This is a genomic window from Kribbella sancticallisti (assembly GCF_039530625.1).
In the GTDB taxonomy this organism is placed as follows: domain Bacteria; phylum Actinomycetota; class Actinomycetes; order Propionibacteriales; family Kribbellaceae; genus Kribbella; species Kribbella sancticallisti.
Map to the genome: position 1 here is coordinate 55,454 of NZ_BAAAOS010000064.1, position 56,026 is coordinate 111,479.

The following is a 56,026-nucleotide window of genomic DNA, read 5'->3' on the forward strand; positions in this document are numbered from 1 at the left end:
CGCCCGCCACCGAAATGTGCGGCAGGGAGCCCAGATTGTGCAGCGCCTTCCCCTCGGCCTGCAGCGCCGCCGTCACCTCGCCGTACCGGAGCCCGGCCGAGATCGTCACCGCCGACTCCTCGATCGTGACCACTCGGGGCAGGTCCAGCACCGAGACCAGCGTGCCGGAGGTGTCGGCGATCCGGTTGAACGAATGCCCGGTCCCGAGCACCCGCACCCGCTCGGACGACCTCACCAACTCCTGCAACTCCGGCACCGATCCCGGCGCCTGAACAGCTGTCGAGAAGGTGATGTTGCCCGCCCAGTTCGTCCGCTCAGCCATTCCAACGCCCCTTCACCAGTCACCAACACTCCCGCGAGCCTTCCACACCCAGACGCCTCCCCACCTTCACAGTCCACCCGCTGGCCCTCCAGAGGAGGCCGGGGCAGCGCCTGTGGAGCAGACCGGTGGCCGTAGGCGACCCACCATCAAGGACGTGGCCGCCGTCGCCGGGGTCTCCCGCGGCACCGTCTCCCGGGTGCTGAACGGCGGCCACTGGGTCTCGCCGGAAGCACTCACCGCGGTGCAGGCCGCGATCCGCTCGACCGGGTACGCCGCCAACCGGCACGCCCGCAGCCTGGTCACCGGCCGGGCGAACTCGGTCGCGTTCCTGCTCACCGAGCCGCACCAACTGCTGTTCGAGGACCCGAACTTCTCGGTTCTGCTCCGCGGCGCGGCGGATGCCCTGGCCAAGCGGGACATGCCGCTGCTGCTGATGGTCGCCGGTACCGCGGAGGAGCGCCGCCGGGTGACGGATCAACGGCGAACAACCCGCCGCCGTGATCCTCCCCACCACCCTCGTCCGCCGCGACTCGACCTGACCTGACATCGGCGTCGGCTAGCTTGAGTCAATGCCTTCCGATGCCGACCTGGCCGTCTACTCGCAGGAACTGTCCGCCACCGCCGCCGAAGCGGCCCGGCTCGTCGCGGCGGATCTGCGCGCCGCCTTCCGCAGCGGGATGAACGTCGAGTTCAAGCGCGACCAGCACGACCCGGTCACTGTGCACGACCGCCGGGCCGAGGAAGCGATCTCCGCCCTGCTCACCACCCGTGTGCCCGGCAGCAGCGTCGTCGGCGAGGAGGATGGCGCCCACGAGGGATCGGGCGACGTCACCTGGTACATAGACCCGATCGACGGTACCGCGAACTTCGCCCGCGGACTCGCCTTCTTCTGTACGTCGATCGGCGCCGTGGTCGACGGCCGGATCGTGGCCGGCGCGGTCCTCGACCCGATGGCCGACCACCTCTTCACGGCCGACCTGTCCGGGGCGTTTCTCAACGGCGACCGCCTTCGCTCCGCTGGTGTGCCGGACGAGGCCGAGGCGATGCTCCTCACGAGCTACCCGAGCGCTCGCGACCTGGCTACCGACGGCCCGGTCGCGCTGGAGCGCTACGGCGCACTCGTCACGGAGTACGGGACGGTGCGGCGGCCGGGCAGTGCGGCGCTCAGCCTCTCGCACGTCGCAGCGGGCTGGGCCGATGCCTCAGTCGGTACCGCGGTCAGCCCGTGGGACATCTGCGCCGGGCGGCTCATCGTCGAGCAGTCAGGCGGCAGCTACCACGGCTTCGGCGGCACCGGCTGGAACCACCCGCACTTCGCCGCCCGCACCCCTGACCTGGAACCCACAGCACTCGACCAACTCGTCGACGCCCTCACCGCGAGCTTGCCCTGACGCGGAACCACGGGCCGTCGGCGATCGTCGGAGCAGTCGATCGAATCCGAAGATCTCGAGAGGAATACATGTTGCGCCCCACCTCCTTCTCCCGTCGTCGCGTGGTCACCGCGCTCGGGCTGGCCGGAGTACTGGCCGCCGGAACCGCTGTCACCGTGGCGGTCAAGGGACCGGACACCTCACAGGCCGCCACGCTGAGCACGCAGGCCACGGCCGCGATCAGTTGCAGCACCGCGACCGGTGGCAAGCCGTTCTACGACGGGCCGTCCGCGTCGAAGGTCTACGACGCGCGCTTCAGCAACAGCGCCGCGGTCCCGAACCTCGGCACCCACACGCCGCAGGGCGCCGGCACCTGGTGGAACTGGGACGGCTCGAAGGACCTGATCCTCGTCACGGCGTACCGCAAGGGCGCGAACTCGCAGATCATCGGGATCGACCCGGCCACCAACAAGACGGTCGGCGTGGTCGCGATCGCCGCCACCCACGCCGGCGGCATCACCACCAGCAACGGCTGGGCGTTCGTCCAGGGCAGCACCAACGGCATCCGCAAGTACAAACTGTCCTCGCTGAAGGCGGCGATGAAGGCCGCCGGTACGCCGTACCTGAAGGCGGTCGGCTCCGAGCGCAAGGTCTACGGCGCGTCCTTCCTGACCAGCTACGGCGGCTACCTGTGGTCCGGCAAGTTCAACGACAAGGGCCGCGACAAGATGTACCAGTACAAGATCAACAGCAACGGCACGCTGACCACGATCAACAAGGCGTGGGAGGTGCCGACGAAGACCCAGGGCCTGCTCGTCACCGGCAGCCACTTCGTCTTCAGCACCTCGTACGGCCGCGACAAGCGCAGCAACCTGTACGTCGTCCGCCGCGGCCAGCCGGACCTCGACAAGGCCAGGCTGAGCTGCTTCCGGGCGCCGAGCATGTCCGAGGGCATCACCGAGTACGGCGGCCGCGCCTACCTCGTCTACGAGTCCGCGTCGCACCTGTACCGCAGCGACCCCAAGACCCTGAACGTGATCCCGCGCTTGCACAAGGCAACCATCTCGTCCCTGACCGGCCTGGCCTGAGACGCGCGTGCCCCCACCCGTTCCCGGGTGGGGGCACGCGTGTTTCGTCAGGTCGGCCAGTCCGCGGCGGTGACCTCGCCGCCGGTGACGTCGACGGCCAGCCTGACCGGACCGTCCGGCCGGACATACAGCTCGTACCGGCCCTGTGGCACCTCGAAGAAGACGGCGGAGTGGATCGTCTCCCCCTCCGGCGACGGCCTCGGGACCACGGCCACGTGCGGTAGGTGACTGTGCTGATGACCATCCCCGTGATGATGTTCATCAGCCGAGTGACCGACCGGACGCAGTTCGATCTCCACGCCTTCGAGGGCCGACGGACAGTCGATGACGAGGGCGCCGACGTCGCCGCCGATGTCCAGCAGGACCGAGGACCCCTTGCCCGCGTGCGGATTCTCGGTCATGAAACGGCCGGGATTCCGGGCTTGGTCTGATAGCCCCCGGCCGGCGTGCCGAGGTACGGGAACTTCGTCAGGTAGTCGGAGTTCGTGTTCGACGTACCGTCCTTGATCGCCCCCGCCGCGGCGTCCGGGGTGAACGACGGGTCGACCAGCGGGATCGTCAGCCCGGCCACTGCCCGCAGCTCGACCGTCACCACGTCGTCGAAGACCCTGCGTCCGTTGGGGAAACCGGCCGCGTCGCCCGCGACCAGGCCGAGCGGGTCAGGAGCCTTCGACGGCGGTACCGCGACGTTCAGCCGCAGCATGTCCGCCTGCACCGGCCCGGTGTAGTTCTGGAACCCCGGTACCACGCCCTTCGGGATCCCGGTCAGCAGGATCGCCGCCAGGTCGGCCCGCGGCTTCTTGTAGGCTGCCAGCTTCGGGAACACCCCCGGATACAGCACCGGCAACAACCCCGCCAGCTCCGGCTTCGTCACGTACTCGGCGAACGCCTTGTCGTCCTTCGGGGCCCGCGCGTTCCACTTGTCCTTCTCCGCCATCGGCACGATCACCTCGTTGAACAAGGGGTTCCCGAGCCGCGAGACCTGCCGGTACGGGCCGTGCCAGCGGGCCAGACCGAGCCCGTCGAGCAACTTCGACTGCCGCCGGCTCGCCGAGGCGTACACCCCGATCACCGCCTTCGGGTCGAGCACGTCCTGGGGCCGCTTCCCGTCCCGGGTGAGGTCCGTGATCGGTACCTGCAGGGCGATGGTGTGCACGTTCTGCGCCTGCAGGCCGTTGACGCCCATCGCCGCGGCCGACGGGATCAGGTGCGCCAACTGGAACGGCCGGAGTGTGCCGAGGTCGAAGATGCTGCCCAGGTCGGCGAAGAAGCCGTCCGCCCGCTGCCCGGCGAACACCTTCCGGTTCGGTCCGATCGTCTGGATCGCCTCGCCGGCCAGCTTGGTGTAGTCCGGCGTACTGCGCGGGCCGATGTTGACCGGCGGCACCCGCAGGTTCCGCGCCAGGATCCGGGACCTGCCGTTCTCCACCCGGGTGACCGAGTAGTACTGCGGCCGGTTCCAGGTGCTGTCCTTGATCGAGGTGATCGGGCCGGTGTTGTAGAGGAAGGTCTTCTTGTTCCGGATCTCGGCGTGGAAGCGGAACTGGTAGCTGATGTCGGCCCGGCCGTCGGCTCCGTTGGAGACGTGGATCTGGTACAGCACGTCGTCGCCGAACTCGTAGAAGTTCGGGCCGCCGTACGGGTTCTGGAACGGGATGAAGTTGGCGATCAACGTCACCGTGTCCGGCTTGTCCGGGCTGACGAACGCGTAGACGTCGGTGTTGTCGGCCACCGGGTCCTTGGAGATCTCCGGTGCTTCGCGATGTGAGGACATGTCCCTCCCCCTCAGGCCGTCGTCACGCCGGCCAGGCGGGCGGCGAGTTCTCGGTCGGTGACCAGTACCTCGCGGTCGCCGACCAGGATGGACAACTTGCCGGCCTCGACGTCCTGCACGTGGACGACGAACGACTCGGCGGTCGCCAGGTCGACCGACTCCAGTCCCTGCGCCGTCGGCGTAGCCGCTTCCGCCGTCTCCTCGCCGAACAGTTGCGGTCCGGCAACCGCTGCCCCGACCGCAGCCGCGGTGCCCGCACCTGCGAACACGAGAAAACCGCGTCGTGTCGCATCGCTCATGACTAGCTCCTCCCTGTAGTGACCTGGCTCACCACCAGGTCACCAACGCTTCGGAACCACGGCGCCCGCGGATGGGCGCGAATCCCCGGCAGATTCCCGGGCCGACTCAGAGCATGGCGATGGCGGCGGTGATGCCGGCCAGAACGATGAGGATGCGGAGGAGGGTGGGCGGGAGCACGCGGCCGAGATGGGCTCCCGCGTAGCCGCCGACGACCGAGCCGATGGCGAGGAGGCCGACGGCGGTGAGATTGAGGTCGGCGACGAAGATGAAGATGATGCCGGCGACGACGTTCGCGGCCAGGACGGCGAGGGTTTTGAGGGCATTGACCACCCGGAACTCCAGATCGAGGCCGAGGCCGAGCACGGCCATCATCATCACCCCGGACCCCGCTCCGAAGTACCCGCCGTACACGCCGGTGAGCGCGGCGAAGACGGTGGTGACGGGAGACATCGCGGTTCGCGGCTCCGGCGCGTGGGTGTGGCGGGAACGCAGCCATCTCGAAATCCACGGCTGAGCGCCGACGATCAGGCAGGTGAAGAGGATCAACCACGGCACGACAGCCTCGAACACGCCCGGCGGCAAGGCCAGCAGCAGCGTCGCGCCGCCGACCGAGCCGAGTGCGCAGGTCAGCACGACAGCCCAGGTCGCGCTCGGCTGCTCGCGCAACTCGCGCCGGTAGCCGAGCGATCCGCTCAGCCCACCCGGGATCAGGCCGAGCGTGTTCGACGCGTTGGCCACTACCGGCGGAATCCCCAGCGCCACCAGCACCGGGAAGCTCACCAGCGACGCGACGCCGACCGTGGTCGTGAGCAGTCCCGCGACCAGGCCGGCGCCGATGACGATGAGTTGCTCGGCCCCCGTCACGGCTGCTCGCGCAGCAGGGCGACGTCGCTGACCAGCATCACGTGGTCGTGCATCGCCTGCGCCGCCGCGTCGGCATCGCCCGCGGCGATCGCGTCGGCGACCCGCTGGTGGCCCGCCAGCGATTCGCGCGGGCGGCCGGGCTGGGACAGCGACTCCAGCCGCGTCTCCTTGATCAGATCCTCCAGCGCCCCCATCATCTGCGCGAGCAACGAGGACCGGGCCGCGGTCGTGACGGCCCCGTGAAACTGCTCGTCGCCCTCGACGCCACGCCCGCCGGCCGCGATGTCGCGCTCCATCTCCTCCAGCGCGGCCCGGATCGCGGCCAGGTCGGCATCCGTACGCCGGACGGCGGCGAGCGCGGCCAGTTTCGACTCCAGCGCGTCCCGCGCCTCGATGATCTCGGGCAGCCGGTCCGCGTGCGCCCGGATCGCGTCGATCACCGGGCCGGTCCGGACCCGCTCGGTCAGCACCGTGCCGTCGCCGTGCCGGACCATTACGACCCCGATCACCTCGAGCGCGACCAGAGCCTGGCTCAAGGTGGCCCGGCTGACCCCCAGCCGGGCGGCGAGTTCACGCTCGGGCGGCAGCCGATCCCCGACGCCGAGACCGTTCTCGGAGATCCAGTTGGTGATCTGCTCGGCGACCTGCTCGTACAGCCGGGTGCGGAGTACGGGACGAGGGAAGCGGTCGTCTGCCATACCGCACAGCTTATTGACAATTGGGTCATTGAACTATTGGCTAGGCCAGTGAGCCACGCGACAAAGGCTTTCCGCCCCCGGAGTTAGGACATCACCATGGGACCAGAATGGGTAGCGATCCTCGCGCTCGTCGCGCTCTTCGTGATGGGCACGCTGCTGCCGATCAACATGGGAGCCCTCGCGTACGTCGCGGCGTGGCTCGTCGGGATGTACTCGCTCGACCTGAGCGAGAGGGAGATCCTGGCCGGCGTCAGCGGTGACCTGGTACTCACCCTGATCGGCGTCACGTATCTGTTCGCGATAGCCAAGAACAACGGAACCGTCGACCTGATCGTCAGAAGCGCGGTCCGGGCCGTCGGCGGGCGGGTCGCGCTGATCCCCTGGGTGATGTTCGCGGTCACCGCACTGCTGACCGCGATCGGCGCGGCCAGTCCGGCCGCCTGCGCGATCATCGGCCCGATCGCACTCGGCTTCGCCGGCCGCTACAAGATCAACCCGCTGATGATGGGCATGTTCGTCGTGCACGGCGCGCAGGGCGGCGGCTTCTCCCCGATCAGCATCTACGGCACGATCACCAACTCGGTGATGGAGGAGAACAACCTGCCCTCCAGCGAGATGACGGTCTTCCTGTCCAGCCTTGTCGTCAACCTGGTGATGGCGGCGATCCTGTTCGTCCTGCTCGGCGGCCGCAGACTGATGTCCCAGCGGGTCGATCCCAATGACCCCGACACGCTCGAAGAGGACCTGCACCGGGGCGGCGCGACGGTGCCCGCCCGCGGCATGGGGACCTCCGCGCCGACCGGCACCCAGGCCCTCGGCGTACGGCGGGATCAGGTGCTGACGCTGGTCGCCTTCGTCTGCGTCGCGCTGGTCGCGTTGATCTTCGACAAGAACATCGGCTTCGTCTCGATCACCGCCGCCGTCATCCTGGCGACGATGGCACCCAAGGAGCACAAGGACGCCGTCCGGCAGATCGCCTGGCCCACCGTCCTGCTCGTCGCCGGCGTCAGCACGTACGCCGCGATCCTGACCGAGGCGGGCTCCCCCGAGTTCGTCGGCAAGTGGGCGGCCGGGCTCGGCGCCGTCGTGATCGGCGCGCTGATCCTCTGCTACGTCGGTGGAGTGGTGTCGGCGTTCGCGTCCTCGACCGCGCTGCTGCCGGTGATCATCCCGATCGCGGTGCCGCTGATCGCCAACGGCGGGATCAGCGCGGGCTTCTTCGTCGCCGCCCTCGCGGTCGCCTCGACCATCGTCGACGTCAGCCCGTTCTCCACCAACGGCGCGCTGATGCTGGCGAACGGCCGGACACGATCGAGGAACCCGTGTACTACAAGCAGATCCTGACCTACAGCATGATCGTGGTACTGGTCGGACCGCTCCTGGTCTGGGCCGCGCTCGTGCTGCCGGGCTGGTGACGCGGATGCCCGGCCCGCTGCACGACGTCCTGGTGGTCGACCTGTCCCGCGCGCTGGCCGGACCGCACGCGACGATGATGCTCGGCGATCTCGGCGCCCGGGTGATCAAGATCGAGGCACCCGGTCGCGGCGACGACACCCGCGGTTGGGGACCGCCGTTCGTCGGCGATCCCCGCGAGTCGACGTACTTCCTGTCGGCCAACCGGAACAAGGAGTCGATCGCGCTCGACCTCAAGTCCGACGCCGACCGCGCCGTGCTGCTGCGGTTGGTCGATCGTGCCGACGTGCTGGTGGAGAACTTCCGGACCGGTGTGCTCGAACGGCTCGGTCTCGGCATCGACGCGCTCCGCGAGCGCAATCCGCGACTGGTCGTCTTGTCGATCACGGGTTTCGGGCACGACGGTCCCGAGGGCGGTAGGGCCGGGTACGACCAGATCGCCCAGGGCGAGGCCGGACTGATGTCGCTGACCGGCTCCGGCCCGGACGACCCGCAACGCGTCGGTACGCCGATCGCGGACCTGCTCGCCGGCATGTACGGCGCGTACGGCGTACTCGCCGCGTTGCACGAGCGGGCCGTCACCGGCAGCGGCAGCGTCGTACGGACGTCCCTGCTGGCCGCGGTGGTCGGCGTGCACGCCTTCCAGGGCACGCGCTACACGGTGGCCGGCGAGGTCGGTGTTGCTCAAGGCAACCACCATCCGTCGATCGCGCCGTACGGACTGTTCCATTGTGCGGACGGCGCGGTACAGATCGCGGTGGGCAGCGAGGGCCTGTGGCAACGGTTCTGCGATGCCTTCGAGCTGTCGCCGGAAGGGCTGGCGACCAATGCCGAGCGGGTGGCCGATCGGCAGCGGGTGATCCAGGTGGTGGAGGAAGCGTTCGCCGAATGGACCGCTGAAGCGTTGCTGGCCCGGCTGAGCGAGGCCGGGATTCCGGCCGGCAAGGTGCGCGGCCTCGACGAGGTCTACAGCTGGGATCAGACGGCGAGTCAGGGACTGCTCGTCGAGGTCGACCACCCGACGCTCGGGCCGTTGACTCTGCCCGGCCCGCCGCTGCGCTTCTTCTCCGGCGCCGACGAGACGACGCCGCGCGAGCACGCCGCTCCCCCGACGCTCGATCAGCACGGCGCCGCGATCAGGGCCTGGTTGTCGTGAACCGGCCGGGCGCGCGGGAGTTGATCGAGGTCGTGCTCGACCCGGGCTCGTTCGAGTCGTGGGACCGGCCGGTCGAGCCCGACCCGTCGTACCGCGAGCAACTGGAGGCGGCGACCGCTCGCGCCGGGACCGACGAGTCCGTGCTGACCGGCCGTGGACTGATGCACGGCCGGCCGGTTGCCGTGCTGGTGAGCGAGTTCGGCTTCCTGGCGGGCTCGATCGGCCGGGCCGCCGCCGCCCGCATCACCGACGCCGTACTGCGGGCAACGGCTGAGCGCCTGCCCATCCTCGCGTCGACGGCTTCCGGTGGAACGCGGATGCAGGAGGGCGCTCCCGCGTTCGTCGAGATGGTCCGGATCTCGCGCGCGCTGATGGCACACAAGGCCACCGGGCTGCCCTACCTGGTGCACCTGCGGCATCCGACGACCGGCGGCGTGTTCGCCTCGTGGGGGTCGCTCGGGCACGTCACCGTCGCGGAACCCGGTGCGCTGATCGGTTTCCTCGGGCCCAAGGTCTATCGGGCTCTGTACGGCGAGCCGTTCCCGGCCGGAGTACAGACTGCGGAGAACCTCGCGGCGCACGGGGTGATCGACGGAGTCGTCGAGGCCGAGGACCTTCCCGTCCTTCTCGACCGGGCTCTCGGCGTGCTGGTCGATCCCGCGACGCCACCCGCGCTGGTGCGGCGTACGGGCGAGCCAGGCCCGGCGGACGGCTGGGATTCCGTACTGCGTACCAGGCGGCAGGATCGCGCCGGAGTACGGGACTTGCTGCGGTATGGCGCGACCGGCACGGTCAGGTTGACCGAGCCGGATGCGTGCGTGCTGGTCGCGTTGACGCGGCTCGACGGTCAACCCTGCGTGCTCGTGGGCCAGGATCGTTCGCAGCGCAAGGCGATGGGGCCGAGCGCCCTCCGCCAAGCCCGCCGGGGCATGCGGCTGGCCGAGGACCTCGGTCTGCCACTGGTCACCGTGATCGACACCCCGGGCGCCGAACTCTCAGCCGCCGCCGAGACCGGTGGCATCGCGGCGGAGATCGCGCAGTGCATCGCGACGATGGCCACACTCACTGTGCCGACCGTGTCGCTGTTGCTCGGGCAAGGCACCGGCGGCGGCGCGCTCGCCTTGCTGCCGGCAACAACTGTCATCGCCGCCGAGCACGCTTGGCTGGCACCTCTTCCGCCGGAAGGCGCGAGCGCGATCCTGCACGGCGACACCAGTCGCGCACCCGAACTCGCCTCGGCCCAACGGATCACCGCGGTCGCGCTGCGGGAGACCGGCACCGTCCATCACATCATCCCCGAACGCGACGACGACTCAGCCGAATCGCTGGCAGTCGCCCTGGCAGCCGAGTGCGCGGCCCGTCTTGCCCTGTAACGTTTGCAACACACTACCCCTGGCTCGAAGCCCCCGGAGCCTTCGCCGCCGCGATCCGGCCCTTCCTCGACTCCAGCACGGACTAGCCCGGGAGTTTGCTGGCGAGCAGGTCGACCGGGGTGATGGCCGGCGTGCTGCGGAAGAGTTCGTCCAGCCGGTGGATGATGCCCTCGCGGACCTTGCCGTGCAGGTGCGTCTCCCGATCCTCCTCGGTCTCGAACGCGTCGAAGATCCGGAACGAGGTCGGTCCGGTCTGGAAGGCGAACCAGGCCAGCGTGCCCGGCTCGGCGTCGACCAGCGTCTTCGCGTCGACCAGGAACTCGGCGACGTCCTTCTCCTTGCCCTCGCGAGCCTCGAACTCGACCAAAAATCCGTACGCGGGCATCCGGTTCTCCTTCAGGGGTAGCTGATCTGGCCGTCACGCTAGTTGGCCGGATCTGCCTACCTCACACAGATCGCGCCAATCGGCCCACGGATCCCGCCGAGTCCGCCCGGAACGTCGCGCGGTAGGCGGCGGGCGTCGTACCGGCGTGTTTCTCGAAGTTGCGGCGCAGCGTCTCCGACGAGCCGAAGCCGGCCATCGCGGCGATCTCCGCGACGGGATGGCCGGTGGTCTCGAGCAGCAGTTTCGCGCGGCTGACGCGCTCGGTGCTGATCCAGTCGAACACGCTCATCCCGGTCGCCTGGCGGAACTTCCGGACCAGGCTGCGCTCGCTGACATGCTCGTACGCCGCCAGCCGGGCCAGCGTCAGCGGCTCGTCCAGGTGCTCGCGGATCCAGTGCAGCAACGAATCCAGCGGCGGCTGGTCGTCGGCGCGCAGCGAGGACTTGATGAACTGCGCCTGGCCACCCGGCCTGCGCGGCGCGGTGACGAGGAGCCGGCCGGCGTCGTTGGCGTAGGCCTGGCCCAGATCGAGCGCGAGCAGGTGGAGGGCGAGATCCGTCGCCGAGAAGAGCCCACCCGAGGTGTGGATCAGCCCGTCGTCGACGTACAGGTTCTCGGCCTCGAGCCGGGCCAGCGGGAACTCGGCCCGGAACTCGGCCGAGAACAGCCAGTGCGTGGTCGCCCGCCGCCCGTCGAGCAGCCCGGCCCGCCCGAGCACGAACGCCCCACCGCAGTACGACACCATCCGGGCTCCGGCGGCGTGCGCGTCCCGCAACGCCTCCAGCAGTACTGCGCTCCGCGGCGCGAGCGGATCCTCGACCCCCGGCACCATCACCGTGTCGGCGGTGAGCATCGTCTCGAGCGGCGCCAACTCCCCCAGGTCCGCCCCGGACGGCAATACCTGACGCCGCTTCTCCCCGCACAGCACGACCTCGTACGGGCTGTCCCGATAACCCGTGATCGCCGCGATCGACTCGATCCGCCGACCGAAGATCTGCTGCACCACGGCCACCTCGAACGCCACGGCGTCCGGTACGACGAGCAAGGCGATCACGTGCTTGTCCCGCCCACGAGACGTCGCAGGACGCTTCATCGGATCCTCCCGCTCGGCGAAGGGCTTTGGCCCCAGCCTGCCAGGCGGGATTTCAGGAGGCGGGCGGGAGGCAGTCCGTCGCGCCGTCGCGCCACTGGTGGTTGTAGCGGCCGGGCACCTTCGTGGCGAACTCGGTGATCGCGTTCTTGTCGACGGTGTCGAGCCGTTGCAGGCGTTGCCAGCCGGTCAGGGCGATGCCGTGCCCGAGGGCCGGATAGGGCGCGACGACCACGTCACGGGGATACTCGCGGCCGAGGCGTTCGAGTTCCTTGATGTCGCCAGCGGAGACGTCGGGCGCGTACTGGAGCAGCACGTGCCCGTGTTCGAGGACGTGGACCTGGAGCTCCTCGGTAATGGGTTTGCGGTAGATCCCGGGCGGAACCACCCGCGGCGAGTGGGGGCCGGACGTGGGCGGCATCGAGCGGTAGGGATCGTGCGGAGCACCGTCGTACGGGATATGGCGTTTGCCCTCGAACACCTGCGGCGTACCGGGCACCTGGTCGCAGGCCAGGGCCGGCTTGGCGGTGAACGATCCCAGCAGTACTCCGAACGCCAGGCCGGACATCGTCAGCACGCTCAGCGAGGTGACGACGATGCTGACCAGCAGGCCCCACCGCCTGAGACGACGCGGTCGCACGGTCTCCGTCATGCCGCCGCCCTCCGAGCCCGGATCCGGTTCCGCACCACGACGACGAGCGGCATCGTCAGGTTGACCAGCGCGAAGACGATCAGCAGGATCCCCTCCCACCAGTAGAAGCTGAAGACCGGCGCGCCGACCATCACGCCGGAGGCCCAGCCGAGCGTCACCTTGGCGGCGGGAAGGATGAAGTTGAAGGCGAACCAGACCATCCACACGATCCCGGCGAGATAGAGCAGCCGGTACCAGCGGGCCACCCGCAGGTCCTTGGCGTCCGCGTCGCGCAGGATCCGCTGCTCGAGCGGAGTCAGCTTGCGGATCAGGCGCTTGAGGGACAACCGGGTGACCTGATGCAGGTTCTTGCAGCCGGTCGCGGTCGCCATCACGAGGTACATGTCGGTGCGCAGGTAGGCCAACGTCTGGAAGGCCAGCTTGCCGACCTGGCTGAGCACGAGCATGGCCAGGAAGCGGACCAGGTTCGGTGAGAGGTCGATCCAGCCCCGCGAGTACGCGAACCGTGGAGCGACGGCCGCGAACAGGATGACCGCGTCGAACGCCATCCCGGCCAGGAACGGGCTGTAGCGCTTGGCGGGCGGCAGTGCCCACAGACCGGTCAGGTCGGTCTCCAGCACGGTGAAGATCCCCCGCCGCTCGAGCCGCAACTGCGCCCGTACGCCGGCCGCGGCGCCCGCGAACGCGTGCCAGATCTCGTGCACCACGGCCAGGCCCATCACCACGACGTTGGTGATCAGCAGGCTGAGCACGATGTCGGTCACCACGAAGGCGTCCTCGTAGCTCGGCAGCAGCGAGTGGTCGAGCACGAACATCACCAGGGTCGCGACCAGGCAGCCGACGTAGAACGTCCAGGCCACCTTGCCGAACAGCGGTTTCACCACCCAGGGCGGGATCTTCGACACCACCCAGTACTTGACCTTCTTCTTCGGCTCGTCCGGCTTGTCCGCGTCGCCCGCCTGGTCCGCCTCGGTCCGGCCGGCCGCGACCGCCGCCGTGCCGTCGATGATGCCGGCCTCGACGAGCATCTCGACGAAGTCGAGCACGTCCACCGGTTCGCCCAGTTCCTGCTCCAGCAGGTCCGCGACCTCGGCGACGGTGTGCCCCGCGGCGAGCAACTCGATCAGCCGCGCGCCCGCCTCCGGTACGACGACGAACCGCCCGGTGGCGGGATCGCCGACGACATACTCGTCCTCGTCCTCCTGCCGGACGAGCAGCCGGGTGACGTCGGGGCGGCTGTCCGCGTCGAGAGCGACTGCCGTCACTGCCCGACCCAGCCGCAGGTGTCGCACTTCTCGCCGGTGCGCGGTGTGACGACGTAGTGGTAGGTCAGGTCGGTCAGGCTCAGGTGGAACATCCGGCCGGACGTGCTCGTCGGGATTCCGCCGAGGTGGTAGATCGCCTCCATCGCCGCCATGTGCCCGGTGAGGTTCGCGGTCGGGCCGATCACCGCGTGCCCGTCGAAGGGGAACAGGTCCTCGGGTTCCTGGCCGTACTGCTCGCGGATGAAGTCGGTCATGCTCACGAGACACGCCTGGCAGCAGGTCTTGCCCGGGACGAACAACCCGATCACCGCCATCGGACCGGCGTACTGCGCGAGCATCCACGGCGTCCCGGTCCGCAGCGCGGCCTCGTTCGTCCACTGGCGGATCAGCTTCTGCGGCTGGTCGGCACACAGGACGAGCAGGTCCTGGTCGTGCATCAACTCGGCCACGGATTCCGTGTCGACGACCCGGGTCTCCTGACCGGTGACCTTGACGTGGGAGTTCATCCGGCTGAGGCGCTCGACCGCGACCGGCACCTTCCGGGCGCCGAGATCGCCCTCGTCGTAGAGCAGTTGACGGGTCAGGTTTCCCGCTTCCACCGTGTCGAAGTCGACGCAGTGCACAGCACCGACGCCGGCTGCCACCAGCGATGAGGCGACCGCCGAGCCAGTGCCGCCCAGACCCAGTACTACGACGCGGCTCTCCTTCAGTTGAGCCTGTACGTCGTACCGGGAAGTTCGTGGGGTCAGGTCGACCCATGAGTAGTAGGTGAGCGCCCGGTCGTAGCGCTCGACCTCTTCGGGGCTCAGGTTGTCCGGCACCGGAGCGGCCGCGTCCTCGACGTACCCGGCGTCGATCAGCGCCTGGATCGAGTCGGCCACCTCGTCCGGCGGGAGTTCGGGACGATCGGCGGTCAGCGCGGCGACGATCTCGCCGCGGGTCCGGGTGCCGTCCATCAGCCCGAGCAGCAGCCAGCGGTCGCCGTACTCGTCGTCGATCTCCGCGCCGATGTCCTGCTGCCGGCCGCCGATGTTGATCAGCGTGGGCGTCAGCCGCACCGGTTTGTGGATGCCCTTGATCCGTGGCCGCAACATGACCTCACCCCTCCCGTGGAGATCGGGGCGCGGGAATCTCACCCGCGCCCCGACCGAGAATCCGATCGACTAGCCGCACGTGGCGTCGCGGCAGCCGCCGCCACCGCCGCCCGGGTCAGTGATCACCAGCGTGGTCTCGAGATTCTCGAGCTTGCGAACGAGGAGCTTCCTCGGCTCGCGCACCTCGACCTTTTGGTCCATGTTTCCTCCAGCGAAGCGATGGCACCGATCCGGCAAGACGCCGTATCGCGAATCATTAGAGCACCGGGGGGAACAATTTCCAATACGCCGAAGAATGCATTCCCGGGCATTTCCCGAGCGGTTGTCAAACAAACGAACCACTGCTGCAGCAGGCGTACAGCACGCCTCGCGGCGGCGTATAGGTAATCTCCACCCAGATTCACCGACGGCACTACGCAGCAAACTCCGGTCATTCGCCGGTGTAATTATGCGGACAGTCGACCGTATATTTGAAATCACCGCTTGAAAACAATTCCGGAGCCCGGCCGCGCGGCGCCGCGGGCCGGTTCCGCCCTGTCGACGGCCCCGGCTTGTACCGTGGGGGTCAGGACACGGCAGAAGGAGCGTTGCGATGACCAGGGCGTTGATCGTGGTCGATGTGCAGAATGACTTCTGTGAGGGCGGCAGCCTGGCGGTCAGCGGAGGCGCGGACGTCGCCTTCCGGATCGGTGAGTTGCTGCACCGCTGGTACGAGGCCGAGCCGGCCGACAGGGAGTACAGGTACGTCGTCGCCACCCGGGACCATCACATCGACCCGGGCGACCACTTCTCCGAGCACCCCGACTTCGTGGACTCCTGGCCGCGGCACTGCGTGGCCGGTACGGACGGCGTCGGGTTCCACCCGAACCTCGACCCGCAGCCGTTCGACGCGATCTTCGACAAGGGCGAGTACGCCGCGGCGTATTCCGGGTTCGAGGGCAAGAACCAGGAGGGCCGGGGGCTGGCCGAATGGCTGCGGGACAAGGGCGTCACCGAGGTCGACGTCTGCGGGATCGCCACCGACTACTGTGTCCGCGCGACCGCCCTCGACGCCCATCGCGAAGGATTCCGGACGAAGGTTCTGGCCGGGCTCACCGCCGGGGTGGCACCGGGCAGCACCGAGCAGGCCATCGCCGAACTGCGGACGGCAGGCGTCGCCCTCGGCTGACCGGGGCAGCGATCAGCCGAGGACGACGGGTTCAGCGGGCCCGGGGCAACGGACCGGGGTTCAGCGGACCGGTGCGCCCGGGCCGAGCGGGATGCCGAGCGCCCACCAGGCCAGGAACAGCAACGTCCAGGCGATCGTCATCGAGATCGCCAGCGGCACCGTGTACGACGCCAGCGTCCCCACCCCCGCGTCCTTGCGGTACCGCTGCAGGAACCCCAGCGCCATCACGAAGTACGGGCTCATCGGGGTGATCGCGGTCGAGCCCGAGTCGGCGATCCGGAACAGCGCCTGGGTGGTCTCGGCCGGCACCTCCAGCAGCATCATCATCGGCACCAGGATCGGCGCGGTCAGCGACCACATCGCCGAGCCGCTGGTGACCAGGATGTTGATCAGCGTCAGCAGCACCAGGATGCCGAGGAAGATCACCACCGTCGGGGCGCCGAGGTCGCCGAGCAGCCGGGCCGACTCGGCCGACAGCAGGTCGCCGATCCGGCTCCAGCTGAAGTAGGCCAGGAACTGGGCGATCGCGAAGAACAGCACCAGCACCGGCGCCATCTGCTTGATCCCCTCAGCCATCAGCTTCGGCACGTCGCCGCCCTTGGTGATCGCCCCGACCGTCACCCCGTAGGTGATCCCGACCAGGCCGAACAGCACCGCCACCACCATCGCGATCCCGTCCAGGAACGGCGACTCGACGATGCTGCCGTTCTCCCCGCGCAGCGGCGAGTCGTGCGGCAGCAGCACCGCGACGATCGCGACCGCCGCCAGCGCGAAGACGATCGCTGCCCGCAGCAACCCGGTGCGCTCGCGCGCCGACAGGTGCAGCGCGTCGGCGTCGTCACCCGGCGCGTCCGGATCGGCGTCCAGGTCGTCCCGCTTGCTCAGCACCAGCCGGACCACCAGCGTGATGACGAGCGCGAGCAGCACCGACGAGGCGATGTTGAAGAACCAGTTCGACAGTGGCGAGATCGAGGCGTTCGGGTCGACCGTCTTGGCGGCCGCCTCGGTGATGCCGGCGAAGATCGCGTCGTTGGGCGTCGGGATCGGGCTGGCGTCGTAGCCGGACGCGATCGCGGTGTAGGCGACCACGATGCCGAGGATCGGCGACCGGCCGACCGCCCGGAAGGCGAGCCCGCCCAGCGGCACCAGGATGATGTACGCCGCGGCCGACGCGACGTGCGCCATCGTGCCCGCGAAGGCGACGGCGAACACCACCATCGAGGTCGGCACCCGGGACACCGACACCTTCATCAGCGACTGCAGGAACCCGGTCCGCTCGGCCAGTGCGACACCCATGATGACCACCACGATCGTGGCCATCGGCGGGAACTCGGCGAAGTTCGAGATCGCCGTAGAGACGGCCATCTGCAGGCCCTCGCCGGACAGCAGGTTCTGCACGGCGACCGTCTTGCCGTCCTTCGGCGACACCACGGACACGTCCAGCGCGGCCAGGATCGCGCTCACCACGGCGAGGATCGCGGACAGGATCCAGAACAGCCAGAACGGATGCGGCAGCGCGTTGCCGACGCGTTCGATCACGGCCATCGCCCGGACCAGGCGCGGCAGTTCCTTCGGCTCGGTAGCGGTGGTGGTCATCTCAGTTCCTCGGCTTGTCGGACCGGAAACTGTGCGCCTTGAAGAAGGCACCGATCAGCTCGTGCGCCTCGAAGGTCTGGCTCACGTACCCAGGGCCGGACGCGGCGTCGGACCCCGGCCACGAGTGACCCCCGTCCGTGACAGCCACGTGCACTACGTCCGCCTGGCAGCCCTTGTAGGTCGTGATCAGCGTGTCGTCGCCGAGTTGGCTCTGCCGCGGATCGGCCGAGCAGTGGTTCCGTACGGACCAGTCCCGGACCCAGGTCTGCACGCTGGGGAGATCCCGCTGGCCGTCGCCGTCGTACGGGATGGTGGTGTCGCCGGTGCCGTGGATGTCGAGCACGGGCACCGGCCGGCTCGGCGCGCAGCGCTTGCCCTGCTGGTAGAACGCGCCGGCGACGGGAGCGATCGCGGCGAACCGGTCGGCCATCACACAGGCCAGGATGCCGGTGAACCCCGCACCGTTGGACTTCCCGGTCGCGTAGACCGCGTTCCGGTCGACGCAGAAGCCCGCCTCGATCGTGTCCAGCAGGTCGGCGGTGAACTTCACGTCGTCGACCCCTTGGCCGAGTACGGCGCACCCTGCCAGGCCTGCTTCTCCTCGTCCCCGAGCACCCCGTTGGGGTAGGCGACGATCGCGTTCAGCTTCGACAGGTCGGAGAACGCCTCGGTGAACTCACCGGTCTTCCCGCGACCGTGATAGACGACGATCAACTGGTACGCCGTCCGCGCGTCGTACCCGGCGGGGAGATGCAGCCGGTAGGTCCGGGTGATTCCGCCGCTGACGAGTTGGTAGTCGGCGCCGGTGCCGGGTGGCTGCGTCGATTGCGTACGGCAACCATCGCTGCGGTTCTGGGTGTCCTGCTGGACTGGTGCGGCCGTTGCCGGCAGCAAGGGAGAACTGGCTACGGCGGTCACCAGGCCGGCCGCGACCAGGCCTGCAGTCAGCAGGTTCTTGGGACGGGTGAGGTTCATCAGGGGCCTCCTCGGGCAGGCGGCCTGCGGGCGGGCAGGCTCGCGCCTGGAACGCATCGGGCGGTCCAGTGTTGGGTGGTGCTGGGTGCGGGTGGAGCTCGGAAGTCAGGCCGTCAGCAACTCGTCGGCGAAGGCGGCAATGCGGTCGGCGGCCGTCTCGACCAGGAGTCGGCCGTCCGCGGCAGTGGCTCGTCGGGGATCTCCCAGGACGCCACGCTTGTGGTACTCGTCGAACCCGACGGACAGGCGCGGACCTTGCGCCTGCCGGGACAGCCGGGCTGGTGTGCTCAGTTCGTCGAGCCGGGTGGCTCCGGGCTCCAGGTGATCGGCCTGGACCAACTCCGGAGCGAGGTACAGCATCTGCGCGGTCTCGGCCTCCCCCGCATGGCCGTGCACCTGGCTGACCTCCATGCCTGCGATCAGGTCGGACACCAAGGGGGTGATCGGGGTCCACGCGAAGGTCAGGTCGTTATGGGTCAGGTACTCCTGGGCCAGCACCGACAGGGCCGCGTTGTTGCCGCCGTGGCCGGTGATGACGAGAAACTGCCGCCACCCGTGCTGGTACAGGCTGTCGACTACGTCCCGGAGCACGCTCTGGAAGGTGGCCGGCGACAACGTCACGGTGCCTGCGAACGCCATGTGGTGGGGTGAGACGCCGTACGACACAGGTGGTGCGATGACCGCGCGACCGGCGAGCCGCTCGGCCACCAGGTCGGCGAGGCCGACGGCGCGGACGGTGTCGGTGGACATCGCCATCCCGCCGCCGTGCTGCTCCTGGGCGCCGACGGGGATGATCACCAGCGGCGATCCGCGGACGGCGTCGCGGGCCTGGTCGGTGGTCATCTCCGCCAGCTTGTTGCTCACGGCAACTCCGGGAAGTCGACGGCTTCGATCGCGAGGCGGATGTGGTCGAGGTGCTCGCGGGTCAGCTGCTCGGCCGCTGGGGCGTCACCGGCCTGGACGGCCTCGAAGATCGCCCGGTGCTCCTCGTAGTCGCGGGTCCGGTTGTCGTAGAGCTGCCGAATCTGCTGCTGCTCCCGCACACGCACCTTGAGCAGCGAGCTGATCAGCTCTTCCACCACTGGATTCCCACTGGCCGAGGCCAGCTCGACATGAAAGTTGAGCGCAAACGCAGGCCCACCGGGCGGCGTCAAGGCATTGGTCACCGCAGCCTCCAACCGTTCCAGCGAGGCCCCCGGCGCCGCCTGGGCGATCGCCGCCTGGCGGGCTACCGCGGGCTCGATCAGCAGGCGGGCGCCTATCAACTGCAGGACCGAGTCCTTCGTGATCGGCGGGCGGTGCGGATTCGCCAGCACGACGTTGTTGATGGTCGGGCCGACGTACGTCCCCGAGCCGTGCCGGAACTCCACCGCACCGGTCGCCTCCAGCTTGCGCAGGGCCTCGCGGATCGTCGGCGTGGTGATCTCGAACCGCTTGGCCAGCTCCCGGGCCGACGGGATCGCGTCCCCGGGCGCCAGGTTGCGGTCCCGGATGATGCCGAGGATCGCCTCGGTCAACCGGTCCGACAAGCTCGGAGTCGCCTCCGCTGAGTAAGTCACAAAGTGACTAAATCACTTAGCCGATCCCCGGGTCAAGACCCTGGCCCGAACTACGACTTTGGTAGCAGCCCGCCTGCTGTCCACGGCTGATGTGGTGCGGCCGCCAGGCGAGCAACCTGGGGCCTATGGCAACCAAACGACAAGCCGACACGTACTTCGGCGCCTGGATCTACAGCCCAACCACCCCGCCCATGCCCGGCCACCCCGAGTGGACGTCAGGTACTGATCACCACCGGTGAGCCGTTGGTGGTGAGGGACCAGTCGGTGGTGTGGAAGGTGTTCGGGTTCACCTCGCCGGTGGCGGTGACGTAGTCGATCATCAGTTGGCGGATCTCGACCTGGCGGTTGTAGAGGACCGGGGCGGTCTTGACGTGCGGGAAGTTGCCGCCGCCGGACTGGCGGTAGTTGTTCACGGCAACGACGAACTGCTGGTCGGCGGTCACCGGCGCACCGTCGTAGGACAGGCCGGTGATCCGGGAGCCGACCGGCTTGGCGATGTCGATCGTGTACGCCATCGGCTTGGTCAGGCCGCCGAGGATGTCGTAGTTGTAGTCCGGCGTGCCGGACGGCGCGGTCGGCGTCGGCGCGTTCGTCACCTGGTCCGGCGTGAACGGACCCGGACCACTGACCTGCTTGAAGTACTGCGCCGAGAACTCGAGGTAGTCCTTCACCTGGGCACCGGTCATCGTCACCGCGAGCAGGGTGTTGTCGAAGATGTAGAGCCCGGCGACATCGCGGACCGAGACGTCACCCGCGGGAATGGACGCGGCCCGGTTGAACGGCGCCGCGATGGCGAGCACCGGGAGCGCCGCCTGCGGAGTACCGGCGAGGGCCTTGGCGACCGCGTCGGCCTGGACGAAGTTCACGAAGTCGAGCGCGGCGGTGTCCTCCCAGGGCGCGGTCGCCGCCGACATCGCCTCGGTGCAGGTGCCGATCTTGGAGTTGACGTACTCGACCACCTTGTCGTGATCCTTCTGCAGCACGGCGACGACCTTCGGGTCCGCCTCGACCGTGTTCGCGTTCAGCACCTGGCTGTGCCGGCCGACCACCTTCCACCGGCCGCGGACCTTCTGCAGGTCCAGGTCGATCAGGGCGAGCCGCATGCCCCACTTGAGCGGATCGACCAGGAGGACCTGCTCGCCGGTCGCCTTGTTGGTCACGAACCGCTCGGGAATCTCCTGATGCGCGTGCCCGACCAGTACCGCGTCGATCCCGGGGACGGTTTCGGCCATCAGCGCGGAGGCGTTCTCCGGCACCGGCAGCGCGTCGCCGTACGAGGAGGACAGGTCCATCCCGGAGTGCGCGGCCACGATCACCACGTCGGCGCCGGCCTGCCGGACCCGCGGCACCCAGACCTTGGCGAGTTCGACGATGCCGCCGAACGTGATCTTGTTCTCGACGTTCGCCTTGTCCCAGATCGCGATGCCGGGGTTGGTCAGGCCGAGGATGCCGACCGTGATCGGCTTCTCGCCGGGCACGTGCACGCGCTTGAGCACGTACGGCGGGAAGACCGGCAGCCCGGTGGTCCAGTCCTGGGCGTTCGCGCCGAGCAGCGGGAAGCGCAACTGCCGCTGGAACTTGCGCAGGATGTCGAGGCCGTAGTTGAACTCGTGGTTGCCGAGCGCGGCGGCGTCGTAGCCGATCTCGTTCATCGCCGCGGCCATCGGGTGCAGGTGGCCGCCGGTGATGGGCTCGATCTTGGCGAAGTAGTAGGCCAGCGGGGTGCCCTGGATGGTGTCGCCCGCGTCGAGCAGCAGCGGCGCCGGCGTACGCCGCTCGCCGGCTATCCGGGCCCGGACGGCCTTCACCAGGGTGGAGATCTTGGCCAGGCCGATGTCGTTGTGCGCGGAATCGTCGTACTCGGCGTTCTTGAAGTAGTCCCAGTTGAACACGTTGCCGTGCAGGTCGGTCGTGCCCATCACACTCAGCCGGACCGTGCGCGGTGCGGGCCCGCCGGCGCCGTGCGCACCGGCGTCGGCGTGGGCCGGGACCGCCTGGAAACCGGCCGCGGCCAGCGCCGTCGCGGCGGTGCCGCCGACCACTGTTCGCCTGGTCACGCTGCGATCCACCGCCTGATCCACCGTCTGGTTGCTGTCCGTCATGGCCCGCCTCACGCGTCGTCGAGATCTGACCCGAAGCACCTTACGTGCGCTTCCGGGCGTGCCGACCGACGGATGGCCCCGCTCGCGCGAGAGGATGCCGCCCATGACCTTGCCGCCCGGCAAACTCGCAGTCCTGGTTGCCGTCCTTCTCGCCACCGTCCTGGCTCAGTCCGCCACTCCTGACGAACCGACCGCGGGGAACCGTCCGGTCGCCACCGCGCTCGCCGCGGCGCCGGTCGTCCGGCCGATCGCCAAGCAGAAGATGCTGGGGCTCAAACCCGGCCAGCGCACCCAGCCCGGCCAACGCACCCAGCCCAGCCAACGCACGCAACCCGGCCGCCGTACGCAGCGGACGGCGACGCTGCCGGGCAGCCGCACCCACCGGACCTCGAAACCGGTGACGACCGGCGCCGACTGGAACCTCGCGGCCGGCGGCAAGGTCCTCTATTTCACCTTCGACGACGGCCCGCAGCGGGAGTGGACGCCGAAGGTGCTGGGTGTGCTCGCCCGGCACCACGCGAAGGCGACGTTCTTCGTCCTCGGGCGCGAGGCGGCTGCCCACCCGGACCTGGTCGCGACCACCCGCGGCCTCGGTCACACGATCGGGAACCACACCTGGGACCACCCGAAACTGACCCACCTGAGCCCGGAGCGGATCCGCCAGGAGATCGGTACCGGCGTACCGTCGAGGTGCTTCCGGCCGCCGTACCGCGACACGAACCCGGCGGTGGCCGCGGTCGCGGCGTCGTACCACCAGCGTGAGGTGCTCTGGGACGTCGACACATACGACTGGGAGAAGCCCGGCGTCGCCAAGATCGAGCGGGCGATCCTCCGCGGCGCCCGCCCCGGCGCGATCATCCTGATGCACGACGGCGGCGGCAACCGCGCCCAGACCGTCGCCGCCCTCGACCACGCCCTCACCAAGCTCACCCACCAGGGCTACACGTTCCGCGCCCTGCCCTGCTGACTTCTGCTCAGCGGAGGATCGAGGCGGTGCCACCGGAGAAGTGCCTCAGCGCCTGGTCGATCAGGTGCACCGGCTGGTCCAGCGCCTTGACCAGGTAGAGCCCGGTCGGCTTGAGCAACGGATTCGGCTTCACCACCGCCCGCACAGCCGGCTGATCAAGCCCCCGTACTCCGGCCGTCGTCGCCCCGATGCCCGGCTGCAACTGCAGTTCCAGCACGAACTGCCCGAAGGTCTTCAACTGCTTGAATCCCTTGACCGTCGCCCAGGGCAGGATCACCGGGAACGCGGCTCCCTCGACCGCCAGATCCAGTCCTTTCGGCGACATCCGCATCGCCACCGGCGGCAGGTCGTGGGCGGCGTACCACTCTCGCCGCTCCTTCTCCAACCGGAGAGCGAGCACCGTACTGAGCACGAGCGGCACCATCGCGGCGATCATCAGCAACGCGAACGGCCACAACCCCGCCCCCTGGAACGCGATCAGCGCCGCCAACGCGGCAACGATGCCCAGGGCCCCGATCGCCAGCGTCACCCAAGCGCTCCGCCGCTGCACCCGCCCCACCACGACCCGCCGCCGCAGTACCGCCTCCCGATCGATGCCGACAACAAACGTCTGCACCGACTCCTGCTCGCTCATCCCCCCACCTTCTCAGCCCACGGGGTCCCGCGCTCTGCGACACGTACTACGTCGGATCTACAGCCGGCGGCCGGACCACGTCCACGCGTAGACGCCGTCGTCCACCGCCAAGCCGCCTTCGCCCAGTTCCAGCGGGCGGAACGTATCGACCATGACGGCCAGTTCCTCGAACGACTCAGCGCCAAGTGCAGCTTCGATGGCGGCGGGCTGAGGACCGTGGGCGTAGCCGCCGGGGTGGAGGGAGATGGAGCCGAGGCCGATGCCTGAGCCCTTGCGGGCCTCGTAGTCGCCGCCGCAGTAGAACATCACCTCGTCGGAGTCGACGTTCGAATGGTAGTACGGCACCGGCACCGACAGCGGGTGGTAGTCGACCTTGCGGGGGACGAAGTTACAGATGACGAAGTTGTTGCCCTCGAAGACCTGGTGGACCGGTGGCGGCTGGTGGATCCGGCCCGTGATCGGTTCGAAGTCGCTGACGTTGAAGGTGTAGGGGTAGAGGCAACCGTCCCAGCCGACCACGTCGAACGGGTGCGTCGCGTACGTCATCCGGCTGCCGACGATCCCGCTCGGGCCGTTGCCGCGGTGTTTCACCAGCACCTCGACATCGGTGCCCTCGACAACGAAGATGTCAGCCGGCGTGCTGAGGTCGCGTTCGCAGTACGGGGAGTGCTCGAGGAACTGCCCGTACCGGCTCAGGTAGCGCTTCGGCGGGGCGATGTGGCTGTTCGCCTCGATGCAGTACGCCTGGACTCCGTCCGCCCCGGGCAGCCAGCGGTGCGTGGTGGCGCGCGGGATGATCACGTAGTCACCCTCGACCGCGTTCAGTACACCGAAGACGGTCTCCACCACGGCCGAGCCGCGCTCGAGGTAGACACACTCGTCGCCGATCGCGTTCCGGTAGTACGGCGACTCGTCCGCGGCCACGACGTACGAGATCCGGACGTCGCCGTTGCCGAGCAGAAGCCGGCGGTGCTCGACCACGTTGTTCCCGGCACCGGCGGTGAACAGGTCGTGCAACTTCAGGTGACGCGGCGTCAGCGGGTGGTTCGGCGTGGTGGCCAGGTCCGGCAGGTCCCAGACCTGGGAGTCGACGATCGCCGACGGCACCCCCGCGTGGTAGAGCAGTGACGAGTCCGACGAGAACCCTTCCTCACCCATCAACTCCTCGTAGTAGAGCCCGCCGTCGGGGCGGCGGAACTGGGTGTGCCGCTTCGGCGGGATCTGCCCGGCCTGCCGGTAGTGCGCCATGTCTCCTTCTTCCCGTCGCGACCGGTGATCGACCGGCGCTGCACGTTTATCGGACGCTTGTGTCCGCTTACCGAAAGCATCCGATAGGCTCAGCGGCATGTCAACCATCCCTGCCCTGTTCCGGCACCTGGTCGACGACGCGGCCATGTTCCCGCCCGGCGACCTGCCCCTGGTCGAGGCCGTGCAGGCCCACCGGACGCACCGGAAGTCGTCGTACGCCGACCTGGTCGGCTCGTTCGTGTGCACCGACGAGGACCTGATGACGGTGGCCGCCGAGGCGGCCAAAACCGGCGAGGGACCGCTCGAGGTCGCCGTGGTGATCACCGGCGGCGCCGGCGGGATCGAGCCGGCCATCCGGTACGGCGACCGCTCGGCCGACGTGGTCGTCAAGGCGATCGAGGTGCGCCTGCGCGCCGAGGACGACCTGTCCCGCAACGCCCTGCGGGTCGTCCGCGCCTGCGACAACTGCCTGGACGAGGAGAACGCCTTCGTCGAGATCGGCCTCGACGGCGCCTGGGAGCGGGCGCTCGACGTGGTCGCCGACGCGGGGTACGCCGCCAAGCTCCGGACGGGCGGCCTCGACACCGCGCTGTTCCCCACCGCTGACCAGGTCGCCGCCTTCATCACCGCCTGCCTGGACCGCGAGGTCGCCTTCAAGTGCACGGCCGGTCTGCACAACGCCGTCGGGCACAGCGCGGCCGACACCGGCTTCGAGCACCACGGCTTCCTGAACGTCCTGCTCGCCACCCGCGCCTCCCTCGACGGCGCCAGCCAGGACGAGGTTGCCGCAGTACTGGAGGATCGCGACGGTGCACGGCTCGCCGCGACGGCGGCGGAACTGTCCGACGAGCAGGCCACCAGCACCCGACGGTGGTTCACCTCGTTCGGCTCCTGCAGCATCGACGAACCTCGCGACGACCTGACCGCCCTGAACCTGCTGGAGACCCTGTGACCTGGATCAACGTGCCCGACGGCTCCCCGTTCGGTCCCGAGAATCTGCCGCTGGGCATTTTCCGGGCCGGCGACGAGGAGCCGAGGATGGGTGCGGCGATCGGCGACCAGGTGATGGACCTGGCTCCGGTCGCGTCCGCTCAGATGCTGGACGGTTCGCAGGTGTTCGCCGAACCCACGCTGAACTCTTTCCTCGCGCTCGGCCGACCCGCCTGGCACGCGACCCGCGAGTGGCTGCTCGATCTGGTCCGCAACGAGAACAACCGCGACGCCGTCGAGCCCCACCTGATCCCGCAGTCGGCGGTGACGATGCTGCTGCCGTTCGAGGTCGCGGACTACGTCGACTTCTACGCCTCCGAGCAGCACGCGACGAACCTCGGCAGGCTGTTCCGGCCGGACTCCGAGCCGCTGCTGCCGAACTGGAAGCACCTGCCGGTCGGATACCACGGCCGGGCCGGCACGGTCGTGACCAGCGGCACCGACATCGTCCGCCCGAGCGGTCAGCGGAAGGCGCCGGCGGACGACGCCCCGACGTACGGGCTGTCGCAGCGGCTGGACATCGAGGTGGAGCTCGGCTTCGTCGTCGGCAGCCCCTCCAAGCTCGGCGAGCCCGTCCCGGTCGACGACTTCATGGACCACGTGTACGGCGTCGTGCTCGTGAACGACTGGTCCGCCCGGGATCTGCAGGCGTGGGAGTACGTGCCGCTCGGCCCGTTCCTCGGCAAGTCGTTCGCCACCTCGATCTCGCCGTGGGTGGTCTCGCTGGAGGCCTTGGAAGCCGCGGAAGTCCCGTTGGCCGAGCAGGAACCGGCCGTCCTGCCGTATCTGGCGAGCGAGAACCTGGCGAACTACGACATCACCTTCCAGGTGTACTGGAACGGCCAGCTCGTCAGCAGCCCGCCGTACCGGGAGATGTACTGGTCGCCCGCGCAGATGCTCGCTCATCTGTCGGTGAACGGCGCCTCCGTGCGGACGGGCGATCTGTACGCCTCCGGCACGGTCTCCGGACCCGAGAAAGACCAGCGCGGCTCGTTCATCGAGCTCAGCTGGGCCGGCCGCGAGCCGCTGACGGTCAACGGCGAGGAGCGCACCTTCCTGGTCGACGGCGACGAGGTGACCATCACCGGCTCCGCCACCACTCCTGACGGCCACCGGATCGGCCTGGGTTCGGTCACCGGCCGGATCCTCCCGGGAGCTTAATCGTTCACCAATTCTGTTCATTAGTGTTCGTTTCTCTTGACTAGAGCGCGGTTATGTACGCAGAATCCCTGGCACATGACCCGCTCGTCAGGAGTCCGCCCGTGTCCAGACCCGTACTTCCGCCGCTGCTGGCCGCCGCTCTCGCGGCCGGTCTGCTCGTCGTCCCACCCCACTCAGCCGCCCAGGCCACGGCCCAGAACCAGGACCAGGCCGCCGGCAACCTCACGCTGACGTCCGCCGAACTGACCGTCACGGTCGGCAGCGACTTCCCCCGCGTCATCCAGTACGCCGACAACGCGTCCGGCCAGTCCCTCGGCGGTCAGCCCGACGCGATCTCCACCGTCACCGTCAACGGAGTCGCCCGGACCGCCCGGCTGACCGGACCGCCCACGGTCAGCGGCGCCAAGGCGTCGTACAAGCTCGCTTTCGACGCGCTGCCCGGAGTCGAACTGGACGCCAGCCTGGCCGTGGCCGGGCGGGTGACCACCTTCAGCATCGACGCTGTTCGTGACACCGAGGCAAGCCGGGTCCGGACGATCGACATCCCGGACCACGACCTGGTCTCGGTGGCGAGCAGCGATGCCGGTGCGACGACCGCGTTCACCACGCTGGACCCGGACTCCACCCGGACCGCTGACAAGATCACCCCAGTCACCGCGTCGACGGCGGCCGAGCCCGCGCCCACCGGTGCGGCGTACGCGTTCGTGAACACGAGCGGACTGGCCGCCGGAATCGAGTCGAACTCGGTCTACGACAAGCCGTCCGCACAGTCCGTGGACGACGGCGCGCGGTTCTGGCACCGCGCCCGCAAGGCCGCCGACGGCACCAGCCGCGTCGGCGTCTGGAGCGGCCAGTGGACCTACCGCGCGGACACCTCGCCGTACACCGAGCCGTTGCCGTGGGCGAAGGTCGTGGTGACGCCGGACGCCAACCAGGACGGAGGAGTCGACTGGCAGGACGGCGCGATCGCGTTCCGCTCGATCATGACCGAGCCGAAGGGCGGCGACCAGGTGAAGAACCGGGTCGTCACGCACATCCCGTTCAACTTCGCCAGCCAGGCGACCCATCCGTTCCTGCGCACGCTGGACGACGTGAAGCGGATCTCGCTGGCCACCGACGGCCTCGGCCAGATGGCGCTGCTCAAGGGCTACGGCTCCGAGGGGCACGACTCGGCCCACCCGGACTACGGCGGCAACTACAACGTGCGGGCCGGCGGTCTCGCCGACCTGAACACGCTGCTGGCCAAGGGCAAGGACTGGAACGCCGCGTTCGGCGTCCACGTGAACGCGACCGAGTCCTACCCCGAGGCGAACGCCTTCAGCGAGGACCTGGTCGACAAGTCCAGCAAGGGCTGGAACTGGCTCAACCAGAGCTACTACATCAAGCAGCGCCCGGATCTTGCCAGCGGCAACATCGTGAAGCGGTTCCAGCAACTGCGGGACGAGACGAACGAGAACCTGCGGGAGCTCTACATCGACGTCTACTACCAGTCCGGCTGGCTCGCCGACGGGTTGAGCCGGCAACTGTCCGACCAGGGCTGGCAGATCGCGACCGAGTGGGCCGATCGGTTCGAGCGCAGTTCGCTGTGGTCGCACTGGGCGAACGACCTCGACTACGGCGGCGCCACCAACAAGGGCCTGAACTCGCAGATCATCCGGTTCGTCCGCAACCACGAGAAGGACGTCTGGAACGCCGACCCGATCCTCGGTCAGGCCTCCCTGGTCGAGTTCGAGGGCTGGACCGGTGAGACCGACTGGAACGCGTTCTACGCCAACATCTGGCAGCACAACCTGCCGACGAAGTTCCTGCAGCACCAGCAGATCAAGGACTGGAACGCCGGCGAGATCACCTTCACCGGTGGCGTCCGCGGCGCCGTGGAGAAGGGCAAGTGCGCCCTGTACGTCGGTGCCGACAAGGTGCTCGACGGCGACAAGTACCTGCTGCCCTGGGACAACAACACGAAGCTCTACCACTACAACCCCGCAGGCGGCACGAGCACCTGGAAGGTCCCGGCGGGCACCGACCGCTTCGCCGTCTACAAGCTGACCGACACCGGCCGGGTGCGGGTAGGCACCGCTCCTGTCCGCAACGGCACGGTGACCTTGACCGCCACAGCGAATCAGCCGTACGTGCTCTACCCCGACAAGGCTCCGCGACAGCAGGACGCGAACTGGGGCGAAGGTAGCCACCTCCAGGATCCCGGCTTCAACGCGGCCGATCTCAGCGCTTGGGAGCCGACCGGTTCCGCACAACTCGCGACGCTGGCGAACGGTCAGCACGTCGCCCAACTCGGTCCCGAGAAGAGCGCGCTGAAGCAGCGCATCAGAGGCCTGACCAAGGGCCGCACGTACAGCGCCTCCGCGTGGATCGAGGTCGAGCCCGGCAAATCCCGACCGACAACGGTGAGTGTGGACGGCGTCAGTACGTCGTTCAGCCGCTCCACCGCACAGAACAAGGTCGCGGCTGACGACAAGCACGACCTGTACTACCAGCGGGTGCGGGTTGTCTTCGAGGCCAAGGGCACTGGTGCCGACCTGACCATCGGAGCCGCCGCAGGCGAGGCCAAAGTCCGGATCGACGACGTCCGGGTGGTCGAGACGAAGCGCCCCGCCGCGGGACTTGTCGACGACTTCGAGAACGTCGATCAGGGCTGGGGCCCGTTCGTGAAGGGCAACGCCGGCGGCACCACCGACCCGAGAACCAGCCTGAGCAAGAAGCACGCGCCGTACACGCAGGCCGGGTGGAACGGGAAGCTCGTCGACGACGTGCTCGACGGCGACTGGTCGCTGAAGTCCCACGAGGAGAACCAGGGCCTGGTCTACCGGACCGCGCCGTGGACGGTGAACTTCCAGCCCGGCCACAAGTACAAGGTCAGCTTCGACTACGCGAGTGGCCAGGCCGGTCACTACACCTGGGTGCAGGGCGTCGACCGCCCGCAGTCCGTCGAAGTGAAGTCGACGCCGATCGGTGCGCAACGGGCCACAACGACGTTCACCCAGGAGTTCGTGGCCGGCTGCGGCGGCGACTACTGGGTCGGCCTGCGCAAGCTGACCTCCGGAGGTGACCAAGCGGACTTCATCATGGACAACTTCGCCGTCACCGACCTCGGTGCCTCCACCGAAGCCGCCGACTGTACTTCATTGGGCCTGTCCGGCGCCGGCCTGAACGGCATGGTGTCGGGTGAGGCGAATACGGTGGTCAGCACCTTCACCAACAACGATGTGGTTGCCGTCAACAACATCACGTTGGCGCTGACCGCACCGGCCGGGTGGAGTGTCCAGGCCGCGACTCCTGCCACCCACGCGACAGTTGCCCCCGGCACCAGCGTGACCACGAGCTGGGACGTGACTCCGCCCGCCGGAACTCCCGAGGGCAAGTACGTGCTCACGGCAACCGGTGGTACGGCGACGACCACGGCCGAGGCGACCCTGCTGCCGCCGGGGATCGTCCCGCAGTCCCGGATCACGGTGACCGACGTCAGCAGCGAGGACCCCGCCACTGACGGAGCGGCCACCGCCGCTTTGGACGGAAACCCCAGCACGCTATGGCATTCCGCCTGGTCCCAGGTGCCGACTCCGGCCACCTATCCGCACCACGTCACGCTCGACCTCGGTACGGCGTACCAGGTGAACGGGTTCAGCTACCTGCCCCGGCAGAGCGGAACCAACGGGACGTTCAAGGGGTACGAGATCTATGTCAGCGCGGACGGGCAGAACTGGGGCACACCAGTGAAGACGGGTGAGTTCCCCAACAGCAAGGCCGTACAGCGGGTCGACTTCACCGCCAAGGCCGGCCGCTACCTCAAGTTCGTCGGCACCAGTTCACTGAACGGCGCGGTCTTCGGCTCCGCCGCCGAACTGAACGTCTACGGCACCCGGTAGAACCAGCGAGAAGCGGCGCCATCTCTCCCGAGAATGGCGCCGCTTCTCCTTGTCTACTTGACGAAGTAGATGCCTCAAGGACTCTCGGGGAGTACGAGCCGCGCGCAGGCGCCGCCGCTCAGGGCGGTGCCGAAGGTGAGTTCTGCGCCGAGGACCTTCGCGTGACCGGCCGCGATGGTCAGGCCCAGGCCGTGGCCGACGCCGCGCTCGGCCATCCCGGACCGGAACCGACGGGGACCCTCGGCGATCAATTCCTCGGGGTAGCCGTTGCCGTGGTCCACCACCTCGATGGTGCGGCCGTTGACGGTCACCTCGATCGGCGGCTTGCCGTGCCGGAGCCCGTTCACGATCAGGTTGGCCAGGATCCGCTCGATCCGGCGCGAGTCAGTGGAGATCGTCTCCTCCCGGCCGACCCGGTGCACCACCACGCTGTCGGGAGCGAGCGACTGCTGCATCCGCAGCCGGCCGACCGCCGAGCCGACGAACGCGCCCAGGCCGACATGCTCCAGATCCGCCTGCTCGACGCCGGAGTCGAACCGGGCGATCTCCAGCAGGTCCTCGACCAGCCGACGCAGTACCTTGGCGCGGTCCCGAACGAGTTCGCTGGGGCGCCCGGGCGGCAGCAGTTCGGCCGCGGTCAGCAGACCCGTCACCGGCGTCCGCAGGTCGTGCGCGACATCGGCGGTGAATCTGCGCTCTGCCTCCAACTGCCCGCGCAGGGAACTGGCCATCGTGTCCAGCGCCGTCGCGAGCGCCTGCACCTCGTCATGGCCCTTCCCGGCCGCCGCGGCCGCCGACGCGTCGAGATCACCCGCCGCGATCCGGCGCGCAGTACCGGCGACAGCGACGATCCGGCGGGACAGGCTGCCGGCCGCGACCACACTGGCCAGCACGACCAGCCCGACCGTGCCGATGCCACCGATGATCAACGCCCGCCGCAGCGCGGTCATCGACGGGTCCTTGACGTCGTAGTCCTGCGCGATCGACAGGATCTGACCGTCCTTGACCCCGACCGCCGCCCACATCTTCGCGTTCGGCGAACCGGTCCGGAAGGTGGCCCGCTTGCCGGACAGCACCGAGTCCCGCAACTGCGGCGGCAGATCCGGATCGTCCAGCCGGGACCCGAACAACAGCACATCGTTCAGGTCGTACGTCTCGGCGGCGCTGCGGATCCGCTCGTCCGCGAAACCCCGGATCCGGTCCTCCCGGGACCGCTGCGCCTGGCCGTAGACGGCGACGCAGAGGACCAGGATCGCGAGCGAGGAGACCAGGACGAAGATCAGGCCGAGCTTGCTGCGAAGCCCCACAGGTGTCCTCCCGGACGGCCGGCACTAGGCCCGCAGCTTGTACCCGAACCCGCGAACGGTCTCGATCCGGTCCGCGCCGATCTTGGTCCGCAGCCGCTGCAGGTGGACGTCGACCAGCCGGCCGTCGCCGCCCCACTCGTAGTCCCAGACCCGCTGCAGCAGCGTCGACCTGCTCAGCACCACGCCCGGGTTGTTCGCGAACTCGATCAGCAGCTTCAGCTCGGTCGGAGTGAGCTGCACGGTGCTGCCGCCGCGCCGGACCTCCAGTGCCTCGCGGTCGAGCTCCAGGTCGCCGAACGACTCGACGCCGGCTCCCGCCGACGGGGCCGGCCGCTCCGGGTCCGCCACCGCGCGCCGCATCACGGCCCGCAGCCGCGCCACCAGCACCTGGGTGTCGAAGGGCTTGGTGACGTAGTCGTCGGCGCCCGCCTCCAGCCCGAGGACGACGTCCAGCGCGTCGCCGCGGGCGGACACCATCACGATCGGGACCGTGCTGGTCTCACGGATCCGCCGGCACACCGAGATGCCGTCCAGGCCGGGCAGCATGATGTCGAGCATCACCGCGTCCGGGTGGAGCTTCTCGAAACTCTCGATCGCCTCCAGGCCGTCCTCGGCCGTGGTGACGTCGTACCCGTGGCGTTCAAGGGTCAATTGGGTCGCCTCACGGATCACCGCGTCGTCCTCGACCATGAGGATGCGCGCTGCCGGTTCTTCCGGTACCACCGAAGTTCAGTCTCCCTCTTGATCCAGCGAACTCACCTTGGCCATCTGCCGGCCGTCCCAACGGTAGACCTCTACCCGCTTCCCGGACGGACAGCAAGGCTGGTCGGTCAGAGTGAATAACTCCGACTCGGCCACCAGGTCACCATTCGCACCGGGATTGATCTTCAACTGCTGGGCCTTCAAACTCCAAACCCGGCGCGGACCGCCCGGTCCGACGGCGATCAGGAAGCCGCCGAAGACGAACTTCTCGACCGTGTGGATCAGCACGATCAACTGCGGCTGCCCGCTGTGCATCGCGTCGACGGTGGCACCACGGCTCAGGCAGCGCTCGATCAGGGTGCACTTGGACAGCACGGCACGGGACTGCGAGTCCAGCTGCTTGTCGGCCAGCAGCGCCTTGCGGACCGCCTGCAGATTCAGGTCGATCGGCGTCGGTTTGATGGTCGGCACCTGCTCCGGGACGAAGCCCCGGGCCTCACCGGACGGTGTGGTCGAGGTGGCCGGTGCGTCGGCACCCTCGACCCGCAGGCCGCCGTCGTTGGCGCACCCGGACAGGGCCAGGAAACCGGCCAGAGCCAGCGCAGCCGACAGCGGCTGCCGTGCTCGCATGGGTGTCCTCCTGACTCGCCTCACTGCTTCCCCCGGTGTTTCAGACAACTGCCTTCCATAGTGCGGCCGGCACGTCACATTCGACGGCCGTGAACGTCGAATGGCCCCGGCAGTTCCGTTGCGGTTGAGTCACAGAACTTGGAAGAACCCTCACGTCACGACCTTGCCCGGATTCAGGATGTTCTTCGGGTCCAGCGCCGCCTTGATCGCGCGGTGCACCGAGATCCCGACCGGGCCGATCTCCTCGGCCAGCCAGTCCCGCTTGAGCACCCCGACGCCGTGCTCGCCGGTGATGGTGCCGCCGAGCTCGAGCCCGACCTCCATGATCTTGTCGAACGCCAGCTGGGCCCGGCGGGCCTGCTCGGGATCCGCGGCGTCGAAGACCACGGTCGGGTGCATGTTGCCGTCGCCCGCGTGCCCGAGCACGCCGACGGTGATGTCCAGCTCGGCGGCGAGCAACTCGACCGCGCCGATGAAATCGGCCAGCCGGGACCGCGGTACGCAGACGTCGTCGATCATTGTCGTACCGAGCTGATCGAGCGCGATCAGCGCCGCCCGGCGGGCCTCCAGCAGCAACTCGCCCTCGGCCGGGTCGTCGGCCTCGATGCACTCGATCGCGCCGAACTGGCGGCACAGCTTGGCGACCGTCGCGACGTCCGCCGCGCCGGCCTCGCCGCCCGCGTCGGACTGGGCGATCAGCATCGCGGCGGCCTCGGTCGGCAGGTCCATCCGCTTGAAGTCGTTGACGGCCTTGATCGTGGTCCGGTCCATGATCTCCAGCAGCGACAGCGACACGCCGCTGCGGATGATCTCGATGATCGCCCCGCCGGCGGCCACCCCGGAGTCGAACAGCGCGGCCATCGTGCGCGGCCGGGCCGCCTCCGGCCGGAGCGCGAGCGTCGCCTCGGTGATGATGCCCAGCGTGCCCTCACTGCCTACGATCAGCTTGGTCAGGTCGTACCCCGCGACGCCCTTGACCGTACGCCGCCCGGTCCGCAGCACCTGCCCGTCGGCCAGCACCACTTCCAGGCCGAGCACGTAGTCGGTGGTGACGCCGTACTTCACGCAGCACAGGCCGCCCGAGTTGGTCGACAGGTTGCCGCCGATCGAGCAGAACTCCCAGCTGGACGGATCCGGCGGATAGAACAGCCCCTGCTCGGCGACGGCCCGCGACAGCACCGCGTTGAACACGCCGGGCTGGGTCACGACGTATCGGTCGACGGGCTCGATCGCGAGGATCTTGTCCATCTTCTCCAGCGAGATCACCAGGCAGCCGTCCAGCGCGTTGGCCGCGCCGGACAGGCCGGACCGGGCGCCCTGCGGAACCACCGGTACGCCCGCCTCGGCGGCGATCCGCACCGCCGCCTGGACGTGCGCGGTCTCCCGGGCGAGCACCACCGCGATCGGCTCACCGGCCGGGCAGAACATCGCCCGGTCGTACCGGTAGCTCTGGATCCGGTCGTGGTCGGTCACCAGCGCCTCCGGCGGCAACACCTGCCGAAGGCGCTCGACTAGATCGTTCATACCGTGTGAGCCTAGGCGGTTTTCCGCCCGATGGCAGGCCCGTCAGCGGGTCCGGCTGGTGGCGTTCTCCGAGATCTCGGTGAAGCCGCCGCCGTAGTTGTGGAATTCGCGGGCGATCGCGACGAACGTGACGCCGCCGTCGGTGGACTTCACCTTCGGCGTCCGGCAGGTGCGCTGGCCCGCGGTCACCGCGCCGTTGCCGCCCCTGCTGTCGCAGGACAGCACCCGGCCGGCGTTGGATCCGCCGTACTGGACCAGGTACGCGTTGGCCTTCTGGTTCCTGACCAGCCGCGGATTCATGGTGATCTCGGCCCAGTACTGCGAACAGCGGTCGCGGACGAGCCGGACGCTGCCCCAACTGGGCGGTCTGTGGTCGCGCAGGATGTTGGTTGACGAGATGGATGTGGCACCCGGGCAACTCGCGGCGACGGCGCTTTGAGCTGGTGTGGCCAAGGCGAAAACGCCTACCCCGGCCAGGCCCGCGGTGCTGAGCAAAATGCCCAGTGTCTTCATCGGAAAACCCTTCCTGAGCGTACGCCCCGACGCACACTCATTGGGCAGAGTACGCGAACCTCCCCTGACCTGACAGTCAATCCGTTAATCGGACGAACGACGCGCCCGGAACGGTGTGTCCCGGGCGCGTCACTGTCTGTTCATCGAAATTCGGGGGTCTGGCGAAGGTCAGAGGTTGCCGCGGCGCTCCTGCTCGCGCTCGATCGCCTCGAACAGCGCCTTGAAGTTGCCCTTGCCGAAGCCGAGCGAGCCGTGCCGCTCGATCAGTTCGTAGAACACCGTCGGGCGGTCGCCGATCGGCTTGGTGAAGATCTGCAGCAGGTAGCCGTCCTCGTCCCGGTCGACCAGGATCTTGCGCTTCTGCAGTTCTCCGATCGGCGCCCGCACGTTGCCGATCCGGGCCCGCAGTTCCGGGTCCTCGTAGTACGAGTCCGGCGTCTCGAGGAACTCCACGCCGTTGGCCCGCATGATGTCCACGGTGCGCAGGATGTCGTTGGTGGCCAGCGCGATGTGCTGGGCGCCGGCGCCGTCGTAGAACTCCAGGAACTCGTCGATCTGCGACTTCTTCTTCGCGATGGCCGGCTCGTTCAGCGGGAACTTGACCCGGTGGTTGCCGTTGGCGACCACCTTGCTCATCAGCGCGGAGTAGTCGGTGGCGATGTCGTCGCCGATGAACTCCGCCATGTTCACGAAGCCCATCACCTTGTTGTAGAAGGTGACCCACTCGTCCATCAGGCCGAGCTCGACGTTGCCGACGACGTGGTCGACGGCCTGGAAGAGCCGCTTCGGGTGCCCCTCCGGGCGGACCACCGCGGTCTTCGCGGGGACGAACCCGGGCAGGTACGGACCGGCGTACTTCGACCGGTCGATCAGCGAGTGGCGGGTGTCGCCGTACGCGGCGATCGCGGCGCGGCGGACGGTGCCGTGCTCGTCGGAGACGTCGTTCGGCTCCTCCAGCACGGTGGCGCCCTGGGCCCGGGCGTGCGCGACGCACTTGTCCACGTCCGGCACCTCGAGCGAGATGTCCGCGACGCCGTCACCGTGCTTGCGGTGGTGCTCGTGCAGCCCGCTGTCCGGGCGGACCCCACCGGTGATGACGAACCGCGCCGAGCCGGACTTGAGGACGAACGCCTTGCTGTCCTTGTTTCCCGTCTCCGGGCCGGAGTACGCGACCAGGTCCATCCCGAAGGCGAGCTGGTAGTACTTCGCGGTCTGGGTGGCGTTGCCGACGACGAACACGACGGCGTCCATCGCGGTGACCGGGAACGGGTCGGTGCTCTCGTCGTACGGCACCAGGCCGACGAGCTGCTTCAACTGGTCGAGGTCGAGATCGGCGTCGAGCTCTGCGGGGGTGAGGTCGGTGCTGGTCATCGGGATCCTCCCGGTCGGGGTCAGCTTGCAGGTGAGCTTTCCCGCAGGCGGACAGGTTGCGCAACAGTTCTACTTTTGAGTGCGCAGGTTGACCAGTATTCTCAGGGAACCATTGGACTATTTGGTCAGCCTGACTACTGGAGGAACCCGTGGCCGGAGTGGACGCCCTGGACGCGCGCATACTTGACCTGTTCGCCGCCGAGCCGCGCGTCGGAGTCCTGGAGGCGTCGCGTCGTCTCGGTGTCGCTCGCGGCACGATTCAGGCCCGGCTGGACCGCCTGCAACGCGACGGTGTGGTCCGCGGCTGGGGCCCCGACGTGGACACCACGGCCATCGGCTACCCGGTCACCGCCTTCGCGACGCTCCAGATCGAGCAAGGCTCAGGCCACACCACAGTCGCCGCCGCCCTGGCCGCCATCCCCGAGGTCCTGGAGGTTCACACCATCACCGGCGCCGAAGACCTCTGGTGCCGCATCGTCGCCCGCTCGAACGCCGACCTCCAACGCGTCATCGACCAGGTGGTCATAGTCCAAGGCATCCAACGCGCCTCGACGGTCATCGCCCTGGCCGAGCAAATCCCCCACCGAGTCCTCCCCCTCCTGCACGCCGCCACCCGGACGTAACCCCGGGCGTGTCGCGAGGCGGTCAGGCGAGGCGTTTGGCTACTTCCACGGCGGCTCGGGCCACTCGGGGGCCGACGAAGTCGCGGTCTAGTTTGCCGAGAACCACTACGCCGATGGAGGCCTCCACGCCCGGGACGCCGAGGACCGGGGAGGAGACACCCTGCGCGCCCGCCTGGAGTTCACCCGCGGTGATGACGAACGGCCGGCCGGCCGGGTCCGGCTTGCGGCGGCCGGCGAGGATCGCTTTTCCGGCGGCGCCCTGGTCCAGCGCGTGCCGGGAACCCATCCGGTACGACACGTGGAAGTCGGTCCAACTCGGCTCGATCACCGCGATCGCGAGCGCCTCGTCGCCGTCGGCGACGGTCAGATGGGCCGTCGCCCCGGTGTCCTCGGCCAGCGAGCGCAGTACCGGCAGGGCGGCGTCGCGCAGCGTCGGCTGGACGCGGCGGCTGTAGTGCAGCACGGCCAGCCCGAGCCGGGCCCGGCCCTCGCTGTCGCGCCGGACCAGCCGGTGGAGTTCCAGGGTGTTGACCAGGCGATAGACGACGGTCCGGCTGACGCTCAGGGCCGCGGCCAGTTCGGTGATGGACAGGCCGTCCGGGGCGTCCGCCAGCAACTCGAGGACGGTCAGTCCCCGGTCGAGCGTCTGGGACGTCTCAGCGGGCACAGCCGAAGCGTAACCGTTTTTCGGCCGCGGCCCGATGGCCCCGTATCTTGCTGCCGTGCGAAATTACTGGGCGCTCCTCCCCGCCATCGCCGTCTGCGTCGCGCTGATCCTGCTGTACGCGATCCCGACGCTGATCAATCCGCGCTGGACCAGCAACATCCTGGGCCTGTTCCAGCAGCAGTCCGCGACCGCCGCGGAGGCGACCGAGGCGGCGCGGCTCGGCGAGAAGCAGATCCGGTCCCGCCGGCTGCTCGCCGGCGGTCTGGTGATCGGCGCCCTCGCCCTGATCGGCTTCAACGTGTCCCTCAACCGGGAGGCGAACGGCTGCTACCAGGTGGCCAAGGCCTGGGGCGCGATCGACGACGCGAAGACCGACGCCGACCCGTGCGTCAACAAGATCTTCGGCAACTTCTTCCCGCCCGGCGACAACGGCAAGGTGTTCGAGGACAAGCAGCAGCCGGTGATCGGCTATCAGGTGGTGGACGGCAAGCGGCCGAAGTACCTGAAGTGGATCCAGAACCGGCCGAAGCACGAGAACGCGGACCTGCTGGTCGGGGTCGGCAGCGACTGCGCGCTCGACCTGGAGATCATCCAGGACGAGGACAAGATCACCTTGCTGGTCGACACCACCGACCCGTGCCCGCCGGACCCCGCGATCGCGATCACCGCGGTCAAGCTGAAGAAGCCGCTCGGAGATCGCAAGATCGTCACCACCGACGGCAAGGAGGTCCCGCGGGTGAACCCCGACATGGAGTCCTGGCCTTCCGTGCTGAAGAAGCTCGCCACCGGCGGCTGAGGCCTGCCGGTACTACTTGAGCGCCCGGACCTCCGAGTCGTAGCGGCGGAACGGCTTGTTCCAGGCGAGCAGGATCAGCAGGCCGACAATGCAGACGAGCGCGCCGCCGAGCAGCGCGATCGTCGGGGTGGTGAGTGAACTGGTCGTGCCCGCGACGAAGTCCCCGAGCCTCGGACCGCCTGCGACCACGACGATGAACACGCCCTGCAGACGCCCCCGCATCGCGTCCGGCGCCGCGGACTGCAGCACGGTGTTCCGGTACGCCGAACTGACCATGTCGGCCGCCCCGGACAGCGCGAGCAGGGCGACTCCGAGCCAGATCGTGCGGGACAACCCGAACAGGCCGACCGCGGCGGCGTACACGGTGATCGCGACCACGATCGCGACGCCCTGCCGACGCACCCGGCTCACCCAGCCCGAGAAGAGGACGCCTACCAGCGCACCGATCGCGGGAGCGGCCTGGAGCAGACCGACAGTCCGTACTCCGCCGCCGAAGAACGCGCCCGCCACCGCCGGGAAGAGTGCGCGGGGCTGGGCGAACACCATGGCCAGGATGTCGGCGAGGAAGGTGGCGAGCAGCGCGGGAGCCGCCCTGAGGAAGGTGAACCCCTCGAGCACCGAGCGCAGACCGGCACGCCGTACCTCGCCGGTCGGTGGCACCGGCGGCAGCCGGAACAGGGCGTACAGGGCGGCGGTGAAGGTGAACACGTCGACCAGGTACGCCGCGCCGAATCCGTGCCACGCGATCACCGCGGCACCGAGCAGGGGGCCGGCGGTGAATCCGAGATTGAAGGCGGCCTGGCTGAGAGTGTTCGCGGCCGGCAGCAGCGCGGGCCGGATGAGTCGCGGGATGATCGCGGACCGGGCCGGGTTGTTCACCGCGAAGCAGGCGGACTGGACGGCGACCACGGCGTACAGGACCCAGACCTGGTTCCAGCGCAGTTCCGACTGGACCACCAGGACCATCGACAGCAGCCAGAGCCCGGTGGACGAGGCCAACGCGAGCGTACGGCGGTCGACGGCGTCGGCCATCGCGCCGCCGTACAGCCCGAACACGATCAGCGGGACCAGCGAGCAGAGCCCGACCAGCCCGACCGCGAAGGTCGAGTTGGTCAGGGCGTACACCTGGATCGACACCGTCACCGCGGTCATCTGCTGACCGAGTTGCGACACCGAGGAGCCGATCCACAACCGCCGGAAGTCGGCCGACTCCTTGAGCGGACGGATGTCGGTCAGCAGGCGGGGCACGTGCCGAACTTATGTCATCACTGATCCGGTTCAGCCCCGGGGCGGTCCGGCCCGGTTCACCCCGGGAGGAACGGCCTTTCACCAGGGCAGGCGGCCGGATTCGGCGTGCAGTTCGCCGGTGGGGCCGGCCGCGTCCAGGGTCGCCAGCCGGACGGCGACCGCGGCTCCCTGGGCGGGCGTCCGCAGCGCGTCCCAGCCGCCCATGTCGGTCGCGCAGTTGCCGGGGTCGGCGGCGTTCACGAGGATCCCGGTACCGCGCAACTCGTTGGCCAGCATCACGGTGACCATGTTCACCGCGGCCTTGGACGAGTTGTAGCCGAGCATCAGCATGGTCGACATCTCCGACTCCGGATCGCCGACCCGCGTCAGGGATCCCAGCTCGCTCGAGATGTTCACGATCCGCGCGCCCGCCGCCTTCCGCACCAGCGGCAGCATCGCGGCGGTGGTGAGCACGACCCCGATCACATTGGTCTCGTACGCCGCCCGCAGCGCTCCGGCGGCGATCGCCGAGACCGCCGCGTCGCCGTCGGGAATGATCGCGGCGTTGTTCACCAGGACGTCGAGCCGCCCGTGCTCGCGTTCGATGGCCGTCGCGGCCGCCTGGACGGACTGCTCGCTGGTCACCTCCAGCTGGACCGCCTCCGCCCGGAGGCCGTCGGCAACCAGTTCCTTGGCGGCAGCCTCGCCCCGGGCGAGATCCCGCGAGCCGATCACGACAGTGTGGCCGAGTTCGCCGAGCTGCCGGGCGATCTCCTTGCCGATTCCCTTGTTGGCGCCCGTGACGAGCGCGATCTTGTCGTTGGTCATGCGCTCCAGGCTGGGTCGGATCCGCGGCGCCAGGCAGAGCGAGCCGAGCCGGGGATCGGCGGTCCCTGGTTGGGCTGGGTCGGGCTTGAGATCCTGGGGTCATGGACAGGGCACAACTGGCGGAGTTCCTCCGCATCCGCCGGGAGCGGTTGCGCCCCTCCGATGTCGGACTCCCCGCGGGCCTGCGCCGCCGTACTCCGGGGCTGCGCCGCGAGGAGGTCGCCGGGCTCGCCACGATGTCCACGGACTACTACACGCGTCTGGAGCAGGGTCGCGGCCCACATCCGTCCCGTCCGGTGCTCTCGGGCCTGGCTCGGGCGTTGCGGTTGTCCGACGACGAGCGGAACCACCTGTTCCGCCTGGCCGGCGAGCAACCCGGTCCGCCGCCGGGACCACCCGCGGACGTGCGTACCGGCGTACTGCGGATGCTGGCGCGGCTCGACGTACCGGGGTTGGTGCTGGACGCGAAGTACGACGTACTGGCGTGGAATCCGTTGGCGGCGGCGTTGATCGGGGACTTCTCCGCGCTGCCGCCGCGGAAGCGGAACCTGTTGCGGCTGCGGTTCCTGTCCGGGACGCGGCAGCAGGAGCGGTTCGGGGAGGCGGCGACCACGGAGTTCGCCCGGGAGACCGCCGCGGACCTGCGCGCCGCGACCGGCCGCTACCCGGACGATCCGTCGATCGCGGCCCTGGTCTCGGACCTGTTGTCAGGCAGCGAGGAATTCGCCCGAATCTGGGCCCTGCACGAGGTCGCGACCCAGCAGAGCATGTGCCAGACGATCTTCCACCCGACGGTCGGCCGGATCGACACGATCTGCGAGGTCCTCGTCATCCCCGAACGCGACCAGCGCGTCGTCCTCTACACAGCCGAGCCAGGCTCACCGTCCGACGACGCCATCCGCCTGCTAGAGGTCGTCGGCACCCAGTCCCTCGAGGTCTCCTGACCGCGATCCGGTAGCCGCTACGGCCGAGCTGGTCAGGCTCGGCGTTGGGTGGCCCAGTCTCGAATCAGTTCGATGCGGTCGCGGAGTTGGGTGGAGGACGCGTGGGCGGCGGCGGGGCCGCCGAGTTTGCGGCGGAGGTCGTTGTGGATGACGCCGTGGGGCTGGCCGGTGCGGTGGTGCCAGGCGGCGACCAGGCCGTTCAGTTCGCGCCGGAGCAGCGATACCTGCTCGTGGGTCGCCAGCTCGGCCGGCGTCGGGTCCTCGCGTTCCCCGCCGGTCGAGCGCTGGGACTTCTTCTGCTGGGCCAGCGACTTGGCCTGGCGCTTGCGGAGGAGTTCGCGGACCTGGTCCGGCTCCAGCAGCCCGGGCAGACCGAGGAAGTCCAGTTCCTCGTCGGAACCGATGTCGCCACCGGTTCCGTAGTCGCCGCCGTCGAAGACCACCCGGTCGAAGGACGCGTCGGACCCGAGCGCCTCGAAGGTGCCCTCCAGTTCGTCGCTGGCCCCTTCGGCCTCGTTCGCCTTCTTCAGCAGGTCGTCCTCGAGGGCGAAGAGGTCGCCGTCCTCGTTCGAGTTCTTCCGGCCGAGCACGTGGTCGCGCTCGACCTCCATCTCGGCGGCGAAGCTCAGCAGCCGGGTCACCGACGGCACGAACACCGACGCCGTCTCACCCCGCTTACGTGCCCGCACGAACCGCCCGACGGCTTGGGCGAAGAACAACGGCGTCGAGGTCGGCGTGGCGTAGACCCCGACCGCCAGCCGCGGTACGTCGACCCCCTCGCTCACCATCCGGACCGCGACCATCCAGCGCTGCTGGCCCTCGGAGAAGGCGCCGATCTTCTTGCTCGCGGCCTTCTCGTCGGACAGGACGACGGTCGGCGCCTCGCCGGTGAGCTCGCGGAGCACCTTGGCGTACGCGCGGGCCGTGTTCTGGTCACCCGAGATCACCAGGCCACCCGCGTCCGGCATGTGCCGCCGTACCTCGGTCAGGCGCTTGTCGGCAGCCGCCAGGACCGCGGGCATCCACTCGCCGGTCGGGTCGAGCGCAGTACGGAGGGCTTGGGCGGTGAGGTCCTTCGTCAGCGGCTCGCCGAGGCGCGCAGCGACCTCATCACCGGCCTTAGTCCGCCAGCGCATCTCCCCGGAGTACGACATGAAGATGACCGGCCGTACGACGTGGTCGCGCAGCGCGTGACCGTAGCCGTAGGTGTAGTCCGCCTGGCTCCGGGCGACGCCGTCGTGGCCGTGCTCGTAGGTGACGAACGGGATCGGGTTGTCGTCGCTGCGGAACGGCGTTCCAGTGAGCGCCAGACGCCGCGTGGCCGGCTCGAAGGCCTCCCGTACGCCCTCGCCCCAGCTGAGCGCGTCGCCGCCGTGGTGCACCTCGTCCAGGATCACCAGCGTGCGGAACCGCTCGGTCCGGACGCGGAAGGCCAGCGGGTTCACCGCGACCCCGGCGTACGTGACCGCGACGCCCTGGAAGTCCTTGTTCGTCCGGCCTCTGCGCCCCGCGAACGCGGGGTCGATCGCGATCCCGGCCCGGTCGGCCGCGTCCGCCCACTGCACCTTCAGGTGCTCGGTCGGCGTCACCACCGTGACCCGCTCGATCACCCGGCGATGCAGCAACTCGGCCGCCACCGTCAGCGCGAACGTCGTCTTACCGGCGCCCGGCGTCGCGACCGCCAGGAAGTCCTTCGGCTGCTTGTCGAGATAGAGCTGGAGCGCCTCCGCCTGCCAGGCCCGCAGCTTGCTCGCAGTTCCCCAAGCAGCACGGTCCGGATAGGCCGGAGGAAGCACGGCTGGTGCTGCTGGCACGTGCGAATCCACGGACGGCATACTCCCCCGATAGTCGACTGTCGGCCGTGCAGGAACGTTACCCGACAACCTCTACGAGGTCAGATCCGCAGGCACCAGCGTCACGTCGAACGGGACCGTCAGCCGCGCCACCTCGTCGCCGGTGACCTTTGCCACCTGCGCATATGCCCCATCCCGCATCTCCCAGGCGATCAGGCTCGGCGTGTCGGGATCCACCACCCAGTACGCCGTACAGCCCGCTGCCTCCAGCTTCGCCCACTTCAGCATCAGATCGACGCCCTTGGTGCTCGGCGACAGCACCTCGACGGCGAGCAACGGCGCCTTGGGCAGATCCCGCTCGGTGAAGTCCGCGCGGTGAGCCACCAGCACGTCCGGCTGGATCACGGTGTCCGCCGAGATGACGACGTCGAACGGCGCGAAGAGCACTTCCAGCTCCGGCGGAGCGGCGGCGAACAACAGCCGGTACAGCGCGGCCACGGCGCGCTGGTGCCGACGGGTTGGTGCCGGGGTCATGATGAGCGCGCCGTCGATGAGCTCGTACCGGTGCCCGTCATCGGGGATCCGATCGAGATCGTCCCTGGTCAGCGGCCGGTTGGGTGGCCAGGGAACGGAGTAGTCCTCTTGCACGGGGTCCACGAGAACCATGGTGCCTCCTTCGGTAGTCCATGCCTACAACATGCCGTCGGCTGCCCCGCCCTTCCCCGGTTGTCCACAGGGCAGGTTTCGGAGACCGGCTGGGGAGAAAGTGCGGGAGTTGCCGGCCGGGGCGACCTACACTCGTGGTCATGAGTACTCAGCTGAGCCCCGGCGCAGAGACGGTCATCGACGAGCGGACCAAGCCGTCGCTGGACGAGGGCGATCACGAGCGGTTCTCGCACTACGTGCCGAAGGACAAGCTGACCGAGGCGATGGTGATGGGGACGCCGGTGGTCGCGCTGTGCGGCAAGGTGTGGGTTCCGAGCCGGGATCCGCAGAAGTTCCCGGTGTGCCCGGAGTGCAAGGAGATCTGGGATTCGCTGAACCCCGGGGATGACGACAAGGACGGCGAGTAACCGCCTGCCCGGACCAGGGACCCAGCCGTTGGCGCGCTAGAGGTTGATCCGGCGGACCCTACCCACGCGTACTCTTCCCCGCGTGGAGTCGTTCGTTCCCGCACTCGCGATGGCAGTCGTCGTCTTCGTCATCTCGGTCGTCGTGCTGCGCAAGGTGATGCCCGCGAGCCTCGTCCGGCTCTACGATCGGCTGCCCTCACGACGACGAACCGTCTTCACAGCCGATGACATACGCCGTCGGGCGACCGACGTGCTGAACCGGCTCGCCGACGAGTTGAGCGGTACGAATCCGGGCGACGTCGACGGTGACCTCTACGAGCGCGCCGGCCTCGCGCGCTCCGAAGGGGAGCGAGCGCTGGACTCGTCGCGACTGACCGACCTCATCGGTGCCCTCGCTCTCGCCCGGTCCGGCCTCGACGATCTGCGGGTCGCCGCCGGACGCTCGCACGTCCGGTACGCGCCGTGCTTCTTCAACCCGCTGCACGACCAGGCCACCAAGGAGATCGCCTACCCGATCGGCGCGGGCACGGTCTCGGTGCCGGCGTGCCGGCACTGCCACGGCGACATCCGCAGGGGTGTGCGAGACCTTGACGCGGTCCCGAGCGACACGCGCCCCGGCGAGCCGTACTTCCTCGGTGACGACAAGTGGGCCGTCACCGGGTACGGAGCGCTGGTCGACGACCTCCCGACGGCGTTGTTCCGGTACGAGCAGGCCAGGCGGGAGACCACCTCATGACGGCCGGGACGCCGTACCGGGACAGGCAGCGCAAAGGCGGACGCGGCATCCTCCGCCAGCTTGCGATCTGGGGCACCGCCCTCGTACTCGCCGCCGGCACCTACGTCGGTGCGACCATCGCCACAGCAGCCTTTCTCGACATCCAGGACGACGAGTCCCCGCTCACCACCGCCGCCGAGGCGCTGCGCAACGACCTCGTCTACGTCGATTCCCGGGCAGCAGGGGTGCTCGACGAGGCCGAGATCACCGCCCTGCGGGAGCAAGCGAAAAAGGCGAGCCGGCCCACGAGGATCGTGGTCTGGCCGCTCGACGGCGGATGGCTGGCTGATGTCGGCGAGTACATTGCGGCTCGGTCGGACCTGGAGAGCAGGTTCCTCCTCGTCACCAAGGACGGCCGGACCGCGGTCGCGTCGACCCTCGACGAGTCGGAGCCGTCGATCCCGGACACGGAAGGAATGCCGGCTGCCGACGCGGCTACCCAGGCGCTCGAAAAACTGGACGCCAAAGCACCCCGCGGCGAGCGCGAGGAGTACGACGACAGCTCGCAGCCGGTCGGCTCGGCCTGGCTCGCCGCCGCGGTGGGTGGTGGGCTCGGGCTGATGGTCATCTTCGTCGCGGCCAGCGGTGCGGTCGTGGTGTTCGGCACCCTCCTCCTCGCACTGGCTCCCGTGGCGTTCGGCGTCGATGCGTACCGCCGCCGCAAGGCCGGCCCGGCCATCGCGAACATCGAGGCGAAGCCGGCCCGCCGCCGGGGCAGGAATCGCCTCGTCTACCGGCCTCCGAACGATGTCCTGGTCCGGCTCAACAAGGTCCGTGCCACCGAGCGAGCCGAGCGCCTGCGTGACGAGTTGCTCGCCCTGGGAGAGCGGATGGCCGCGTCGACCGACGACACCGCTGGGGCGGCCTGGACGTTGGCGCTTGACTGTTATGCGACGGCGGGCCGGATCGCTGACAGCGTCGAGGGTGGTACGGACCTCACAAGCCATGCCGATGTCGTCGCCGGTCTGGTCCTGGTCGCGCGTGGGCGGCAGGCCGTGGACGCAGCCGAGTCCGACCGCGACCTGGTGGCATCGACCGACTGCTTCGCGAACCCGTTCCATGGCGCGTCGGTCGGTAAAGTGCCGACGATCGCGCTCGGTACCAACCGGCCGCCGGCGTCGGTCCCGCGACAGGTGGAGGTCTGCGCGACCTGCCGTGCCGCGGCAGAGAAGGGGATCGCAGTCGCGGATCCCCTCGTGCTCGACGCCGGCCGCGGTCGCATGGAGGCGTACTGGATGCTCGAGGTGAAGCCGTGGGCAGAGATCGGGTACGGCGTCGCGAGCCGTGAGTTGATCGACGCCTGGAACGGCTCTCGTGTCTCACTGTGATGCGCGCGCCACGCCTGGACAGGGCAGGCGGGTCAGTTCTGCGTGGGGTCGTCGGGGTACGTCGCCAGGTACGCCATTTGGTCGTGCTGGCGGCGGAGGACCCGGCGCCAGAGGCCTTCGGGTTGGAGGCTGAAGACGTCGTCGGGCTCGGACGGTACGACGTACCAGGCGCCCTCGGTGATCTCGCCTTCCAGTTGTCCGCTGCTCCAGCCGGCGTACCCGGCGAAGATGCGCATCCGCTGGATCGCGCCCTCGAGCAGGGCGGGCGGAACGTCCAGGTCGATCAGCCCGATCCGGCCGAAGCACTCGCGCCAGCCGGGTGGGTCGGCGGACTCGATCACCTCGGCGACCGCGAGGGCGCTGTCGGTGCCGACCGGGCCGCCCATGAAGAGCACGCCGGGCTCGCTCACGGTCGTCGACCAGTCGGACAGGACGCGGTCGACCTCGAGGTCGGCGGCGCGGTTCACCACCACCCCGAGTGCGCCGTCCTCGTCGTGATCCAGCAGCAGGATGACCGAGCGGCGGAAGGGCGGCTCGTCGAGCAACGGGGTCGCCACCAGCAGCGATCCGGTCAAGGTCGAGGCCGTCATGCCCCCATCATGTCGTGCCCGGCAACCTTTTGGCGCGGAGCGCGCGAGTGCCGAGCCAGGCGCCGAGGGCCAGCCCGCACAGATCGGCGACCGAGTCGAGCGGGTCGCCGCTGCGCAGTGGCAGCAGATAATGCTGGACCAACTCGCTGACCACCGCGTTCGCCGCCAGGATCGGCAGCAACCACCGCGCCCGTACTCCGACGCGCAGGCCGAGGTAGGCGACCACGCCGAACAACGCGAAGTGGCCGAACTTGTCGGCGTACGGGAATCCGACCTCGGAGCCGGCCTGCCGCGGCGCGTACAGCCCGTACAGGTGGATCAGGCAGGCCAGCACGAAGCCGGCCCGCCAGACCCAGACCTGGCGGGAAGGGCGCACAGCAGGATCAGTCAGCGTGCTCAAAGCGCAGGCGAGTCGTCCGGGAAGTGCTCCGCGGCAGGTGCCTTGCCGCCGCAGGCGTCGCGGACCGCGTGCGCGACCATCGTGTGCACCTCGGGGTGGAAGACGCTGGGCACGATGTAGTCGGCGTTCAACTCGTCGTCGGTGACGACGCCGGCCAGGGCTCGCGCGGCGGCCAGTTCCATCTCGATCGTCACCGAGGACGACTGCGCGTCGAGCAGACCGCGGAAGACCCCCGGGAAGACCAGCACGTTGTTGATCTGGTTCGGGAAGTCGCTGCGGCCGGTCGCCACCACGGCCGCGTGCTCGTGCGCGGCGGCCGGGTCGACCTCCGGGTCCGGGTTCGCCAGCGCGAACACGATCGCGTCCTTGTTCATCGTGGCGATGTCGGCGCCGTTCAGGATGTTCGGCGCGGAGACGCCGATGAACACGTCGGCCCCGTTCAGCGCGCCCTTCAGATCGCCGCTGTACTTCGCCGCGTTCGTGTTCTCCGCGATCCAGCGCAGCTCCGGCGACAACCCGTCCCGCTCCAGGTGGATGACGCCGGCGATGTCGGCGACGATCGTGTCCTTCACGCCGGCCGCGATCAGCAGCTTCAGGATCGCGGTCCCGGCCGCGCCCGCGCCGGACAGCACCACCCGTACTTCGCTGATGTCCTTGCCGACCACCCGCAGCGCGTTGAAGAGCGCCGCGAGCACGACGACCGCCGTACCGTGCTGGTCGTCGTGGAAGACCGGGATGTCGAGCTCCTCGCGCAGCCGGGCCTCGATCTCGAAGCAGCGCGGCGCGGAGATGTCCTCCAGGTTGATCCCGGCGAACCCGGGCGCGATCGCCTTGACGATCTGCACGATCGCGTCGGGATCCTGGGTGTCCAGGCACAGCGGCCAGGCGTCGATGCCGGCGAACCGCTTGAACAGAGCGGCCTTGCCCTCCATCACCGGCAGCGCGGCCTTCGGGCCGATGTTGCCCAGGCCGAGCACGGCCGAGCCGTCGGTCACGACCGCGACGCTGTTGCGCTTGATCGTCAGCCGGCGGGCGTCGTCGGGGTTCGCCGCGATCGCCAGGCAGACCCGCGCCACCCCGGGCGTGTAGATCATCGACAGGTCGTCACGGTTGCGGATGGGGTGCTTGGCCTCCATCGAGATCTTGCCGCCGAGGTGCATCAGGAAGGTCCGGTCGGAGACCCGGCCGATCTCGACGCCCGGCACCGCGCGCATCGCCTCGACCAGCCGGCCGGCGTGCTCGGTGTCGGCGGCGGCACACGTCACGTCGATGCGCAGACGCTCGTGGCCGGAGGCCGTCACGTCGAGGGCGGAGACAAGGCCACCGGCCTGCTCGACGGCGGTCGTCAGTTTGCTCACCGTCGAGCCACCGGCGGGCACCTCGAGGCGGACGGTGATGGAGTAGGAAACGCTCGGCAAGGATGTCACGCCCGCGATCTTCTCATGGCGCCGAAGTCAGCCGCGGATTCCGTACGTTGCGTCCACCGCGAATGGCTGGGTAATCCTTTACTCGACGGCTAGAGTCGGCGCATCGGAGAGAGGGGGACAGTGGCCACCATCAGCGATGTCGCGGCCCGTGCCGGAGTGTCCACGGCCACCGTCTCGCGCGCCCTGAACGGCAAGGCCACGGTCGATCGCGACCTGGCCGCACGGGTCCGCCGCGCCGCGGAGGAACTCGGGTACCAGCCGAACGGCCCGGCCCGGAACCTGCGCCGCCAGGAGGCCGCGGTGGTCGCGCTGATCATCTCCGACGTCGAGAACCCGTTCTTCACCGCGATCGCCCGCGGCGTCGAGGACGTCGCGCACGAGGTCGGCTACTCGGTCGTGCTCTGCAACTCCGACGAGAGCGCGGAGAAGGAGAACCGCTACATCGACGTCGCGATCCAGGAGCGGGTGGCGGGCGTCATCCTCTCCCCCAGCGGTACGACGACCAGCGTCGAGAAGCTCGCCAGCCGCGGGACCGCCTTCGTGGCGGTCGACCGTCCGTTGCCGGAGCAGGACAGTGACGTCGTGCTCGTCGACACCAGACTCGCCGCCAAGCAGGCGACGGCACATTTGATAGCCCAGGGCTATCAACGCATCGGCTGTATCACCGGTCCCATCGGAGTCCGTACTGCGGACGACCGGCTCGCGGGGTATCGCGATGCACTCAAGGCGGCGCGCCTGCGGAGTACGACCAAGCTGGTACGGCGTACGGAGTACAAGGCGGCGGGTGCTCACCGGGCGGCGCAGGATCTGCTCGCCCAAGCGGAACCGCCGGACGCGCTGCTCGTCGCGAACAGCGCGATGGCGGTCGGGGTGCTGCAGGCCCTGCAGGAACGCGGAATCAGGCCGGGCCGGGACGTCGGGATCGTCGCCTTCGATGATGCGCCGTGGGCCGAACTCGTCGATCCCCCGCTGTCGGTGGTAGCCCAGCCGGCGTACGAGATCGGCACCGTCGCCGCCCGGTTGCTGCTGGCAAGAATCACCGACAACACCCGCCCCGCCACAACTACCACCCTCGCCGCCCGCCTGATAGAACGAGGCTCCTCCCACCACGGCTGAGCACGTGGCCGGGCAGGTGAAGCACTGCCCCGGCCACGTGGCGACTTCTGCTGTCAGCCGGTGGGGTTTTCTTCGGCGTAGATGGTGGCTGCGTTGTCCTTGTCTATCAAGCGGGTGGGGAGGGTCTGGGTCTTCTCGATGGTGCCGCAGTCGACCAGCAGTTTCTTCGCGGCGGCGATGGCTTCCTTGCCGTTGGTCGGGTAGGTGAAGGTGGCACTCAAGCGACCCTGTTCGACGGCCTTGATGCCGCCGGAGGGGATCGGCAGCGCGTCGATGCCGATGAACTTCATCTCCTTCTCACGGCCTACCGCCTTCGCGGCCAAGTAGGCACCCTCGGCCATCGGGTCGTTGTGGGCGTACACGACGTCGATCTTCGGGTTGGCCTTCAGCAGCGCGTCCATCTGCGCCTGGCCCTTCTCCCGCAGCCAGTCGCCGCTCGCCGTCGCGATGATCTTGATCTTCGGGTTCGCCTTGATCCCGGCCGCGAACCCCTGGTTCCGCTCTGCCTGCGGGGTTGCACCCGCGAGCCCCTTGATCTCGACCACAGACCCGCCGCTCGGCAGCAGCTTCTCAGCGACGTACTTGCCGGCCGCGGTACCGATCTCGACGTTGTCACCACCGATGAACCCGGTATAGGCGTCACCCTCGACCTTGCGGTCCAGCACGATCACCGGGATGCCCTTGTCGTACGCCTTCTTCACCACCGCGGTGAGCGGCTTGGCCTCGTTCGGGCTGATGATCAGCAGGTCGATCTGCTGGGTCAGGTAGTTCTCCACGTCGGCGACCTGCTTGGCGTTGTCCTGCGCCGCGTCGGCGAACTTCACCTCGAACTGCGGCACCTCCTTCGCCGCCGCCTTGATGTCATCGTCCATCCGCTGCCGGTAGGGCTCGGCGACGTTCGCCTGGCTCATCCCGATCGTGTACTTGCCGTCGGCACCCTTGCATTCCTTGGAGTTCGCCGCCTGCGGCTGGTCCGCGGTGCGTTCGCTGGTGGTGCCACAGCCCGCGAGTACCAGCGCGGCGACGGCCGCGGCGGCGAGGGGCAGTTGAAGGCGTCGCATTTGAAAACCCTTTCTTGGACGGAGCAGAGCCTCACGAGGCGGGACGGAGCCGTTGCAGCGCGGCCGCGGCGACGATCACGAGTCCCTTGATCAGGAGCTGGATGTTCGAGTCGATGTTGTTCAGCGCCAGGACGTTGTTCAGCACTCCGAGCAGCAGCGCGCCGGCCACCGTGCCGGCCACCGACCCGCGTCCACCGGCCAGGCTGGTCCCGCCGATCACCACCGCGGCGATCGCGTCGAGTTCGTAGCCGATGCCGTCGTTCGGGCTGCCCTGGTTCAGCTGGACGGCGTGCACGATGCCGGCCAGCGCGGCGAGCAGCCCGCAGATGGCGAACACGGCGATCTTCACCCTGATCACCGGCACACCCGACAACCGAGCCGCCTTCTCGTTGCCGCCGACGGCGTACAGGTGGCGGGAGAAGGCACTGACGCGCAGGAACACGATGGCGGCGATCGCGACCACCGCGAAGATCAGTACCGGGATCGGCACGAGCCCGCCGAAGGTCCGCTCGCCCAGCAGCGCGAACGACTCCGGCGCCTCGTCCGGACCATTGCCGTAGGCAATCGCCACGCCCTGGCCGTCGGACCAGATCCGGGCCAGGCCGCGCGCTATCTGCAACCCTGCCAGCGTCACGATGAACGACTGGATCCCGATCATCGCCGTCGCCATCCCCTGCAGCGCACCGAAGACCAGGCCGATCGCGAGCACCACGACCACCGACGGCAGGAAGCCCCAGTCGCTCTCCACCATCAACACCGCGGAGCCGACAGCGGCCAGGCCGAGCACCGCACCCACGGACAGGTCGATGCCGCCGATCAGGATCACGAACGTCATCCCGACCGCGATGATGCCGATCTCCGAGACCGCCCGGACGACGTTGGCGAGGTTGTCCGCGCTGAGGAACAGGATCTCGCCGTCGCGCCGGGGCGAGAAGATGATCGCCGCCAGGAACACGGCCAGCAGCCCGAACACACTCTGGAACCGGAACAGCGTCGCCACCACCCCACCGGACTTCCCGGCGGGCGCGGCGGGAACTGCCGCGGTCTTGTCCTGTACGTCGGTCACTGCGTGCCTCCGACCTCTTCGAACACGGCGCTCTCTCCCATCGCAGCGGCCAGCAGGTCACCCTCACCCGAGTCCGCCGTACTGAACGACGCCACGTCGCGCCCGTCCCGCAGTACGACGACCCGGTCGCACACACCGACCAGTTCCGGTAGCTCCGACGAAGCCAGCAGTACTCCGATGCCCTGGCCCGCCAGTTCGCCCAGCAGCCGGTAGATCTCCGACTTGGCGCCGATGTCGACGCCCCGGGTCGGCTCGTCCAGCAGCAGCAACCGCGGCTCGGTCAGCAACATCCGCCCGAACACGACCTTCTGTTGGTTCCCGCCCGACAGCGTGCCCACGTCGTCCTGCAGCCGGCCGAACTTCAGCCGCAGCCGATCAGCCATCCGCACCGACGCCGCCCGCTCCATCCGCCGCGCGATCACCCCCAGCCGCCCGTACGACGGCAGGCTGGACACCACCGTGTTCGCGAGGATCGAGTGGAACAACACCAGCCCCGACGTACGCCGGTCCTCCGGCACGAACCCGATCCCCTGGCTCAGCGCGTGTCGCGGACTGCGTGGGTGGATCTCCTTGCCCTGCAGGAAGATTCGCCCGGAGCGAGTCCCGCCCGGCGCGACGCCGTACAGGGTTTCGAGCAGTTCGGTCCGGCCGGCGCCGAGCAGCCCGGCGAGACCGACGATCTCGCCGGCCCGGACCGTCAGGGAGATGCCGTCCGGGTCGCGCCGGCCGGGCCGGTGGCGGCGTGGTTTGAGCACGAGGTTGTCGACCCGGAGGAGTTCGTCGCCGGTCGCGGTGTCGGGGGTGGTGAACATGGTCTGCACGGGCCGCCCGACCATCGCCTCGACCACTTCGGCCGTACTGAGCCGGCGCGGGTCGAAGCTGGTGACGAACCGGCCGTTACGCAGTACGGACGCTCGGTCGGCGACCTGGGCGATCTCTTCCATCCGGTGCGAGATGTAGACGATGCCGACGCCGTTGCGGCGCAGTTCGCGGATCACCACGAACAACCGCTCGACCTCGGAGGTGGTCAGCGCGGAGGTCGGCTCGTCCATGATCAGCACGCGCGCGTCGAGCGAGATGGCCTTCGCGATGGTGACGAGTTGCTGCTCGCCGACCCGCAGTTCGCCGACCGGTCGGCGGGGATCGAGCCGCACGCCGCTGCGTTCGAGCAGGGCCCGGGCCTCGCGTTCCATCCGGCGCCGGTCGACCGTGCGCCACCGGGTCCGCGGTTCGCGGCCGAGGAAGATGTTGTCGGCGACCGACAGGCCGGGCACCAGGTCGAGCTCCTGGTGGATCATCGCGATCCCGGCCGCCTGTGCGTCGGTCGGACCGCTGAAGCTGACCGGCGAACCGTCGATCGCGATCCGGCCGTCGTAGTCGGTGACGTCGCCGGACAGGATCTTCATCAGCGTGCTCTTGCCGGCGCCGTTCTCGCCCAGCAGCGCGTGCACCTCGCCCGCGCCGAGGGTGAAGTCGATCTCGTGGCAGGCCTGGACGCCGCCGTAGCGCTTGCCGATCCGCGCCATCCGGACCAGCTCGGCGACCTCGGCCATGGCACCTCCGCGAGCGGGTGAGTAATCGATTTCCCGGACGCTAGACCCGTGCTCCGCGACCCGTCAACCCCTTACCCCTGCTCAGGCCCCAACCGTGACCGGCCAACGCCGGCAATCCAGGCGAGCGGCCCGGCCACCGGTTAGCTATTCGACGGAGCTGGAAAGGTCACGCAAGGTCGTCGTCGAGCCAGGCGCGGACGGCCTCGTCGTGTTCGCCGAGCCGGGGCGGGGCGAGGTTGGCTTCGCGCGCACCGGCGTACGGCTGGTCGTCGAAGCGCAACGGCGGGCCGGGGAGTTGGATGCGGCCGAGCGTCGGGTGGTCGACGTCGATCAGGAGCCCCTGCGACACCGTCTGATCCCATTCATAGACCTGCTGGAAGTCGCGCACCTTGCCGGCCGGAATTCCCGCCTCCGCCAGCCGGGCCAGCCATACGTCCGCGGGCTCCTGCGCGAAGGCCGCCTCGATCGCCGCGGTCAACTGGTCCCGGTGCGCGACCCGCTCGGAGTTCACCGCGAACCGCGCGTCGGCCGGGTCGAGCCCGACGACCGGCGCGAACGTCCGCCACTGCCCCTCGCTCCCGACCGCGACCTGCACGATGTCGTCCTTGGTGCGATACATCCCGTACGGCGCGATCTGCGCGTGGTGGTTCCCCACCCGCTCGGGCAATTCCCCCGCGACGGTCCACTTCGTCCCGTGGAACGCGTGCACGCCGACCACGGAGGCCAGCAGGCTGGTCCGGACCACGCGCCCCTTGCCGGTGATGCTCCGCTCGTGGAGCGCGGCGAGCGCGCCGTAAGCGCCGTACATGCCGGCCAGCAGGTCCGCGATCGGTACGCCGGTCTTGGTGGGCTCCACCGCGCCGGTGATACTCATCAGCCCGCCCTCGCCCTGCGCGATCTGGTCGTACCCCGCGCGGCCACCCTCGGGTCCGTCATGCCCGAACCCGGTGATGGACAGGATCACCAACCCTGGGTTGAGCTCGTGCAGCCGCTCGACACTGAACCCGAGCCGATCCAGCACTCCCGGCCGGAAGTTCTCCACCAGCACGTCGGCCTTGCGCACCAGCTTCGTCAGAAAGTCCTTGCCTTCCGCCGACTTCAGATCCGCCGTCACGGACTCCTTGTTCCGATTCGCCGACAGGAAGTACGTCGACTGATCCCCCACGAACGGCGGCCCCCACCCCCGGCTGTCATCCCCACCCGCGGGCGACTCGACCTTGATCACCCGAGCCCCGAGATCCCCCAACATCATCGTCGCCTGCGGCCCCGCAAGCGCCCGGGTCAGATCCACAACCACCAGGTCAGACAGAAGATTCTGCACCCAGCCACCCTATGCGGCGGATCGGCGCTGACCGTCGCCTCGGACTGTGACGTTGTACGTAGCCTTGACGGCGAAGTCGCCGCTGCCGCCCTCGATGACGATCTTGTGCTTCCCAGCGGGCAGCGGACCGGCGCTGAACCAGATCCCACAGCCGTAGCCTTCGTTCGGGCCCGGATCGAACCCCGACGGATTTCCCGCCTGGGCGGTGAACTCGAACCGCACCGGCTCGACCTGGGTCAACTGAGGCGAGTTCTCCATCGAAACCG

General features: G+C 69.1%; 57 protein-coding genes (2 of these 57 cut by a window edge). 18 read left to right on the forward strand and 39 right to left on the reverse strand.

The genetic code is table 11. The features are described 5' to 3' along the window. On the reverse strand, positions 1–322 hold the 5' end (the start) of the coding sequence (locus tag ABD255_RS39805; RefSeq protein WP_344222007.1) for a D-arabinono-1,4-lactone oxidase. The gene continues 914 nt to the left of window position 1, outside the view; only the first 322 of its 1,236 coding nucleotides appear in the window; its start codon is at positions 320–322; the stop codon falls past the left edge of the window. A gap of 112 nt (positions 323–434) precedes the next feature. On the opposite strand from ABD255_RS39805, the gene ABD255_RS39810 reads away from it, so the two are divergent. The 3 genes from ABD255_RS39810 (at position 435) to ABD255_RS39820 (ending at position 2,780) form a co-directional block, all read left to right on the forward strand. After that, positions 435–866: a LacI family DNA-binding transcriptional regulator gene (locus tag ABD255_RS39810; protein ID WP_344222008.1), complete on the forward strand. Its 432-nt coding sequence runs from the start codon at positions 435–437 to the stop codon at positions 864–866. A 25-nt stretch (positions 867–891) separates the two neighbouring features. Next, positions 892–1,713 (forward strand): inositol monophosphatase family protein, encoded by an 822-nt coding sequence (locus ABD255_RS39815; protein WP_344222009.1) that lies wholly within the window; start codon positions 892–894, stop codon positions 1,711–1,713. Positions 1,714–1,781: 68 nt separating this feature from the next. Then, positions 1,782–2,780 (forward strand): hypothetical protein, encoded by a 999-nt coding sequence (locus ABD255_RS39820; RefSeq protein WP_344222010.1) that lies wholly within the window; start codon positions 1,782–1,784, stop codon positions 2,778–2,780. 47 nt (positions 2,781–2,827) lie between these two features. Here the strand turns inward: ABD255_RS39820 and ABD255_RS39825 are convergent, their stop codons facing one another. From ABD255_RS39825 to ABD255_RS39845, 5 genes are all read right to left on the reverse strand, one after another. After that, positions 2,828–3,181 (reverse strand): hypothetical protein, encoded by a 354-nt coding sequence (locus ABD255_RS39825; RefSeq protein WP_344222011.1) that lies wholly within the window; start codon positions 3,179–3,181, stop codon positions 2,828–2,830. Further along, positions 3,178–4,554: a DUF4331 domain-containing protein gene (locus ABD255_RS39830; RefSeq protein ID WP_344222012.1), complete on the reverse strand. Its 1,377-nt coding sequence runs from the start codon at positions 4,552–4,554 to the stop codon at positions 3,178–3,180. Before ABD255_RS39830 ends, ABD255_RS39825 begins: the two co-directional genes overlap by 4 nt. Positions 4,555–4,565: 11 nt before the next feature. Beyond that, positions 4,566–4,853, reverse strand: a complete 288-nt coding sequence (locus ABD255_RS39835) for a twin-arginine translocation signal domain-containing protein (RefSeq protein ID WP_344222013.1) — start codon at positions 4,851–4,853, stop codon at positions 4,566–4,568. Between the two features lie 106 nt (positions 4,854–4,959). Beyond that, a complete protein-coding gene (locus ABD255_RS39840) occupies positions 4,960–5,718 on the reverse strand; it encodes a sulfite exporter TauE/SafE family protein (protein ID WP_344222014.1) in 759 nt (252 codons plus the stop codon). Beyond that, positions 5,715–6,416, reverse strand: a complete 702-nt coding sequence (locus ABD255_RS39845; protein ID WP_344222015.1) for a FadR/GntR family transcriptional regulator — start codon at positions 6,414–6,416, stop codon at positions 5,715–5,717. The genes ABD255_RS39840 and ABD255_RS39845 overlap by 4 nt, the downstream gene beginning before the upstream one ends. 96 nt (positions 6,417–6,512) lie before the next feature. Here ABD255_RS39845 and ABD255_RS39850 point away from each other — a divergent pair, with 96 nt between their 5' ends. From ABD255_RS39850 to ABD255_RS39860, 3 genes are all read left to right on the forward strand, one after another. Further along, entirely contained in the window at positions 6,513–7,760 is a 1,248-nt protein-coding gene (locus tag ABD255_RS39850; RefSeq protein WP_344222016.1) for an SLC13 family permease, read from the forward strand. A gap of 76 nt (positions 7,761–7,836) precedes the next feature. Continuing rightward, positions 7,837–8,985 carry a CaiB/BaiF CoA transferase family protein gene (locus ABD255_RS39855; RefSeq protein ID WP_344222017.1) on the forward strand — a complete coding sequence of 383 codons (1,149 nt, stop codon included), beginning with the start codon at positions 7,837–7,839 and terminating at the stop codon, positions 8,983–8,985. Next, positions 8,982–10,358 (forward strand): carboxyl transferase domain-containing protein, encoded by a 1,377-nt coding sequence (locus ABD255_RS39860; protein WP_344222018.1) that lies wholly within the window; start codon positions 8,982–8,984, stop codon positions 10,356–10,358. Before ABD255_RS39855 ends, ABD255_RS39860 begins: the two co-directional genes overlap by 4 nt. 82 nt (positions 10,359–10,440) lie before the next feature. Here ABD255_RS39860 and ABD255_RS39865 read toward each other — a convergent pair whose 3' ends face one another. From ABD255_RS39865 to ABD255_RS39890, 6 genes are all read right to left on the reverse strand, one after another. Continuing rightward, the gene (locus ABD255_RS39865) at positions 10,441–10,743 is read right to left on the reverse strand and encodes a putative quinol monooxygenase (protein WP_344222019.1); all 303 of its coding nucleotides are present in this window, start codon (positions 10,741–10,743) and stop codon (positions 10,441–10,443) included. A gap of 61 nt (positions 10,744–10,804) precedes the next feature. Further along, complete coding sequence (locus ABD255_RS39870; RefSeq protein ID WP_344222020.1) at positions 10,805–11,836, reverse strand: GlxA family transcriptional regulator; 1,032 nt, start codon at positions 11,834–11,836, stop codon at positions 10,805–10,807. A 52-nt stretch (positions 11,837–11,888) separates the two neighbouring features. Beyond that, the gene (locus tag ABD255_RS39875) at positions 11,889–12,485 is read right to left on the reverse strand and encodes a thioredoxin-like domain-containing protein (RefSeq protein ID WP_344222021.1); all 597 of its coding nucleotides are present in this window, start codon (positions 12,483–12,485) and stop codon (positions 11,889–11,891) included. Then, positions 12,482–13,750, reverse strand: a complete 1,269-nt coding sequence (locus ABD255_RS39880) for a PqqD family protein (RefSeq protein ID WP_344222022.1) — start codon at positions 13,748–13,750, stop codon at positions 12,482–12,484. The genes ABD255_RS39875 and ABD255_RS39880 overlap by 4 nt, the downstream gene beginning before the upstream one ends. After that, positions 13,747–14,844 carry a ThiF family adenylyltransferase gene (locus ABD255_RS39885; protein WP_344222023.1) on the reverse strand — a complete coding sequence of 366 codons (1,098 nt, stop codon included), beginning with the start codon at positions 14,842–14,844 and terminating at the stop codon, positions 13,747–13,749. Before ABD255_RS39885 ends, ABD255_RS39880 begins: the two co-directional genes overlap by 4 nt. A gap of 69 nt (positions 14,845–14,913) precedes the next feature. Then, positions 14,914–15,045 (reverse strand): hypothetical protein, encoded by a 132-nt coding sequence (locus tag ABD255_RS39890; RefSeq protein ID WP_344222024.1) that lies wholly within the window; start codon positions 15,043–15,045, stop codon positions 14,914–14,916. A 391-nt stretch (positions 15,046–15,436) separates the two neighbouring features. Between ABD255_RS39890 and ABD255_RS39895 the strand changes: the two genes are divergently transcribed. Further along, positions 15,437–16,012: a nicotinamidase gene (locus ABD255_RS39895; protein ID WP_344222025.1), complete on the forward strand. Its 576-nt coding sequence runs from the start codon at positions 15,437–15,439 to the stop codon at positions 16,010–16,012. Between the two features lie 60 nt (positions 16,013–16,072). Here the strand turns inward: ABD255_RS39895 and ABD255_RS39900 are convergent, their stop codons facing one another. From ABD255_RS39900 to ABD255_RS39925, 6 genes are all read right to left on the reverse strand, one after another. Then, complete coding sequence (locus ABD255_RS39900) at positions 16,073–17,608, reverse strand: AbgT family transporter (RefSeq protein ID WP_344222026.1); 1,536 nt, start codon at positions 17,606–17,608, stop codon at positions 16,073–16,075. A gap of 1 nt (position 17,609) precedes the next feature. Next, positions 17,610–18,158 carry a CE1 family esterase gene (locus ABD255_RS39905; protein ID WP_344222027.1) on the reverse strand — a complete coding sequence of 183 codons (549 nt, stop codon included), beginning with the start codon at positions 18,156–18,158 and terminating at the stop codon, positions 17,610–17,612. Then, positions 18,155–18,583 (reverse strand): alpha/beta hydrolase family protein, encoded by a 429-nt coding sequence (locus ABD255_RS39910; RefSeq protein WP_344222028.1) that lies wholly within the window; start codon positions 18,581–18,583, stop codon positions 18,155–18,157. Before ABD255_RS39910 ends, ABD255_RS39905 begins: the two co-directional genes overlap by 4 nt. Positions 18,584–18,688: 105 nt before the next feature. Further along, on the reverse strand, positions 18,689–19,447 hold the full coding sequence (locus tag ABD255_RS39915; RefSeq protein ID WP_344222029.1) for a creatininase family protein: 759 nt from the start codon (positions 19,445–19,447) through the stop codon (positions 18,689–18,691). Further along, complete coding sequence (locus ABD255_RS39920) at positions 19,444–20,142, reverse strand: FadR/GntR family transcriptional regulator (RefSeq protein WP_344222030.1); 699 nt, start codon at positions 20,140–20,142, stop codon at positions 19,444–19,446. The genes ABD255_RS39915 and ABD255_RS39920 overlap by 4 nt, the downstream gene beginning before the upstream one ends. Before the next feature lie 215 nt (positions 20,143–20,357). Then, entirely contained in the window at positions 20,358–22,244 is a 1,887-nt protein-coding gene (locus tag ABD255_RS39925) for a bifunctional metallophosphatase/5'-nucleotidase (RefSeq protein ID WP_344222031.1), read from the reverse strand. Between the two features lie 103 nt (positions 22,245–22,347). On the opposite strand from ABD255_RS39925, the gene ABD255_RS39930 reads away from it, so the two are divergent. Beyond that, positions 22,348–23,211, forward strand: a complete 864-nt coding sequence (locus ABD255_RS39930) for a polysaccharide deacetylase family protein (RefSeq protein ID WP_344222032.1) — start codon at positions 22,348–22,350, stop codon at positions 23,209–23,211. Between the two features lie 7 nt (positions 23,212–23,218). Here the strand turns inward: ABD255_RS39930 and ABD255_RS39935 are convergent, their stop codons facing one another. Next, positions 23,219–23,845: a hypothetical protein gene (locus ABD255_RS39935; RefSeq protein ID WP_344222033.1), complete on the reverse strand. Its 627-nt coding sequence runs from the start codon at positions 23,843–23,845 to the stop codon at positions 23,219–23,221. 57 nt (positions 23,846–23,902) lie between these two features. Beyond that, positions 23,903–25,093, reverse strand: a complete 1,191-nt coding sequence (locus ABD255_RS39940; protein ID WP_344222034.1) for a homogentisate 1,2-dioxygenase — start codon at positions 25,091–25,093, stop codon at positions 23,903–23,905. Between the two features lie 97 nt (positions 25,094–25,190). Here ABD255_RS39940 and ABD255_RS39945 point away from each other — a divergent pair, with 97 nt between their 5' ends. From ABD255_RS39945 to ABD255_RS39955, 3 genes are all read left to right on the forward strand, one after another. Continuing rightward, positions 25,191–26,045 (forward strand): hypothetical protein, encoded by an 855-nt coding sequence (locus ABD255_RS39945; protein WP_344222035.1) that lies wholly within the window; start codon positions 25,191–25,193, stop codon positions 26,043–26,045. Then, on the forward strand, positions 26,042–27,244 hold the full coding sequence (gene fahA / locus ABD255_RS39950; protein ID WP_344222036.1) for a fumarylacetoacetase: 1,203 nt from the start codon (positions 26,042–26,044) through the stop codon (positions 27,242–27,244). The genes ABD255_RS39945 and fahA overlap by 4 nt, the downstream gene beginning before the upstream one ends. Positions 27,245–27,345: 101 nt before the next feature. Then, on the forward strand, positions 27,346–31,125 hold the full coding sequence (locus ABD255_RS39955; RefSeq protein ID WP_344222037.1) for an endo-alpha-N-acetylgalactosaminidase family protein: 3,780 nt from the start codon (positions 27,346–27,348) through the stop codon (positions 31,123–31,125). A gap of 74 nt (positions 31,126–31,199) precedes the next feature. On the opposite strand, the gene ABD255_RS39960 is transcribed toward ABD255_RS39955, so the two are convergent. The 6 genes from ABD255_RS39960 to hppD form a co-directional block, all read right to left on the reverse strand. Then, a complete protein-coding gene (locus tag ABD255_RS39960) occupies positions 31,200–32,432 on the reverse strand; it encodes a sensor histidine kinase (RefSeq protein ID WP_344222038.1) in 1,233 nt (410 codons plus the stop codon). Positions 32,433–32,456: 24 nt separating this feature from the next. After that, the gene (cseB, locus tag ABD255_RS39965; RefSeq protein WP_344222039.1) at positions 32,457–33,155 is read right to left on the reverse strand and encodes a two-component system response regulator CseB; all 699 of its coding nucleotides are present in this window, start codon (positions 33,153–33,155) and stop codon (positions 32,457–32,459) included. 6 nt (positions 33,156–33,161) lie between these two features. Continuing rightward, positions 33,162–33,764, reverse strand: a complete 603-nt coding sequence (locus ABD255_RS39970) for a hypothetical protein (protein ID WP_344222040.1) — start codon at positions 33,762–33,764, stop codon at positions 33,162–33,164. A gap of 150 nt (positions 33,765–33,914) precedes the next feature. After that, complete coding sequence (locus ABD255_RS39975; RefSeq protein ID WP_344222041.1) at positions 33,915–35,288, reverse strand: FAD-binding oxidoreductase; 1,374 nt, start codon at positions 35,286–35,288, stop codon at positions 33,915–33,917. A 42-nt stretch (positions 35,289–35,330) separates the two neighbouring features. Next, positions 35,331–35,801 (reverse strand): hypothetical protein, encoded by a 471-nt coding sequence (locus tag ABD255_RS39980; RefSeq protein WP_344222042.1) that lies wholly within the window; start codon positions 35,799–35,801, stop codon positions 35,331–35,333. Positions 35,802–35,969: 168 nt separating this feature from the next. Next, positions 35,970–37,172 (reverse strand): 4-hydroxyphenylpyruvate dioxygenase, encoded by a 1,203-nt coding sequence (gene hppD, locus ABD255_RS39985; RefSeq protein WP_344222043.1) that lies wholly within the window; start codon positions 37,170–37,172, stop codon positions 35,970–35,972. Between the two features lie 149 nt (positions 37,173–37,321). Between hppD and ABD255_RS39990 the strand changes: the two genes are divergently transcribed. Next, complete coding sequence (locus ABD255_RS39990) at positions 37,322–37,795, forward strand: Lrp/AsnC family transcriptional regulator (protein ID WP_344222044.1); 474 nt, start codon at positions 37,322–37,324, stop codon at positions 37,793–37,795. Between the two features lie 22 nt (positions 37,796–37,817). Here ABD255_RS39990 and ABD255_RS39995 read toward each other — a convergent pair whose 3' ends face one another. Then, complete coding sequence (locus ABD255_RS39995) at positions 37,818–38,462, reverse strand: IclR family transcriptional regulator (protein ID WP_132187281.1); 645 nt, start codon at positions 38,460–38,462, stop codon at positions 37,818–37,820. Positions 38,463–38,517: 55 nt separating this feature from the next. Between ABD255_RS39995 and ABD255_RS40000 the strand changes: the two genes are divergently transcribed. Then, positions 38,518–39,258 (forward strand): hypothetical protein, encoded by a 741-nt coding sequence (locus ABD255_RS40000; RefSeq protein WP_344222045.1) that lies wholly within the window; start codon positions 38,518–38,520, stop codon positions 39,256–39,258. 12 nt (positions 39,259–39,270) lie between these two features. Here the strand turns inward: ABD255_RS40000 and ABD255_RS40005 are convergent, their stop codons facing one another. Together ABD255_RS40005 and ABD255_RS40010 are read right to left on the reverse strand one after the other, a co-directional pair. Further along, the gene (locus tag ABD255_RS40005; protein WP_344222046.1) at positions 39,271–40,506 is read right to left on the reverse strand and encodes an MFS transporter; all 1,236 of its coding nucleotides are present in this window, start codon (positions 40,504–40,506) and stop codon (positions 39,271–39,273) included. A 78-nt stretch (positions 40,507–40,584) separates the two neighbouring features. Continuing rightward, the gene (locus ABD255_RS40010; RefSeq protein WP_344222047.1) at positions 40,585–41,313 is read right to left on the reverse strand and encodes an SDR family oxidoreductase; all 729 of its coding nucleotides are present in this window, start codon (positions 41,311–41,313) and stop codon (positions 40,585–40,587) included. Positions 41,314–41,414: 101 nt separating this feature from the next. Here ABD255_RS40010 and ABD255_RS40015 point away from each other — a divergent pair, with 101 nt between their 5' ends. Next, entirely contained in the window at positions 41,415–42,257 is an 843-nt protein-coding gene (locus ABD255_RS40015) for a helix-turn-helix transcriptional regulator (RefSeq protein WP_344222049.1), read from the forward strand. A gap of 32 nt (positions 42,258–42,289) precedes the next feature. Here the strand turns inward: ABD255_RS40015 and ABD255_RS40020 are convergent, their stop codons facing one another. Next, positions 42,290–44,092 (reverse strand): DEAD/DEAH box helicase, encoded by a 1,803-nt coding sequence (locus ABD255_RS40020; protein WP_344222050.1) that lies wholly within the window; start codon positions 44,090–44,092, stop codon positions 42,290–42,292. 51 nt (positions 44,093–44,143) lie between these two features. Then, complete coding sequence (locus ABD255_RS40025; protein ID WP_344222051.1) at positions 44,144–44,716, reverse strand: Uma2 family endonuclease; 573 nt, start codon at positions 44,714–44,716, stop codon at positions 44,144–44,146. 140 nt (positions 44,717–44,856) lie between these two features. Here ABD255_RS40025 and ABD255_RS40030 point away from each other — a divergent pair, with 140 nt between their 5' ends. The 3 genes from ABD255_RS40030 (at position 44,857) to ABD255_RS40040 (ending at position 47,226) form a co-directional block, all read left to right on the forward strand. Continuing rightward, the gene (locus ABD255_RS40030) at positions 44,857–45,123 is read left to right on the forward strand and encodes a DUF3039 domain-containing protein (protein WP_344222052.1); all 267 of its coding nucleotides are present in this window, start codon (positions 44,857–44,859) and stop codon (positions 45,121–45,123) included. Between the two features lie 82 nt (positions 45,124–45,205). Continuing rightward, on the forward strand, positions 45,206–45,859 hold the full coding sequence (locus tag ABD255_RS40035; RefSeq protein WP_344222053.1) for a hypothetical protein: 654 nt from the start codon (positions 45,206–45,208) through the stop codon (positions 45,857–45,859). Next, positions 45,856–47,226: a hypothetical protein gene (locus ABD255_RS40040; RefSeq protein WP_344222054.1), complete on the forward strand. Its 1,371-nt coding sequence runs from the start codon at positions 45,856–45,858 to the stop codon at positions 47,224–47,226. The genes ABD255_RS40035 and ABD255_RS40040 overlap by 4 nt, the downstream gene beginning before the upstream one ends. A 32-nt stretch (positions 47,227–47,258) precedes the next feature. Here the strand turns inward: ABD255_RS40040 and ABD255_RS40045 are convergent, their stop codons facing one another. The 3 genes from ABD255_RS40045 to ABD255_RS40055 are packed head-to-tail and all read right to left on the reverse strand — an operon-like array spanning position 47,259 to position 49,643. Next, complete coding sequence (locus ABD255_RS40045; RefSeq protein ID WP_344222055.1) at positions 47,259–47,816, reverse strand: YqgE/AlgH family protein; 558 nt, start codon at positions 47,814–47,816, stop codon at positions 47,259–47,261. A 7-nt stretch (positions 47,817–47,823) separates the two neighbouring features. Next, the gene (locus ABD255_RS40050) at positions 47,824–48,192 is read right to left on the reverse strand and encodes a VanZ family protein (protein WP_344222056.1); all 369 of its coding nucleotides are present in this window, start codon (positions 48,190–48,192) and stop codon (positions 47,824–47,826) included. A gap of 20 nt (positions 48,193–48,212) precedes the next feature. Continuing rightward, on the reverse strand, positions 48,213–49,643 hold the full coding sequence (locus tag ABD255_RS40055; protein ID WP_344222057.1) for an NAD-dependent malic enzyme: 1,431 nt from the start codon (positions 49,641–49,643) through the stop codon (positions 48,213–48,215). 120 nt (positions 49,644–49,763) lie between these two features. Here ABD255_RS40055 and ABD255_RS40060 point away from each other — a divergent pair, with 120 nt between their 5' ends. Further along, complete coding sequence (locus ABD255_RS40060) at positions 49,764–50,759, forward strand: LacI family DNA-binding transcriptional regulator (RefSeq protein WP_344222058.1); 996 nt, start codon at positions 49,764–49,766, stop codon at positions 50,757–50,759. A gap of 53 nt (positions 50,760–50,812) precedes the next feature. On the opposite strand, the gene ABD255_RS40065 is transcribed toward ABD255_RS40060, so the two are convergent. From ABD255_RS40065 to ABD255_RS40085, 5 genes are all read right to left on the reverse strand, one after another. Continuing rightward, positions 50,813–51,820, reverse strand: coding sequence for a substrate-binding domain-containing protein (locus ABD255_RS40065; protein ID WP_344222059.1), 1,008 nt, complete (start codon positions 51,818–51,820; stop codon positions 50,813–50,815). A 31-nt stretch (positions 51,821–51,851) separates the two neighbouring features. Continuing rightward, positions 51,852–52,886: an ABC transporter permease gene (locus ABD255_RS40070; protein WP_344222060.1), complete on the reverse strand. Its 1,035-nt coding sequence runs from the start codon at positions 52,884–52,886 to the stop codon at positions 51,852–51,854. Continuing rightward, positions 52,883–54,439, reverse strand: a complete 1,557-nt coding sequence (locus tag ABD255_RS40075; RefSeq protein ID WP_344222061.1) for a sugar ABC transporter ATP-binding protein — start codon at positions 54,437–54,439, stop codon at positions 52,883–52,885. Before ABD255_RS40075 ends, ABD255_RS40070 begins: the two co-directional genes overlap by 4 nt. Positions 54,440–54,605: 166 nt before the next feature. Next, the gene (locus ABD255_RS40080) at positions 54,606–55,760 is read right to left on the reverse strand and encodes a CaiB/BaiF CoA transferase family protein (RefSeq protein ID WP_344222062.1); all 1,155 of its coding nucleotides are present in this window, start codon (positions 55,758–55,760) and stop codon (positions 54,606–54,608) included. Positions 55,761–55,769: 9 nt separating this feature from the next. Next, on the reverse strand, positions 55,770–56,026 hold the 3' end of the coding sequence (locus ABD255_RS40085) for a hypothetical protein (protein ID WP_344222063.1). It continues 382 nt past the right edge of the window; only the last 257 of its 639 coding nucleotides appear in the window; its start codon lies off the right edge, out of view; it ends in the stop codon at positions 55,770–55,772.

Coding starts and splice junctions, on each gene's coding strand:
- ABD255_RS39815 (WP_344222009.1), top strand. CDS start 892: ATGCCTTCCGATGCCGACCTGGCCGTCTACTCGCAGGAACTGTCCGCC.
- ABD255_RS39820 (WP_344222010.1), top strand. CDS start 1,782: ATGTTGCGCCCCACCTCCTTCTCCCGTCGTCGCGTGGTCACCGCGCTC.
- ABD255_RS39825 (WP_344222011.1), bottom strand. CDS start 3,181: ATGACCGAGAATCCGCACGCGGGCAAGGGGTCCTCGGTCCTGCTGGAC.
- ABD255_RS39830 (WP_344222012.1), bottom strand. CDS start 4,554: ATGTCCTCACATCGCGAAGCACCGGAGATCTCCAAGGACCCGGTGGCC.
- ABD255_RS39835 (WP_344222013.1), bottom strand. CDS start 4,853: ATGAGCGATGCGACACGACGCGGTTTTCTCGTGTTCGCAGGTGCGGGC.
- ABD255_RS39845 (WP_344222015.1), bottom strand. CDS start 6,416: ATGGCAGACGACCGCTTCCCTCGTCCCGTACTCCGCACCCGGCTGTAC.
- ABD255_RS39850 (WP_344222016.1), top strand. CDS start 6,513: ATGGGACCAGAATGGGTAGCGATCCTCGCGCTCGTCGCGCTCTTCGTG.
- ABD255_RS39855 (WP_344222017.1), top strand. CDS start 7,837: ATGCCCGGCCCGCTGCACGACGTCCTGGTGGTCGACCTGTCCCGCGCG.
- ABD255_RS39865 (WP_344222019.1), bottom strand. CDS start 10,743: ATGCCCGCGTACGGATTTTTGGTCGAGTTCGAGGCTCGCGAGGGCAAG.
- ABD255_RS39870 (WP_344222020.1), bottom strand. CDS start 11,836: ATGAAGCGTCCTGCGACGTCTCGTGGGCGGGACAAGCACGTGATCGCC.
- ABD255_RS39875 (WP_344222021.1), bottom strand. CDS start 12,485: ATGACGGAGACCGTGCGACCGCGTCGTCTCAGGCGGTGGGGCCTGCTG.
- ABD255_RS39885 (WP_344222023.1), bottom strand. CDS start 14,844: ATGTTGCGGCCACGGATCAAGGGCATCCACAAACCGGTGCGGCTGACG.
- ABD255_RS39890 (WP_344222024.1), bottom strand. CDS start 15,045: ATGGACCAAAAGGTCGAGGTGCGCGAGCCGAGGAAGCTCCTCGTTCGC.
- ABD255_RS39895 (WP_344222025.1), top strand. CDS start 15,437: ATGACCAGGGCGTTGATCGTGGTCGATGTGCAGAATGACTTCTGTGAG.
- ABD255_RS39900 (WP_344222026.1), bottom strand. CDS start 17,608: ATGACCACCACCGCTACCGAGCCGAAGGAACTGCCGCGCCTGGTCCGG.
- ABD255_RS39910 (WP_344222028.1), bottom strand. CDS start 18,583: ATGAACCTCACCCGTCCCAAGAACCTGCTGACTGCAGGCCTGGTCGCG.
- ABD255_RS39925 (WP_344222031.1), bottom strand. CDS start 22,244: ATGACGGACAGCAACCAGACGGTGGATCAGGCGGTGGATCGCAGCGTG.
- ABD255_RS39930 (WP_344222032.1), top strand. CDS start 22,348: ATGACCTTGCCGCCCGGCAAACTCGCAGTCCTGGTTGCCGTCCTTCTC.
- ABD255_RS39935 (WP_344222033.1), bottom strand. CDS start 23,845: ATGAGCGAGCAGGAGTCGGTGCAGACGTTTGTTGTCGGCATCGATCGG.
- ABD255_RS39940 (WP_344222034.1), bottom strand. CDS start 25,093: ATGGCGCACTACCGGCAGGCCGGGCAGATCCCGCCGAAGCGGCACACC.
- ABD255_RS39945 (WP_344222035.1), top strand. CDS start 25,191: ATGTCAACCATCCCTGCCCTGTTCCGGCACCTGGTCGACGACGCGGCC.
- ABD255_RS39970 (WP_344222040.1), bottom strand. CDS start 33,764: ATGCGAGCACGGCAGCCGCTGTCGGCTGCGCTGGCTCTGGCCGGTTTC.
- ABD255_RS39975 (WP_344222041.1), bottom strand. CDS start 35,288: ATGAACGATCTAGTCGAGCGCCTTCGGCAGGTGTTGCCGCCGGAGGCG.
- ABD255_RS39980 (WP_344222042.1), bottom strand. CDS start 35,801: ATGAAGACACTGGGCATTTTGCTCAGCACCGCGGGCCTGGCCGGGGTA.
- hppD (WP_344222043.1), bottom strand. CDS start 37,172: ATGACCAGCACCGACCTCACCCCCGCAGAGCTCGACGCCGATCTCGAC.
- ABD255_RS40010 (WP_344222047.1), bottom strand. CDS start 41,313: ATGACCAACGACAAGATCGCGCTCGTCACGGGCGCCAACAAGGGAATC.
- ABD255_RS40015 (WP_344222049.1), top strand. CDS start 41,415: ATGGACAGGGCACAACTGGCGGAGTTCCTCCGCATCCGCCGGGAGCGG.
- ABD255_RS40020 (WP_344222050.1), bottom strand. CDS start 44,092: ATGCCGTCCGTGGATTCGCACGTGCCAGCAGCACCAGCCGTGCTTCCT.
- ABD255_RS40025 (WP_344222051.1), bottom strand. CDS start 44,716: ATGGTTCTCGTGGACCCCGTGCAAGAGGACTACTCCGTTCCCTGGCCA.
- ABD255_RS40030 (WP_344222052.1), top strand. CDS start 44,857: ATGAGTACTCAGCTGAGCCCCGGCGCAGAGACGGTCATCGACGAGCGG.
- ABD255_RS40040 (WP_344222054.1), top strand. CDS start 45,856: ATGACGGCCGGGACGCCGTACCGGGACAGGCAGCGCAAAGGCGGACGC.
- ABD255_RS40045 (WP_344222055.1), bottom strand. CDS start 47,816: ATGACGGCCTCGACCTTGACCGGATCGCTGCTGGTGGCGACCCCGTTG.
- ABD255_RS40065 (WP_344222059.1), bottom strand. CDS start 51,820: ATGCGACGCCTTCAACTGCCCCTCGCCGCCGCGGCCGTCGCCGCGCTG.
- ABD255_RS40075 (WP_344222061.1), bottom strand. CDS start 54,439: ATGGCCGAGGTCGCCGAGCTGGTCCGGATGGCGCGGATCGGCAAGCGC.